Genomic DNA, 56,483 nt, shown 5'->3' with positions numbered 1-56,483 from the left:
CCACGATGGCGTCCAGCGGCGCCCCGTCGGTCAGGTCCGCCAGCGGCCAACCGCCCTGCTCGAGATCGGCCACCCGGCCGGACACGCCGGCGGGCAGCCCCGCCACAGCCTCGGCGTCACGGTCCACGGCCAGCACGGCAAACCCCTGCCCCGCCAGCCAGGCCGCGTGGCGCCCGCTGCCGCAAGCCAGGTCGAGCACACGGCCGCCCGGCCGGATCAGGTGGGCCCAGCGGGTCACCCACGACGAAGGTGCGCCCAGTGGCGCATGCGCGAGCGTCATGGCAGCTTATTGCAGCAACAGGATGATCGGCCGGAGCATCAGCTCGACCACCGACAGCAGCAGGTTCATCACCGGCTGCATCCAGACCCGCGTGATCACGCCCGCCGCCACCAGCGCCAGCACCACGAAGATGCCGTACGGCTCGATGCGGCTGACGGCGGCCGCCATGCGCTGAGGCAGGAAGGCGGTCAGCACGCGCCCGCCGTCCAGCGGCGGAATCGGAAACAGGTTGAAGGCGGCCACGACCACGTTCACGATCACCCCGGCGCGCGCCATCTGGCCCCAGAACGGCTCCTGGACCTGCGCCCAGGCCAGCCCGATCACCACCAGCGCCCAGATGAATGCCTGCGCCAGGTTGCTGGCCGGGCCGGCCAGCGCCACCCACATGCCATGCCAGCGCGGGTTGCGCAGGTGGCTGAATATGACGGGAACCGGCTTGGCGAAGCCGAACACGAACTGCCCGGCAGTGAGGAAATACAGCAGCAGCGGCACCGCCACCGTGCCGATCGGGTCGATATGCCGGATCGGGTTCAGGCTGACGCGGCCGAGCCGGTAGGCCGTGTCGTCGCCGAAAAAGCGCGCCACATAGCCGTGGGCGGCCTCGTGCAGCGTGATGGCGAACAGGACTGGCAGGGCGTAGACCGCAACGGTCTGGATGAGCGAGGAATCCATGTGCCCTATTCTATCCGTGCAATGGCGCCCGCAGGCTGTCCGGTTTGTGTCAAAGCGTGGCCGATTTTCAAAGCGTGGCGGACAGTCCGAAGCGCTCCACATCGCCCCGGCCCAGCCGCACCAGTTCCGGCTCGCCGCCGCTCAGGTCGATTACCGTGGTCGGCTGCGCCGGCGCCGGGCCGCCGTCCACCACCAGGTCCAGCTGCTTCTCCAGCCGGGCGCGGATTTCAGCCGGATCGTTCATGGGCTCGTCGTCGCCGGGCATCTGGAGCGTGGCCGAGATCATCGGCTGGCCCAGTTCGGCCAGCAGCGCCAGCGGCACAGCATGGTCCGGCACGCGCACGCCGATGGTCTTGCGGGCCGGATGCGACAGCCGGCGCGGCACTTCCTTGGTCGCCTCGAGAATGAACACGTACGGCCCGGGCGTGGCGCCCTTGATCCAGCGGTACTGCCTGTTATCCACGCGCGCGAAGTTGCCCAGCTCGGACAGGTCGCTGCACATCAGGGTCAGATGGTGCTTGTCGTCGATGCCGCGCAGCCGGCGCAGGCGCTCCACGGCCGTCTTGTCGTCGAGCGGGCAGGCCAGCGCGTAGCTGGAGTCGGTTGGCAGCGCGATCAGCCCGCCCTGGCGCAGGATCTGCGCGGCCTGCTTGATCAGGCGCGGCTGCGGGTTGACCGGGTGAATCTCGAAGTACTGGGACATTCAGGGATTGTCGGGGGCGAAAGACGGGGCGAGCGGGCGGCTACCAGTCGTGCCAGACCGGGGTGACGTCCGACGGCAGCGGCGGCAGCGTGCCGATCTCGACCCGGCCCTCGCCGGGGCCATGGAAATCAGATCCGCGCGAGGCCATCAGGCCATAGTGGCGCGCCACATCGGCATAGCGGCGGAACTGGTCGGGCGTGTGGCTGCCGGTCACGACCTCCACGGCGCGCCCCCCCAGTTGGGTGAATTCGTCGAATAGCGCGTTGTGCTGGGTGGCCGTGTAGTTGTAGCGGCCCGGGTGGGCCATCACGGCAATGCCGCCGGCGTCACGGATCCAGCCGACCGCCTCCGCCAGCCTCGACCAGCGGTGCGGCACGAAGCCGGGACGGCCATCGGACAGATATTCGCTGAATACGTCGCTGATGGTCGCGCAATAGCCTTCATCCACCAGCCAACGCGCGAAATGGGTGCGCGAGATCAGGTCCGGATTGCCGACATAGCGCAGCGCGCCGGCATAGGCATCCTGGATGCCGACCTTGGCCAGCGCCTCGCCGATGTCCTGGGCGCGGCGGGCGCGGCCGTCGCGGGTCCGGGCCAGGCCGTCGATCAGGCCCGGATGGAACGGATCGATCTGGAGCCCCACGATGTGCACGGTCTGGCCGGCCCAGGTGACCGAAATCTCCACGCCGGGCACGTAGCGCATGCCCAGCGCCTCGGCGGCGTCGCGCGCCTCGCGCTGGCCGCCCACCTCGTCGTGGTCCGTCAACGCCCAGAAGGCCACGCCACCGGCATGGGCGCGCGCCGCCACGTCACGTGGCGCGAGCATCCCGTCGGACACGGTGGAATGGCAGTGCAGATCGGCGTTGATGGCGTGCGGGTTTTGCATGGCGATCATTCTACTCCTGGCAGGGTCTTTTAGCCCTGCCGCCAACGGTGGCGTGCCCGGATTCCCATGGCACGCAAGGTATGATGGGGCCTTGTTCCGCTCCCCCATGCGCCGCGCGCCACCTGGCGCCCGCCGCGCACCTGCCTCGATCATGTCTTCCACGCCCGCCACGTCCTCCCCGCTCGCCCCCCAGGAAACCACGCAGACCGATGTGCTGATCGTCGGCGCCGGGCCGGTTGGCCTGTTCGCCGCGTTCCAGGCCGGCGTGCTGGGGCTTAAATGCGAGCTGATCGACGTGCTCGACCGGGCCGGCGGCCAGTGCACCGAGCTGTACCCGGAGAAGCCGATCTACGACATTCCGGCCGTGCCAGGCTGTCTGGCGCAGGACCTCGTGGACCGGCTCATGGAGCAATGCGCGCCGTTCGCGTTCCCGATGCACTTCAGCCAGCGCGCCGACAGCGTCAGCGAGCACGCCGGCGCCGACGGCCATCCGCGCCTCCTGGTCACCACCGACGCCGGCAAACGCTTCGACGTGGCGGCAGTGCTGGTCTGCGCCGGCGCCGGGGCCTTCGCGCCGCAACGCGTGGCGCTGCCCGAGGCCGCCGCGCTCGAAGACCGGCATCTGCACTACGCCGTGCGCGACACCTCGCGCTTTGCCGGCCGCCGTGTGATCGTGGCGGGCGGCGGCGATTCGGCGCTCGACTGGGCGCTCGCACTGCGCAAGGTGGCCGGGCGCGTGACGCTGCTGCACCGGCGCGAGGGCTTTCGCGCCGCCGACCACACCGTGGCGTCGATGCGCGCGGCCGTGGCGGCCGGCGAGATGGACTTCGTCGTCGGCATGCTCGGCAGCCTGCAGACCGATGACGGCGATGGTGGCGGCAAGCTGACCGCCGCGACGATCAAGACCCGCGACGGCGAGCAGACGCTGCCCGCCGACGAACTCGTGGCCCTGTACGGGCTGGTGTCCGAGCCGGGGCCGATCGCCCAGTGGGACATGGACATGCGCGCAGGCCGCATCGTGGTGGATACCACCACTTATGAAAGCTCGCGCCGCGGCATCTTCGCCGCCGGCGACATCTGCTTCTATCCGAACAAGCAAAAGCTGATCCTCTCCGGCTTCCATGAGGCCGCGCTCGCGCTGCGCAAGGCGTACCACTACGCCAACCCGCAGAAGTCGCTGGTGCATGTGCACACCAGCAACAACGCCGCGCTCAAGGAGAAGCTCACGCACGCGTAAGGCGTCATCCCAACGCGTCATTCAGCGAGAAATGCCTCGATCAGCCGCGCCACCACCTGCGGCTGGTCGTGGTGGAGCATGTGCCCGGCGTCGTCCACGGTCACTTCACGGAAGTCCGGGAAGGCGCGGAAGCGCTCTCGGAATTCGTCCAGCGGCTGCTTGTGGGCGATGTGCTGGAGGGTGGCGGAGTCGCGTGCCTCCACGTGCAGCACCGGCGCTTCCACCTTGGCCCAGATCGCCATGATTTCGTCGATCCGATACAGCGTGGGATTGGTCAGCTTGTGGGCCGCGTCGCCCAGGATCTCCCACCGGCCCCCGGCGTTGCGGCGCGACCAGTGCGCGGCCAGGAAGGCGGCGCGGTCGTCGGGCAGGCGCGGATTGGTCTTCTGCAGGCGCGCCGCCACGGCGGCCTCGCTCTCGTAGGTGCGCAATTCCGGCTGCGCGCGCAGTTCGTCCAGCCAGCGCGCCAGCCGGCCCGGCGCCTGGTCCGGCCGGGTGCGGGTCAGGCCGAAGCCCTCCAGATCCACCACGCGCCGCACCCGCTGCGGGCGCACCCCTGCATAGATACAGACCACGTTGGCGCCCATGCTGTGGCCCACCAGATCCACCTGCCCCTCGGGCTGGTAATGGTCGAGCAGCGCCTCGAGGTCGGCCACGTAGTCCGGGAACCAGTACGACGTGGTGCCCGGATAGCGCGTCGGCAGGTCGGTCTCGCCAAACCCGCGCCAGTCCATGGCAATTACGTGCCAGTCGCGCTCCAGCGCATCGACAAGGAACTGGAACGACGCGGCCACGTCCATCCAGCCATGCAGCATGAACAGCTTGGGCGCGCCGGGCGTGCCCCAGTGGCGAACGTGCGTGCGCAGCCCGCGCAGCGTGATAAATTCGGAACGCGAGGTTTCCGTGATGGTCATGGTGTCTCTACCCTTCTGTCTCTTGTATTGCCAGGTCTTCTCGGGCACGGGGCGGAGGGGGGCCACGCGGCAGCCTGGATAAAAATAGAACGATCGTTCGCCTGGCCGATTATAGCGATCCGCCCGGCCTGACGCCGCAAAAACATCGGAGACAACCGGATGACCGCCTTGCCGGCCACGCGCCGCGACGACTATCGCGCGCTACATGACGCGTTCCACTGGAACGTGTCCGAGCACTTCAACCTGGCCGACGTCTGCTGCGGCCGCTGGGCCCGAGATCCGGCCACCATGGACCGCGTGGCGGTCTACACCGAGCACGAGGACGGGCGCCGCGACGCCTACACGTACGCCCATATCCAGGCCGAGGCCAACCGGCTCTCCCGCGCGCTGCGCGAGCTGGGCGTGGGCCGGGGCGACCGCGTGGCCATCGTCATGCCCCAGCGCATCGAAACCGTGATCGCCGGCATGGCGGCCTACCAGCTGGGCGCCGTGGCCATGCCGCTGTCGATGCTGTTCGGCCCGGAAGCGCTCTCGTACCGCATCGACCACAGCGAAACCCGCGTGGCGATTGCCGACGAGACCGCCATCGACAACCTGCTCGCCGCCCGCCCGGACTGCCCCACCCTGCGCACCGTGATCGGCGCCGGCGCCGCCACGGGCCGGGGCGACCTGGACTGGGACGCCCTGCTGGCCGCGCAGCTACCCACCTTCACCGCCGAGCAGACCAAGGCCGACGAAGCCGCCGTGCTGATCTACACCAGCGGCACCACCGGGCCACCCAAGGGCGCGCTGATTCCGCACCGGGCGCTGATCGGCAACCTGACCGGCTTCGTCTGCTCGCAGAACTGGTACCCGCAGGACGACGATGTGTTCTGGAGCCCCGCCGACTGGGCCTGGACCGGCGGCCTGTGGGATGCGCTGATGCCGGCGCTGTACTTCGGCAAGCCCATCGTCGGCTATCAGGGCCGGTTCTCCGCCGAACGTGCCTTCGAATTGCTCGAACGCTATGGCGTGACCAACACCTTCCTGTTCCCCACCGCGCTCAAGCAGATGATGAAGGCGTGCCCGGACCCGTTCGCGCGCTACCAACTCAAGCTGCGCGCCATCATGAGCGCAGGCGAAGCCGTGGGCGAGACCGTGTTCTCGTGGTGCCGCGACGCGCTCGGGGTCATCGTCAACGAGATGTTCGGCCAGACCGAGATCAACTACATCGTCGGCAACTGCACCGCGCAGAACGACGACAACCGGCTCGGCTGGCCGGCGCGGCCGGGCTCGATGGGCCGCCCCTACCCGGGCCACCGCGTGGCGGTGATCGACGACGAGGGCCGCCTCTGCCCGCCGGACGAAGACGGCGAGGTGGCGGTCTGCGCCACCGACATCCACGGGCATCCGGACCCGGTCTTCTTCCTGGGCTACTGGAAGAACGAGGCTGCCACAGCGGGCAAGTACACCGAACTGGACGGCCTGCGCTGGTGCCGCACGGGCGACCTCGCCCGCATGGATGCGGACGGTTATCTCTGGTACCAGGGCCGGGCGGACGACGTGTTCAAGTCGTCCGGCTACCGCATCGGGCCGAGCGAGATCGAGAACTGCCTGCTCAAGCACCCGGCGGTGTCGAACTGCGCCGTGGTGCCGTCGCCGGACCCCGAGCGCGGGGCCATCGTCAAGGCGTTCATCGTGCTCACGCCCGCCGTGGCGCGCTCGTTCGACAACGACGCCGCGCTGATCGCCGAGTTGCAGCAGCACGTGCGGGGGCAGCTGGCCCCCTATGAATACCCCAAAGCGATTGAATTTATCGATCAACTGCCGATGACGACCACCGGCAAGATCCAGCGGCGGGTGCTGCGGCTGCAGGAACAGGAGAAAGCTACGGAGAAAACGAAAGCGGCCGGCGGCGCGCCGGCGCCCACCTCAGCCGGCTGAGGCTTCCAGCCAGGCCAGTTCGTCCTCGTCGAACCCCGCCGCGCGGCGGGCGTCGAGGTTGAACGGGCCGCGCAGCCGGGGTGCGCGGTACTGGTCGGCCAGCGCGGCGTAGGTCGGCACCGGGTCCAGCCCGCGCTGCGCGCACAGCCAGCGGTACCAGTGGTTGCCGATGGCCACGTGCCCCACTTCGTCGCGCAGGATGATGTCGATGATGGCGGCGGCGGCCTCGTCGCCGGCCTCGGCCAGCTTGGCCCGCACCGGCGGCGAGGCGTCCAGCCCCCGCGCTTCGAGCGTGCGCGGCACCAGTGCCATGCGCGCCAGCACGTCGCCGGCGGTCTTGTCGCACATCTCCCACAGGCTGTTATGCGCCGGGAAGTCGCCATATTCGGCGCCCAGCGTGGCCAGGTGGTCGGCCAGCAGCGAGAAATGCAGGGCCTCCTCGCTCGCCACCTGGAGCCAGTCGCGATAGAAGCGCGGCGGCATGCCGGCAAAGCGCCACGCGGCGTCCAGCGCGAGGTTGATCGCGTTGAATTCGATATGGCACAGCGCGTGGATCATCGCCGCCCGCCCCGCCGGGGTGCGCAGCGAGCGGCGGCGCTCCACCTTCTGGGGCGGCACCAGTTCCGGGCGCGCGGGCCGGCCCGGCAGGGCCACGCCGGCAGCGGGGGCGAGTGCCGTATCCGCATCGCCAATGCCCTGCCCGGCCGCTTCTGCCACCACCACGGCCTCGAACAGCGCCCGGGCTGCATCGGCCTTCGCCCTGGCATCGGTCATGCATAGCACTTCCAGCGCGCGGTGGCGCGGCAGGCGGGCATGCGGCAAATCAAGGCCGGCGGCGGGTGCGGTGACTGGCATAGGCGTAAAATTCCGGGGAGTCGCCATTGTAGAGCGTCGCAGCGTGTCGCCACGCCCCGCTTCCCGGGGTGCGCGCGCCCTTCAATGCTCTTTTAATCCCGGCGGCCATCCCCAATTACACCGGATTGCCTTACCAGCCCCACTGCCTCAGGCAGGACACAGGAGACCCCATGGCGCTTTACCAGATCGGCGACCTCGCCCCGACCATCCACAGCGATGCCTACGTGGCCGCCGAAGCCACCATCATCGGCAACGTGACGCTCAAGGCGCGCGCGAGTGCCTGGCCGGGCGTGGTGATCCGTGGCGACAATGAACCGATCGTGGTAGGCGCGGACACCAACATCCAGGAAGGCTCCGTGCTCCATACCGATCCGGGCGCGCCGCTGACGCTGGGCGACAAGGTGTCCGTCGGCCATCAGGCCATGCTGCACGGCTGCACGGTGGGCGAAGGATCGCTGATCGGCATCCAGGCCGTGGTGCTGAACCGTGCCGTGATCGGCAAGGAATGCCTGGTCGGCGCCGGCGCCGTGGTGACCGAGGGCAAAGTGTTCCCGGACCGCTCGCTGATCCTGGGCGCGCCGGCCAAGGTCGTGCGCGAGCTGACCGATGCCGACGTGGCGAACCTCTACCGCAACGCCGAGACCTACGCGAAGCGCCAGGCGATGTACAAGACCGACCTGAAGCGCATCGACTGATGACATACCGGCGCGCGGCCCCGCCCGCGCGCCTGCAACCCGCGCCTTACTGCTAGATAGATGACGAACGTGACCGCAACCTCGAATCCCGACACCCTCCAGAAATTCCTGTTCGACGCCGCCCCGGTGCGCGGCGAACTGGTTCGCATGGAGGCCACCTGGCAAGAGGTGCTCAACCGCCATGCCTATCCGGCGCCGGTGCGGCGCCTGCTGGGCGAGATGATGGCGGCCGCGGCGCTGCTGTCGGCCAATCTCAAGTTCAACGGGGCGCTGGTCATGCAGCTGCATGGCGACGGCCCGGTGCGGATGCTGGTGGTGGAATGCCTGTCGGACCTCTCGATGCGCGCCACGGCCAAGATCGCCGAAGACACTGCGATTGCCGACGACGCCACGCTCAAGCAGATGGTGAACGTGCACGGCCAGGGCCGCTTCGCGATCACACTCGACCCGCAGGACAAGCTGCCGGGCCAGCAGGCCTACCAGGGCATCGTGCCGCTGTCGGACGAGCACGGCCCGCTGTCGTCGATCGGTGCGGTGCTGGAACATTACATGCAGGCGTCCGAGCAGCTCGACACGCGCCTGTGGCTCGCCTCGAACGACCAGGTGGCCGCCGGCATGCTGCTGCAGAAGCTGCCGTCGTACGGCGGCACGATGGAAGTGGGCGAGACCGGCGCGCCACTTGACGAAGCCGGCCGCGCGCAGGACCTGGACACCTGGGACCGCGCGTGCCAGCTCGGCGCCACGCTCAAGGACGAGGAATTGCTGGCGGAGTCGCCGGACACGCTGCTGCGCCGCCTGTTCTGGGAAGACCTGCAGGCCACCGGGCTGCGTGTCTTCGAGCCGATGACGCCGCATTTCCAGTGCTCGTGCTCGCGCGCCAAGGTGGCGGGCATGCTCCAGTCGCTGGGCCAGGCCGAGGTGGAAAGCATCATCGCCGAGCGCGGCCACGTGGAGATCCACTGCGATTTCTGCGGCCAGCGCTACGAATTCGACCCCGTGGACAGCGCCCAGCTGTTCACCGCGCCCGTGGCCACCGGTGCCGGCGACGGCGCACACCAACAGCACTGAGAGCACCGAGTCGCCCCCGCCTGGATTCCATGACCTGAGGAAAGCCGCCATGCAAGCCGACCATCGCCCCCGCCCCTTCTGTTCCCGCCTCGGGCCGGCAGGCGCTGTGGCGATGATGGCCGTGGCGCTGCTGGCCGGCTGCGCGTCTCCCGTGCCGCGCGACGTCAATGGCTCGCCGGCCACGGCCCGGCTGATGCCCAACGGCGTGCCGCCAGCCCCGATTACGCCCGAGGAAAGCCAGTCGCTGACGCAACTAAACCAGCAGATCCTGCGCGACCAGGAAGCGGCCATCGCCCGGCAACAGCAGGCCGAGGCATGGGCATACGCCTATCCGAACACGAGCTGGAGTCTGTACTACGGTGGGTGGGGTGGTGGTCGCTGGGGCGGCGGCGTGGGCGTGAGCAGCCCAGGATACTGGGGTGGCGGCTGGGGTGGCTACCCGTACTGGTGGTAAGCCGCGGAACGCGTCAATTCGGATTCAACCGGCTCAGCCGGCTCAGTGACCGCCCTTGCCGGCAACGGAATTCGGCGGCGGCGGTAGCGGTGGCGTGGCGCTGACCTTCGGGGCCGGGGCCACGAACTGCACGAACACCTCGCTCTCCTTCACCATGCCCAGCTCGTAGCGGGCACGTTCCTCGATGGCGCCGGTGCCGTCCTGGAGGTCGCTGACTTCCCCTTCCAGCTTGGCATTGCGCAGCTTGAGCGCCTGATTGTGGGTGGTCTGTTCCTGCACCTGGCGGTTCAGGTCCCATACGCGCAGCCAGCCGCCCTTGCCCAGCCAGAGCGGATACTGGATGGCGAGCAGCAGCACGAACAGCAGCAGGGAAATCAGACGCATTGGGGCAAATTGGATATCGTCAGATCGACGACCGCCACAATGATCCCTTATGCGGCCGAAGAATGCAAAATTATCGGCCTGAAAAAACGCAACACTCTGCAACACTAACGTGTCGCGGCGGGGAGATCTCCCCGCTCCCGGGGCGGGAGGGGGAGATTCGCGGACTTAGCGCAGGTTGTAGAACGCGCTCTTGCCCGGGTACGTAGCGATGTCACCGAGGTCTTCCTCGATGCGCAGCAGCTGGTTGTACTTCGAGATGCGGTCCGAACGCGACAGCGAGCCGGTCTTGATCTGGCCAGCGTTGGTGCCCACCGCGATGTCGGCGATCGTGCTGTCCTCGGTCTCGCCCGAGCGGTGCGAGATCACGGCCGTGTAACCGGCGCGCTTGGCCATCTCGATGGCGGCGAAGGTCTCGGTCAGCGTGCCGATCTGGTTGATCTTGATCAGGATCGAGTTGCCGATGCCCTTCTCGATGCCTTCCTTCAGGATCTTCGTGTTGGTCACGAACAGGTCGTCACCCACCAGCTGCACGCGCTCGCCCAGCTTCTCGGTCAGCGTCTTCCAGCCTTCCCAGTCGCCCTCGGCCATGCCGTCCTCGATCGAGACGATCGGGAACTTGTCGCACAGGTTGGCCAGGTAGTCGGCGAATTGCGTCGACGACAGCTTCAGGCCCTCGCCTTCCAGCTGGTAGACGTCCTCGGCCTCGTGGTAAAACTCGCTGGCGGCGCAGTCCAGCGCCAGCAGCACGTCCTCGCCCGCCTTGTAGCCGGCCTTCTCGATGGCCTGCACCACCGTGTTCAGGCACTCCTCGTTCGACGAGAAATTCGGCGCGAAACCGCCTTCGTCGCCCACGGCCGTGGACATGCCCTTGTCGGCCAGGATCTTCTTGAGCGCGTGGAACACCTCGGCGCCGCAGCGCAGGGCTTCACGGAAGCTGGTCTGCGAGACCGGCATGATCATGAATTCCTGGATGTCCAGGCTGTTGTTGGCGTGCGCGCCACCGTTGACGATGTTCATCATCGGCACCGGCATCTGCATCGCGCCCGAACCGCCGAAGTAGCGGTACAGCGGCAGGCCGGCTTCCTCGGCGGCGGCCTTGGCCACGGCCATCGACACGGCCAGCATGGCGTTGGCGCCCAGGCGGCCCTTGTTCTCGGTGCCGTCCAGCTCGATCAGCGTGCGGTCCAGGAACGCCTGCTCGGAGGCGTCCAGGCCCATGATGGCTTCGGAGATCTCGGTGTTGATGTGCTCGACGGCCTTCAGCACGCCCTTGCCCAGGTAGCGCGACTTGTCGCCGTCACGCAGCTCGATGGCCTCCCGCGAACCCGTGGACGCGCCCGACGGCACGGCCGCACGGCCCATCACGCCGGATTCCAGCAGCACGTCGCACTCGACCGTGGGGTTGCCACGCGAGTCGAGAACTTCGCGACCGATGATATCTACGATTGCACTCATATTTCCTCTCTGGACTGTTGAATCTGGTGACTGCGCAAGAATGCCCGCCAACCGTGACAAATGTTGCCGACGATGGTCAGGCGCCCTCGACAACGATCATGTTCATCTTCGCCGCGTGCTCGCGCGACTGCCGCGCGGCCAGGTACTCCTCGCTCGCGTAGAAGGTCTTGGCGGCCTCATAGCTCGGGAACTTCAGCAGCACGACACGCGTGGGCGCCCATTCCCCCTCGAGCGGCTCGGTCTTGCCGCCGCGCACGAGCACCTCGGCCCCGTGCGCCTGCATGGCGCGCGTGGAAAGCACCTTGTACTGCTCGTATTGCTGGGGGTCTGTCACGTCGACGTACGCGATGATATAGCCGGCGGCCATGGGCGATCTCCGAATCTTTTGTATTGTCTTTCGATACGGCGCGTCACGGTCGGTGCAGGATGGACCATGCGGGCCGGAAACGATTCCGCCCGCGACAGGCGCGGGCGGTCACGACCAACACTGGCTCAGGCGCAGGCCGGCCAGCTGAAGTTGTCCTCGAGGAAACCGCTGCGCTTGACCAGCGCATCGAGATCCTTCAGGACCGACAGTAATTCCTTCATGCGCGACAGCGGCACGGCGTTGGGGCCATCCGACATCGCCTTGCTCGGGTCCGGGTGCGTTTCCATGAACAGCCCGGCCACGCCGGTTGCCACGGCGGCACGCGACAACACCGGCACGAACTCGCGCTGGCCGCCCGAACTCGTGCCCTGCCCGCCCGGCAACTGCACCGAGTGTGTGGCGTCGAACACCACCGGGGCGGCGGTCTCGCGCATGATCGCCAGCGAGCGCATGTCCGAGACCAGGTTGTTGTAGCCGAAGGAGACACCGCGCTCGCAGGCCATGAACACGTCGTCGGGCAGACCAGCCTCACGGGCCGCATCACGCGCCTTATCGATCACGTTCTTCATGTCGTGCGGCGCCAGGAACTGGCCCTTCTTGATGTTCACCGGCTTGCCGCTCTGGGCGCAGGCGCGGATGAAATCGGTCTGGCGGCACAGGAAGGCCGGCGTCTGGAGCACGTCCACCACGGCGGCGACGGGCTTGATCTCGTCGATCTCGTGGATGTCCGTGAGCACCGGCACGCCGATCTCGCGCTTCACGGTGGCCAGGATCTCAAGACCCTTTTCCATGCCGAGACCGCGGAACGACTTGCCCGACGACCGGTTGGCCTTGTCGAACGACGACTTGTAGATGAACGGAATGCCCAGCGCCGAGGTAATTTCCTTGAGCTGGCCGGCTGTGTCCAGCGCCATCTGCTCGGACTCGATCACGCACGGCCCGGAAATCAGGAAGAACGGCTGGTCGAGGCCGACATCGAATCCACACAGTTTCATGGCTGCTCCTTCTCTGCGCGCGCTCAGGCGGACTTGCCCTTGCGCTGCTGGCTGGCCAGCGCGGCTTCCACGTAGGCCTTGAACAGCGGATGGCCGTCACGCGGCGTGGACGTGAATTCCGGGTGGAACTGCACACCGACGAACCACGGGTGCAGGCTCTCGGGCAGCTCCATCATCTCCGGCAGGTTTTCCGTCGGGGTACGGGCCGAAATCACCATGCCGGCGCCCTCGAGCTGCGGCACGTAGTGATTGTTGACTTCGTAACGATGGCGATGGCGCTCGTTCACTTCTTCGCCATAGATCTGGGCAGCCTTGGTGCCGGCCTTCACCGGTACGCGCTGGGCGCCCAGGCGCATCGTGCCGCCGAGGTCGGAATCGGCCGAGCGCTGCTCGACCTTGCCTTCGCGGTCCAGCCATTCGGTGATCAGTGCGACCACCGGATGCTCGGTTTCGAGGTTGAATTCGGTCGAGTTGGCATCGGCCATGTTCGCCACGTGGCGGGCAAACTCGATCACGGCCAGCTGCATGCCCAGGCAGATGCCCAGGTACGGCACCTTGTTCTCGCGGGCGTACTGGATCGCGCGGATCTTGCCTTCCGTGCCGCGCTTGCCGAAGCCGCCCGGCACCAGGATGGCGTCCAGCGGCTGGAGCACTTCCAGATGGCCGGATTCCAGTTCCTCGGAATCGATGTATTCGATGTTCACGCGCGTGGCGGTATGCATGCCGGCGTGGCGCAGCGCCTCGATCAGCGACTTGTACGACTCGGTCAGGTCGACGTACTTGCCAACCATGCCGATCGTGATTTCGTGCTCGGGGTTTTCCTGCGCGTTGACCAGCTTCTGCCACATCGACAGGTCGGCCGGCTTCGGATCCAGGCGCAGTTCCTCGCAGATCAGGCGGTCCAGGCCCTGCTCGTTGAGCATCTGCGGGATCTTGTAGATGCTGTCGGCATCCCAGACCGAGATCACGGCTTCCTGCGGGATATTGGCGAACAGCGAGATCTTGGCGCGCTCGTCGTCCGGAATCGGGCGATCCGCGCGGCACAGCAGCGCCGTCGGCGAAATGCCGATTTCGCGCAGCTTCTGCACCGAGTGCTGGGTCGGCTTGGTCTTCAGCTCGCCCGCGCTGGCGATGAACGGCACCAGCGTCAGGTGCACGAAGGCACAATGGTTGCGGCCCATGCGCAGGCTCATCTGGCGCGCGGCCTCAAGGAACGGCAGGGATTCGATATCCCCCACCGTGCCGCCGATTTCCACCAGCGCCACGTCGGCCTTGCCCTCGTGCGAGGCGGCCGCGCCGCGCTCCACGAATGCCTGGATCTCGTTGGTGATATGGGGGATGACCTGCACGGTCTTGCCCAGGTACTCGCCCCGGCGTTCCTTGCGGATCACCGATTCATAGATCTGGCCGGTCGTGAAGTTGTTCGATTTCCGCATCTTGGCGGAAACGAAGCGCTCATAGTGCCCCAGGTCGAGGTCGGTTTCCGCGCCATCTTCGGTCACGAACACCTCGCCGTGCTGGAAGGGGCTCATCGTGCCGGGATCGACGTTGATGTAGGGATCGAGCTTGAGGAGGGTGACTTTGAGGCCGCGCGACTCGAGAATGGCCGCGAGCGAAGCAGCAGCGATGCCCTTGCCGAGAGAAGAGACGACGCCACCGGTGACGAAGACGAATTTGGTCATAAACCGAGCTTGCCGGGGAAATCGGGATTATACATGAGCGGCCGTCCCGCGCGGCCCCGGAAATTGTGACAGCCGGGGTGAAACCGGGCCGGGTGCTACCCGGTTGCGCCGCGCTGCGCCTCCTTGCGCCCAATGCGCCGCACGGGCGCGGGTTGGCGCCGCCCTGCCCGCGTGCCCACCGTCGCCTAGCGCGATTCCTGCCGGATCTTGCCGATCAGGTCACGCACCAGCGCGGCGGTTTCGAGCGGCTTTTCCATCGGATAGAGATGGCCGCCCTCGATAAAGCGCAGGTGCTCGCCCACCAGCCGGCGCGTGGCGCCCAGGCCGCACTGGCGCACCTCGCGCGAGCGCGTGCCGGCGACGAAGCCCACCGGCACCGGCGCGCCCCGGGAGACCTTGCGGCCCAGGCTGGTTGGCAGGGTCCGGTAGATCTTGTATTCCACCTCGCGATCGAAGCGCAGCCGCCGCTCGCCGGCACGGCCGGTCGGCTCGGTGCCGTGCTCGGCGTAGTCGCTCAGGACCTCGGGATCCCAAATGGCGAAATTCTTCTTGGAGAGGAAGTGATGGCGCACCGCCTCGGCGTCTGGCCAGTGGGTGCGGCGGTTCTTCGTCACGGCCGCCGGGCCCGGCTTCTCGTCGAGACCGAATATCTGCGAAAAACGCAGCAGCCCGGCGCGCCAGCCGGCAATCACCGGCGAGTCGAGCATGACCACCCCGCGCACCCGGGCAGGCCGGCGCAGCGAGGCCATCAGGGACAGGAAGCCGCCCAGCGAATGGCCGACCAGCCACACCGGGCGCTCGGTGCCGTCGCGCGTGGCGCGGTCCAGCTCGTCAAGCAATTCCTCCACGAGATGGGGCCACTCGCGCGTGACCGGGTACTTCGGGTCATGGCCGTAGCGCTCCACGGCGCGGATATCGAAATCGTCTTCCAGTGCACGGAACAGCTTGCGATACGTGCGCACCGGAAAGCCGTTGGCGTGCGAAAACAGCAGGATGTCGCGCATGCGGCGTCTTGGGAGGTGGGAATGCCGGGGAAGCAGCGATAAGTGGCGGCGATCAGTGGCGGCGATCAGTGTTCGCGGCGGGCCCGCACCGGCTGGCCCCAGCGGTCCGCCTCATCGCGCGCGAGCGGGAATTCCGCCGGCTCCGCCGCATCCCACTCGGGGTTGCAGATCTCGCCAAACACCTGGCGCAGGCGGTGGCCCCAGGTGTCGCGGATCATGCGGAAGTAGGCGTTGCGTTCGTCGATATTGACGAAGCGGGTCACGCGCAGCGCGTCGGCCTCATAGACCAGCAGGTCCAACGGCAGGCCCACGGAGATATTCGATTTCAGCGTGGAATCCATCGAGATCAGCGCGCACTTGGCGGCCTCGCCCAGCGGCAGCGACGGCGACACCACGCGGTCGATGATCGGCTTGCCGTACTTGGCCTCGCCAATCTGGAAATAGCAGTTTTCCGGTGTCGATTCGACGAAGTTGCCGGCCGCATAGATATTGAACAGCCGCGGCCGCTCGCCACGGATCTGGCCACCGAAGACCAGACTCACGTTAAATTCGATGCCGGCATCGCGCAGCGCATGGGCGTCGCGCTTGTGCACGGCGCGCACGGCATCGCCGACGATGGTGGCGGCCTCGAACATGTCCCGTGCGGTCCAGAGCGAGCGCTTCTCGTCGCGGCCCTCGGCCAGGCACTGGCGCACGGACTGGCTGATGGCGAGGTTGCCGGCAGTCATCATCACCATCACGCGGTCGCCCGGCTCTTCGAACACGGTCATCTTGCGGGCCGTGGAAATGGCGTCCACGCCGGCGTTGGTACGGGAATCCGACAGGAATACCAGGCCGGCATCCAGCCGCATGGCTACACAGTACGTCATGGGAATCTTGTTGGTTTTGGGCCGCGCGCCGTTTCGGCGGCGCGCTCAGGACAAGCTTGCATTCTAGCGCCCCGGCGCGACGCGAGCCGCCTCGGGTGGCATCGGCCATCTGGAACGGCCGTCTGATTGACAGGCGCGCAGCGCGGAAAGCGTCAGTCGGCAGCCGGTACCGGCGCCATGGGTGGAATGGGCGTGATGGCGATCTCGACTTCCATGGTCTCGTCAGTCCCGCCCTCCAGAATGCCCCGAATTGGTGCAGCGGAGGCGTAGTCGCGCCCCACGGCAAGGCGTACGTGGCGGCTATCGGTGAGGCAGCGGTGCGTCACGTCGATGCTGCACCAGAGCGCGCTGGCGGCGTCCAGGCAGACATCGGCCCAGGCGTGGCTGGCCATCGAGGTGGCGGCCGGGTCATAGAAGTAACCACTGACATAGCGCGCCGGAATGCCGAAGGCGCGGCACGCGGCCACCATCACCTGCGCCTGGTCCTGGCAGACGCCGCTGCCGAGCGCGAAGGCATCGGCGGCGCTGGTGCCGACGTGAGTGGTGTTGGCGCTGTAGCGCACGCGGTCCGCAATGCCATCGGCCAGCGCCAGCAGCGCCGGCACGTCGTGGCCGGCGGCCAGGAACGGCGCGGCGAACGCGCGCAGCGCGGCCGGGGCCTGCGTGAGCGGCGTGGCAGCGGCAAAGTACAGCGGCGATACGCGCGACTCGCCGGCATCCGGCAGGTCGTGGAAGCCATGGTGGCCGGGCGACTCAGCCTCACCAAGAGGCGAAATCATCACCTCCACTTCGCCAGTCGCCGTGATCGAAATCGTCTGGGCGGGGCCGGACAGCGTGAAGTTATGGACGATGTTGCCAAAGCCGTCGCGGGCCTCGGACAGGTTGCCCGGTGCAGTCAGGGTCCAGTCCTGCACGGACTGAAGCGGCCCCGTACGCGGCACAAGCCGCAGTTCGTGCACGCTGCGGCGCACCGGCTCGGTGTAACGGTAGACCGTCTTGTGGTGGATCTTGTATTTCACGATAGGGCACGCGCCGCGGCGACCGGTGCCCGGCCCGCCACCCGCCCGATCCGGCAACGGTGTGGCGAGCCCGGCACCTCGTCAGGCAGCCAGCGGGACGAGGAAGTCCCGGCTGATGCCGTTGCCGAGATCGCCAATGCGCTCCAGGAAGCTGGTCAGGTAGGCGTGCAGGCCAACGGCGAAGATGTCGTCGATGCGCGCGTATTTCAGGTCGGCGTGGAGTTTACCAGCCTGCCGCTCCGTCTCCGACGACTGCTGGTTGGCCACCAGCGCGAGAATCGCGACCACCTCGTCCATGCTCGAGACCAGCGAGCGCGGCATGTCTGGCCGCAAGATCAGCAGCTCCGCCACGCGTTGCGGCGTGATCACGGCGCGATAGATCTTGCGATACACCTCGAAGCCGGACACCGAGCGCAGCACGGCCGCCCAGTGATAGAAATCGTTCTGCTCGCGATTCAGGTCGTCGTTCTGCAACTGGCTCTGGGACTGCCCGCTGCCGCCCTGGGACTGGGATTGGGACTGGCTCTGGGAGCCCCCGCCCTGACTCTGACTCTGCAATTGGCCGCCCTGGAAGGCAAGGTCGTCCTCGTCGCGCCGGCCGGACGCCTGGAACTTGACGTCGAGGATCCGCGCGGTGTTGTCGGCCCGCTCCAGGAACGTGCCAAGCCGCATGAAATGGAAGGCGTCGTCCTTGAGCATGGTGCCGAACTGCACGCCGCGCGCCAGATGCGAGCGGAACTTGACCCACTCGAAGAAGCGGGAGGGGTCGTCGCGCAGTTCGCCATCGGCGATCATGCGCTGCACGTCCAGCCAGGTGGTGTTCAGCGTCTCCCAGACCTCCGTGGTCAGCGAGCCGCGCACCGCGCGGGCGTTCTCGCGCGCCGCGCGCAGGCAGCTCATGATCGACGACGGATTGGTCATGTCGCGGACCATGAAATCGATCACGTCGTCCCGGTGCAGCAGGCCGTACTTGTGGTCGAAGGCGTTGGTCAGCTCCGAAATATCGAGCATCGCCCACCAGCCCTGCTCGGCCACTTCGGCGGACTGCGGGAGCAGCGAAGTCTGGTAGTTGACGTCGAGCATGCGCGCGGTGTTCTCGGCGCGCTCGGTATAGCGGGACATCCAGAACAGATGGTCGGCGGTGCGGCTCAACATGATGGGTTCTCCCGGCGATCGGCGTATTCCATGGCTCAGCGCTCCAGCACCCAGGTGTCCTTGGTGCCGCCCCCCTGCGAGGAGTTGACCACCAGCGACCCTTCGCGCAGCGCCACGCGGGTCAGCCCGCCCGGCACCATGCGCACCTCCTTGCCCGACAGCACGAACGGCCGCAGGTCGATATGGCGCGGCGCGATGCCCGACTCCACATAGGTCGGGCAGGTGGACAGCGCCAGCGTCGGCTGGGCGATGTACTGCTCGGGGCGCGACTTCACCACCTCGCGGAACTGGTCGATCTCGGCGCGCGTGGCCGCCGGGCCGACCAGCATGCCGTAGCCGCCCGCGCCGTGGGTCTCCTTGACCACGAGGTCGGCCATATGATCGAGCACGAACTGGAGATCGTCCGGGCGCCGGCACATATAGGTCGGCACGTTGTTGAGGATGGCTTCCTCGCCGAGGTAGAAGCGGATCATGTCCGGCACGTAGGGGTAGATCGACTTGTCGTCAGCCACGCCCGTGCCAATGGCGTTGCTGATCGTCACATTGCCGGCCCGGTAGACCGACAGCAGCCCGGCCGCACCGAGCGCCGAATCTGGACGAAATGCGAGGGGGTCAAGGAAGTCGTCATCCACGCGGCGGTAGATCACGTCGATGCGCTGCGGCCCCTGCGTGGTGCGCATGTAGAGGTGCTCGTCCTCGACGAACAGGTCGCTGCCCTCCACCAGTTCCACACCCATCTGCTGGGCCAGGAACGCATGCTCGAAATACGCCGAGTTGTACATGCCCGGCGTGAGCACGACCACGGTGGGATCGGCGATGTTCTGGGGCGACACGCTGCGCAGCATGTCCAGCAGCAGGTCGGGATAGTGCGCCACCGGCGCCACCCGGTTGCGCGCGAACAGCTCCGGGAACAACCGCATCATCATCTTGCGGTTTTCAAGCATGTACGAGACGCCGGAAGGCACCCGGAGGTTGTCCTCCAGCACATAGAACTCGCCCTCGCCGGCGCGCACCACGTCGATGCCGGCCACGTGTGCGTAGATGTCGCGCGGCACGTCGATGCCGAGCATCTCCGGCCGGTACTGGGCGTTGTTGTAGATCTGGTCGGGTGGAATCACGCCGGCGCGGATGATGTCCTGGCCGTGGTAGATATCGTGGATGAACCGGTTCAGCGCCGCCACGCGCTGGCGCAGGCCGCGCTCGAGCGTGGCCCACTCGCTGGCCGGGAAGATGCGTGGAATCACATCGAACGGAATGGTCCGTTCGGTGCCGCTGTTTGACTCGTCCTTGTCGCCATAGACGGCAAAGGTAATGCCCACGCGCCGGAAGATCAGGTCCGCCTCGGCGCGCTTGTTGTCCATCGTCGATGCGGACTGCCGCCCGATCCAGTCCGCAAAATTGCGATAGTGGGCCCTGACCGCCCCGGACGGCAGCGTCTGTCCGGCCTCGATGGCCGCCACCACGCCGTCCTCCCGCCCTTCCAGCATCTCGTCGAAAAACCGCGCCGCCATGATGGCCGCTCCTTCGTGAAATGGGCGCCCGCGCCGGCCTCGTACTGACCGTGCCGTGCCGTCTCCCCGGTCGCCCGTTTGTCGATGCCTTGTCGAGTTGGCTCTTTCAGCATATCCGCGCCGGCAAAACCCGCAAGGGTCACGCGCGCCGGCACGTGAATCGGTTTAGCAAGATGCTTGCCAGCCACGCGCCACCGAAGGCACGGCGCCCTGGGCGCTGGCTGGCGGGATTAGGTCAGTTCAGGTCAGGCGGCGGGCTTCCCGCTGCAGGCGGCCGACTCGGGCGGGCACTTGTCCAGAATGTCCTGGACCAGCGCCTCGGGCGTGCGGCGGATATCCAGTACCAGCGCGTCGCGCGGCTCTTCGAGGGTATCGAACTGGCTTTGCAGCAGCGCCGGGTTGAAGAAATGGTCCGTGCGCGCCGACAGCCGGCTGCCGATGGTGCCGGCGTCGCCCTTCATGAAGACGAAGGTCACGCCGCCGTCCGGCGGGGTCAGGCGGTCGCGGTAGGTCTGGCGCAGCGCCGAGCAGGTGAAAACGTGGGTGCGGCCCTCGGCCCGGGCGGTGTCGATGGCGGCGCGCATCGCGGCCAGCCAGGGCCAGCGGTCCTCGTCGGTCAGCGGAATGCCGTTGTGCATCTTGGCCTTGTTGGCCTCGCTGTGGAAGGCGTCCGCATCGTGGAAGCCGCAGTGCAACTGGCTGGCCAGCAGCTGGCCGACCGTGGTTTTCCCGCTGCCGGAAACGCCCATCAGGATATAGATCATGTCTGCTCCGTCGATCATGGTCGGATGGTCGGGCCATCCTTGTCGGTAGCCTTCGGGCGCGAAAAATGTGGCGCGAAGGTGCACCGCGGCATGGAGATACCGAGCCGCGGCGATTGCTGAAAATCGTAAAACGACTAAACGACGACTAAGTGCGTGCAGGGCAAGGTGAGCGTTTGCCTATTGTGCGACCGCGCCGGCCGTTTGGACAGCGGGCGCGGCGTCGGCCTCGGACAAGTCCAGGGCACTGCCGCCTTCCTCGGCGATCCGTGCATGGCGCCGGAACAGCCCGAACAGGCCGCGCCCCATGCTGAAGCGCGCAAACTCGTCGTCCGGCGCGGTCGCCGGGACGCGCGCAGCGAATTCGGCCTGCACGCCGGCATCGCCAACCAGGGTCAATGTGCCGGATACGGCATCTACGCGGATCCGGTCGCCGTCGCGCACCCGCGCCAGCGGGCCGCCGACAAGCGCCTCCGGCCCCACATGGATCACTGCCGGCACCTTGCCGGACGCCCCCGACATCCGGCCATCTGTCACCAGCGCCACCTTGTGGCCGGCATCCTGCAGCGCGCCGAGCGCCGGCGTAAGGCGGTGCAACTCGGGCATGCCGTTGGCATTCGGCCCCTGGAAGCGGACCACCGCCACCACGTCACGATTCAGTTCGTCGGCCTCGAAGGCGGCTTGCAGCGCCTCCTGGGAGTCGAACACGCGGGCCGGGGCCTCCACGATCCGATGCTCGTCGGCCACGGCCGACACCTTGATCACGCCCCGGCCGAGGTTGCCGGCCATCAGGCGTAGCCCGCCCTCCCTCGAGAACGGCGCCGACGCCGGCGCCAGCACGGCGGCATCGCCGCTGGTGGCCGGACCGTCGCGCCAGCGCAGCGCGCCGTCGGTCATCACAGGCTCCTCGGTGTAGCGCGCCAGCCCTTGCCCCATCACGGTCTGTACGTCCTCGTGCAGCAAGCCGGCCTCGAGCAGCTGGCCAATCACATAGGCCACGCCACCGGCCGCGTGGAAGTGGTTCACATCGGCCGAGCCGTTCGGATAGACGCGCGCCAGCAGCGGCGTGACGGCCGACAGGCGGTCGAAGTCATTCCAGTCGATGACGATGCCGGCGGCACGCGCCATGGCGACGAGGTGGATCGTATGGTTCGTAGAGCCGCCCGTGGCCAGCAGGCCGACCATGGCATTGACGATGGCACGCTCATCCACGATCTGGGCGAGCGGCGTGTACGCGTTGCCGCGCGCAATCAGCGCCAGTGCGCGCTGCGCCGCAGCCGCCGTCAGCACATCGCGCAGGCCGCTGTCCGGGTGCACGAAGGCCGAGCCCGGCACGTGCAAGCCCATGATTTCCATCAGGAACTGGTTGCTGTTGGCCGTGCCGTAGAAGGTGCAGGTGCCGGCGCTGTGGTAGGCGGCGCATTCGGCCTCCAGCAAGGCTTCGCGGCCAACCTGACCGGTGGCGTAGAGCTGGCGCACGCGCGCCTTTTCCTTGTTCGAGAGGCCGGTCGCCATCGGGCCGGCCGGCACGAAGACGATGGGCAGGTGCCCGAACTGGAGCGCCCCCATCAGCAGGCCCGGCACGATCTTGTCGCACACGCCGAGCATCAGCGCGGCATCGAAGGTGTTGTGCGAGAGCGCGACCGCCGTACCCATGGCAATGGCGTCGCGCGAGAAGAGCGACAGCTCCATGCCCGCATTGCCCTGCGTGATGCCGTCGCACATCGCCGGTACGCCGCCGGCCACCTGGGCCACGCCACCCACCGCGCGCGCCGCCTCGCGAATCACGCTCGGATACCGCTCGTAGGGCTGGTGGGCGGACAGCATGTCGTTGTAGGCGGTAACGATGCCGAGATTCGGCGCGTGCTCGACGCGCAGCTTGAGCTTGTCATCAGCCGGCAGCGCGGCGTAACCGTGCGCCAGATTCGCGCACGACATGCCACGCAGCGGGCCGAGTTCCCGCTGGGCCCGCTCGCAGCGCGCCAGATAGGCGGCGCGGCTCGCGCGGCTGCGCTCGACAATGCGTTGCGTAACGGCCGACACCTCGGCATGAACGGATTGGGTCATGGCGGCAATGTTCCTCGTGGGGAGCGCCGGGCAAAAAAATCGCCCGTCAATCTGTAGATTTTCTACATTATAGCCTTGGCATTTAGCCTGCCGGAAGCCGCTTTCTGACAGAAATATGATCCTGTCAACGCAAATACGGGAAAGCCCTAAGGTGGCACAGCCCCGATTCTCGATCGACCTCCACCCCATTCTGTGTAGAATCTCTACACCTTCAATCCCCAGAATGGCCACGTCGATGGCCAGCCGAGACCCGCACCACCATGCGCGACCGAATCCTTGCCGTCTACGACACGCTCCGTCCGTCCGAACGCCGCCTGGCTGACTACGTCACCCGCCACGGCGCCAGCGTGATCCGCCTGTCGATGCCCGAACTGGCCGAACGCGCCGGCGTTTCGCAGCCGACCATCGCCCGCTTCTGCGCCGCGCTGGGCTACGACGGCTTCAAGGAGTTCAAACTCCAGTTCGCCCAGAACCTGGGCGGCGGCACGCCGTTCGTCCATCAGGACGTGGAGGCCGACGACCGCCCGGCCGACATCGCCGGCAAGGTCTTCGACCGCACCATCGCCACGCTGATGGCCGTCCGGAACGCCCTGTCGGCCGACCAGATCGAGCACGGCATCCGACTGCTGGCCAGCGCACGCCGCATCGAGTTCTACGGCTGCGGCAACTCGGGCATCGTCGCGCTCGACATCCAGCACAAGTTTTTCCGCCTCGGCATTCCCACCACGGCCTACTCCGATCCGCACGTCTTCAGCATGTCCGCCGCACTGCTGCGCCCTGGCGACGTGGCGGTGCTGGTCTCCAACAGCGGCCGCACCTGGGACATGCTGACCGCCGCCACGCTCGCCCGCGCCAGCGGCGCAAGCGTGCTGGCGCTGACCCACAGCGGCTCGCCCCTGGCCAGGCTCGCCGACGTGTGCGTGTTCTCCGACGTCGAGGAGGACAGCGAGGTCTATACGCCGATGACCTCCCGCATCAGCCACCTCGTGCTCGGCGACGTGCTTGCTGCCGGCGTGGCGCTGGAACGCGCGGACACCGTCGCGGCTGGCCTGCAACGTGCCAAGGCGCACCTGCGCGAGCGCCGCATCGGCGGCGCCGCGCCTGAGGCGCCGGCGTCCCGCGAAGCCGTGGCGGCTGCCACCGGTGGCACGGCCAAAGCCCCAGCCGCCAAGGCCCCGGTCGCCAAGGCACCAAAGGCCGCGCGCACAGGCTCGCGCGGTTGACGCCCTCCCTCTCGCGCCCGTCCGGGCCCGGCGCCGACGCCTAGCGCGGCGCTGCCGGTGCATCGCGCCAGTACCGCCGCTCTCGCTGCCGGTATGACGATATCTTCAGGCGCGACCCCGCCGTGACGATCGACACCGCGCCCGTTTCATCCGTCCGATACCGCGCGATGCCCTCACGCCCATACCGCCGCCAGACATCGGCGCGCGGATGCCGGTAGCGATTGCCGAATCCCAGCTGGAACACCGCCACCTCCGGCTGCACCGCGCGCAGGAACGCCGCGCCTGACGACGTGCCGCTACCGTGGTGCGGCACCAGCAGAACATCGGCACGCAGGTCTTCCGGCGGCACCGTGGCCACCAAACCCAGTTCCTCGCGCACGCCGATATCGCCGGTCAGCAGCAGGCTGCGGTGCGCCGTGGCCACCCGCAGCACACAACTGCGCGCGTTGCTCGCCAACCGCGCGCTGTCGAGGTCTGACGCCGACGGATGCAGGATGGTGAAGCGCACGCCATTCCACGTCCATGCTGCGCCAGCCACGCAAGGCTGCCATGGCGCCGCACTGCCCTCCGCACTGCCTTCCATCGTCGCCGCCCCAATCAGGAGCCCGTGATCGAGCGGCGCCCCCGTCAGCCGGCGCCCCACCGGCACTGCCGCCAGCACCTCGCGCACGCCCCCGGCATGATCCGCATCCTCGTGACTTACCATCAGCGTATCGAGCCGCCGCACGCCCATTGATCGCAGCCAAGGGACGATGACTTGCCCGCCTGCACTGGCCCCCGACGGGTATGCCGGCCCCGTGTCATAGAGCAGCGCATGGGCCTTTGTTTCGACCAGTACCGCCGTACCCTGCCCGACATCGAGTGCCGTGACACGGACCTCTCCGTCCGGCACAGGGGTCCGGCCCGCCAGCAGCATAGGCATCATCAGCAACGCCCCACACCAGCGTGGCGGCGCACGCACCGAGGGACGCATGGGCCGCCGGGCGGGCCGCGGGCCGCCCAAGGGCGTTGCTGCCCGGAGATCCGCCGCCCGCTTGCGCGGCATCAGCACGAGCACCACCCCGGCAGACGCCAACACCATCCAGACCGGCCCCGGCTGCGCCGCCTCCCAGATGGCCCACGCTGGCGCCGCAAGCCAGGAGAGCGCCTCGGACAGCCATGTCATCGCTGTATGCGCAATCGCCAGCAACGGCCTGGCCAAGATCGCCGGCAGGACGGCGCCGGCCAGCGCCAACGGCGTCACGAGCAGGCTCACTACCGGAATGGCGACAGCGTTGGCAAGGCAAGACACTACAGACACCTGTCCGAACAGCAGCAGCGTCAGTGGCACAAGCCCAACTGTTACCGCCCACTGCGTGCGTGCGGCGCCCGCCAGCGTCGCCGCCACTACCGCCCTCGCCCTCTGCCACCGCCCCTCCGCCTTTGCCCGCCGCACCGGCTCGCGCGCGGCAAGGAAGATCGCCGCCACGGCGCCGAAGGACAGCCAGAAGCCGGGCGACATCACGGCCCATGGGTCGATCACCACCGCCACACCCCCCGCCCACGCGAGCACGACCGATGCCGGCGGCGCCCGGCCACTCCACAATGCCAGCGCCGCCACGGCAAGCATGCTCACAGTACGCATCGCGGGCACCTGCATCCCGGCGATCAGTCCGTACCCCAAAGCGGTCAGTACCGCCACCACGAGCGCCGCCTGCTGCGCCGGCCAGATCAGCGGCAAGGGCCGGCGCAGGCGCCGCCCCAGCCCGAACGACCGTCGCCACAACGCCAGCGCCAGGGCGCCTGCCGCGCCCGAGATCATCGTGATGTGCAGGCCCGAAATACTGACCAGATGCGAGATGCCGGTCCGTCGGAACACCTCCCAGTCCTCGGTGGCGATGCCGCGCTGGTCGCCAATCACCAGCGCCACGAGCACAGCCCCAAAGCGCGCGTCCGGCGGCAGCGCCGCGCGAAGCCGGTCGCGCAAGCCCGCCCGCCACGCCTGTACGCGAATCGCCCATGGCAGCGGCCCCACCTCCTCCGACAGCGCGCCGGCACGCACATAACCGGCTGCACCGATGCCCTCGCCCAGCAGCCAGTACGCATAGTCAAAGCCATATGGATTCGCCAGCCCGCGTGGCCTGCGCAGCCTGACCGTCAGCCGATAGCGCTGCCCCGGCTGCAACGTCTCCGGCGGATCCCGCCAGCTCAGCAGGAGCCGTGGCGGCAAGCGCGCCTCTTGCGACCCGGTTACCGCGAACAGAAAGCGCGTGCCCTGGCTTGCCACATCGGGCAGCCCGGCGACCATGCCCCGCAGCTCGATGTCACGCCCCGCCAGCGCCGGTTCCAGCCAGTCCGCCATCCTGCTGTCGGCGCGCCATGCCGCCCACCCGAACCCCGCCGCGCACGCAAGCGCCACCACAACCGCGCGCCACATCCACACCCTGGCAACGGACGCACTTCCCTCGCCCGCCATGCGCCGATGACGACAACGCACGACATACCTCAGCGCCGCCACGCCGATGGCCCCCGCCAGCGCCTGCCACCACCACCGCCACGCCGACGGCAATCCGGCCTGCTGCTGGAGCCACCAGCAACCCGCGACGAACGCCATCAGCACAGCTCGCATCACACCTCCGGGACAACGCTTTCCGATGGCGTATTTGTACTGTGCGCGATGGCGCCAAAACGTTAACGAATGATGTGTTTTTGTGGAAGATTGTTAAAACGGCGGCTGGCGTATTGCCACGCGTTCAGCGCGGCGCCATGATGTCTGCAAACGCCGCCAGACGCGGCAGCGCTGCCACCGAGTTGCGCCACATGGCCTGCGCCAGCTCAGGTTCCGGCACGCCGCGCAGTTCGCCGAGCACGCGTGCCACGCCCACCACCTCGCCGGGCGTGTTGCGCGCCTTGTGCTGCTCGCCGAACTGGTCGTCGGAGAGCCAGGTCGGCGCGATGTCAGGCGCATCGGTCTCGAGCACGATGGCCTCAAGCGGCAATTCCGCCGCGAGCCGGCGGATCTGTTTGGCGCGGGAGAAGGTCAGGTTGCCGCCGAAACCGAGCTTCATGCCGTGCTCGACATAGCGGCGCGCCTGCTCGTGGCTGCCGTTGAAGGCGTGTGCAATGCCCTGCCGCACGCCCACGCGGCGCAGTTGCGCATAGACCTGGTCCTGCGACTTGCGCACGTGCAGCAGCACCGGAAGATCGAAATCGCGCGCGATCTTCACCTGCTCGGTGTAGAGCCACGTCTGGTGGGCGGCGTCCAGGCCCGGGACGAAAAAGTCGAGTCCGATTTCGCCGATGGCGACGAAGCGCGGGTCGTCCATCGACGCAGCCACCTGGCGTCGCAATTCGTCCAGATCCTGCTGCCCGGCGCCGGGTGTACAGAGGGGATGGATGCCGAGCGCGTAGACGCAGTGGGCACCGCCGCCCGCCTCGGTGCCGGCATGCGCCAGCGCACGCACGGCATCGAAGTTGGACACCGCCACGGCGGGCAGTACGATGCCAGAGACGCCGGCCTCGGCCGCCGCGCGCGTGACGTCCGCGCGGTCGCTATCGAACTCGCTGGCGTCGAGGTGACAGTGGGTGTCGATCCACATGGCGGGGGGCGGCGGCGGCAGGTCGGTTTGGGGTGGGGATCGGCGACCGGTCAGCGTTCGCGGTGCAGGTGCCCGTCGCGCAGGCGCAGCACGCGGTCGCAGCGGCCAGCGAGGTCCGTGTCGTGCGTGACGATGACGAAGCTCGTGCCGAGCGTGCGCGACAGTTCGAGCATCAGGTCGTACACACCGCCGGCCGTGTGGTCGTCGAGGTTGCCTGTGGGTTCGTCGGCCAGTACACAGGCCGGCTGGCCGACCAGCGCACGGGCGATGGCCACGCGCTGGCGCTCGCCGCCGGACAGCTCGCCGGGACGGTGCTTCGCCCGCCCGCCCAGGCCCACACGCTCGAGCATGGCCTGCGCGGCGGCGCGCGCCTCGCGTTCCTTGAGGCCGCGGATACGCATCGGCATGGCGACGTTGTCCAGCGCGGTGAACTCGGGCAGCAGATGGTGGAACTGGTAGACGAAGCCGAGCGCGCGGTTGCGGACAGCGTTCCGCTCGCTCTCGCGCAACGAGGTGAACGGCTTGCCGAGCAACGCAACGCGGCCGGCGTCGGGGTTGTCCAGCCCGCCCAGCACATGCAGGAGCGTGGACTTGCCGGAGCCTGACGCGCCGACGATGGCAACCTTCTCGCCGGCGTCCACGCGTACATCCACGCCGCGCAGGACGTCCACGTCGAGGCCGCCCTGACGGAAACGCTTGGACAGGCCCTCGGCCACCAGCACCGGCGAGCCGGATTGCACGGCGAGGCCGGGAACTGCTGGCATGGCGGCGGCTTCCTGGAGCAGGGAGGTGTCACTCATAGCGCAGCGCCTCCGCCGGGTTTACGCGCGCGGCGCGCCAGCTGGGATAGATCGTGGCCAGGGTGGCCAGCACGAAGGAGATGATGCCGATGGTGGCGATGTCGTTCACGCGGGGGTCCGAAGGCAGTTCGCTGATGAAATAGATGTCACGTGGCAGGAACTGCACATGCAATACCCGCTCGATAAAGGGCACGATCACGTCGATATTGGTCGCGATCAGCGTGCCGCCAAGCACGCCGAGCACGGTGCCGATGAAGCCTATCGCCACACCCTGGACGATGAAGATCTTCATGATCGAGCGCGGCTGGGCGCCCATCGTGCGCAGGATGGCGATGTCAGCCTGCTTGTCGGTGACGGTCATGACCAACGTAGAAACGAGGTTGAACGCCGCCACGGCGATGATCAGCGTCAGGATGATGAACATCATGCGCTTCTCTGTCTGGACGGCAGCGAACCAGTTGCGATTCTGCTTGGACCAGTCGCGCAGGTACAGTTCGCCGCTCATCGTGCCGGCCAGTTCCTGCGCCACCTGGGGTGCCCGCTGCATGTCGGCCAGCTTGAGCCGTACGCCGGTGGGGCCGGACTGGCGGAACAGTGTTTGGGCGTCCTCGATGTCGATCAGGGCCAGGGCACTGTCAAACTCGTAGTGGCCGGACGAAAACACGCCAACCACCGTGAACTGCTTGAGCCGCGGCAGTACGCCGGCCGGCGTGATGGTGCCCTGAGGCGCCACCAGCGTCACCTTGTCGCCGACGCGCACGCCCATGGCGTTGGCCAGTTCGTTGCCGAGCGCGATGCCAAAGCCGCCCGGCACCAGGGCGTTCATGCTGCCGGCGCGGAACTGGTTGCCAACGTCGGAGACCTTTGGCTCCTCGGCCGGGTCCACGCCGCGCAGCAGCACGCCGCGCACCGCGTCCTCGCGCGTGAGCATGGCCTGGGCGGCCACGTAGGGCGCCGCCCCCACCACTTCCTTGTTCCGCATGGCCTCGGCGGCGGTCTTGTGCCAGTCCGGTAGCGACCCCGGGGCGATGACCTCGATATGGGCGAGGACCGACAGCATGCGGTCCCGCACCTCTTTCTGGAAGCCGTTCATGACCGACAGCACGACGATCAGCGCCGCCACGCCGAGCGCGATGCCAAGCATCGAGATCATGGAAATGAACGAAATGAACGTGTTGCGGCTGGCGCGCTTGCTTGCGCGGGTGTATCGCCAGCCGATCTGCCACTCGTAGGGAAAGTTCAAGAGGAATCCTGTTGTTCGGAAGTCGCGCCGGGGGGCCATCCGCCCCCTTGGGTGACGGAAAACTGGCGCCGGCCAGCCGGAAGTTTACAATCTCGGCAACCATGATGACGCACCTGACCCTGATTGTGCCCTTTTCCGTCCCGCCTGGCGCCGGCAACGACGCCACGGACGACGTCGTCTCCGGCGCGCTGCTGCGGCAGTTGGAGTTGCCGGCGCTCGGAAAGTTGCTCACCCGCGCCGCCCCGGGCCTGCGCGAGACCCACGACGACCCGTTCCTGCGCACCCTGCCGCAGGAACGCTGGCTGGCCGGCCGGGCCGGCCTGGACACCCGCCGGGTGCCGACTGCGCCTTTTATGCGCCTGGCCGACCTGCGGCAACGTGCCGCGGACCGCCAGCCGGACGCCGCCCAGGCGCCGCCTGCCGCCGACCTTAGGCGCCAGGAAGACGGCGACCAGGGCTGGGCCTGCCTCCAGCCGGTTCATATTCATGCGGCACGGGACCACCTCGTGCTGATGCATCCGGACCAGCTCGAGATCCGCGCCGACGAGGCCGCCGCGCTGCGCGCCGCCATCGACGACCTGCTCCGTGAGTCCGGCATTGCGCTGGACGCGCCCCACCCCGCCCGCTGGTATGTGGCCGACGATGTGTTCGGCGAGCTGGAAGCCACCACGCCGGTGCGCGCCACTGGCCGCAATATCGACATCTGGCTGCAAGCCGGTGCACGGGCGCGCGACTGGCGGCGCCTCCAGAACGAGATCCAGATGACCTGGCACGACCATCCGGTCAACCAGGCGCGCGAGGCCGAGGGACGCCTGACCATCAATTCGGTATGGCTCCACGGTGGCGGCAAGCTGAGCCTCGTCAACCGGCTGGCCGACGCCGTGCTGACAGACGACCCGTTCCTGGCCGGCCTGGCCCTCGCCGGCGATAGCCTGCTCGACCCGCAGCCGGCCAAATTCGAGGAAATTGCGAAGGCCGATGGCCATGTCATGGCGATGCTCGACACCACCACCGAGGCCCATATCGCCCAGGACTGGGGGCTCTGGCTCGAGCGTATGCACGCGCTCGACGCCGAGTGGTTCACCCCGGTGCTCGCGGCCCTGGCCGATGGCCGCATCATGGGTGTCACGCTGGTGCTGGGCGGCGAGAACCACTATGCCGAGTTCACCGTGCGGCGCGCCGACCTGCGCAAGTTTTGGCGCGGCATGGGCGCGCGCGGCGACTGGCGTGCCCTGCTTTCCGACCTGGCCATGGTGGCCTGATCCGCGCGTTTTCGCTTCTCGCGCCCGTTTTCTGGACGAACGACCATGACCCGGATCGCCATCCGCTCCTATTCCGAACCCCACGCCGATGTGCTGGCCAAGTCGGGCCTTCACCCCACGCTGGCCCGCATCCTGTCGGCGCGCGGGGTGCTGCATCCGTCCGAACTGGCTACCGAACTGCCGGAACTGACGCCTCCCACGACGATGAAGGGCATCGGCCACGCTGCCGAGTACCTGGCCGATGCCATCGCGGCCAACCGCAAGCTGCTGATCGTGGCCGATTACGACTGCGACGGCGCCACGGCCTGCGCAGTGGGCGTGCGCGGGCTGCGCATGCTCGGCGCGCGCGTGGATTTCATCGTGCCGAACCGCTTCGAGTACGGCTACGGACTGACGCCCGAGATTGTGGCGCTGGCCGCCCAGCAGCAGCCGGATGTCATCGTCACCGTCGACAACGGCATTGCGTCGGTCGACGGCGTGGCGGCGGCCAATGCGCTCGGCATCGACGTGGTGGTGACCGACCACCACCTTCCCGGCGCCGAGCTGCCAGAGGCGGCGGTCATCGTCAACCCGAACCAGCCCGGCTGCGAGTTCCCGAGCAAGAACCTGGCCGGCGTGGGCGTGATGTTCTATGTCCTGCTGGCCCTGCGCGCGGAACTGCGCCGGCGCGGCGCGTTCACCCAGGCGACCCAGCCGCCGCTGCAAACCCTGCTTGACCTCGTCGCGCTCGGCACCGTGGCGGACGTCGTGAAACTGGACGCCAACAACCGCATCCTCGTGGCCCAGGGCCTGCGCCGGATGCGCGCCGGACGCATGCATCCGGGCGTGGCGGCGCTGTTCCGCGCGGCCGGGCGCGAGGCTACGCGGGCAAACACGTTCGACCTCGGTTTTGGCCTGGGTCCCCGCCTCAACGCGGCGGGACGGCTTGCCGACATGTCGCTCGGCATCGAATGCCTGCTGACCGACGACCCGAACCGTGCGTGGGAAATCGCCCAGGAACTGGACGGCATGAACCGCGAGCGGCGCGACATCGAGGCCGGCATGCAGCAGGAGGCCTTGCAGATCCTGGAGGCGCCGCTGGCGGGGCTCGATCCGGCGTCGCGCTACACGGTCAGCGTGTTCAACGACACCTGGCACCAGGGAGTGATCGGCATCGTGGCCTCGCGGCTCAAGGAGAAGTTCCACCGCCCAACCATCACCTTCGCGCCGGGCGACGAAGAACATATCAAGGGTTCCGGCCGCTCGATCCCGGGGTTCCACCTGCGCGATGCGCTTGATCTGGTGTCGAAGCGGCACCCTGGCCTACTGGTGAAATTTGGCGGACATGCGATGGCGGCCGGACTGACCGTCCGCTCGGCCGACTTCGATACTTTCATGTCGGCGTTCGAAGCCGTTGGCCGCGAATGGCTGACGGACGACCAGCTGGCACGTGTGATCGAGACCGATGGCGACATCGAGGAATCGTGCTTCAGCCCGGAATTCGTCGCATTGCTAGAAGGTCAGGTCTGGGGCCAGGGCTTCCCGCCCCCCACGTTCTGCGGGGAATTCGACGTCCTGCGCCAGACCGTGCTCAAGGGCAAGCACCTGAAGCTGCAACTGGGACGCGGCAGCCAGCGCTTCGACGCGATCTGGTTCAACCACGCCGACGCCCTCGACGGCGCCAGCGCGACGGTGGCCTACCGGCTGGACAACAACACCTTCAACGGGGTCACCCGCGTGCAACTGGTAATCGAACACGCGCAGTAAATCGGCAAACGCTGACGGGACTGCGGAAATCTGGTACACATTTCCGCTGTCCTACGATTTACGCGCGCAGTCGCGGGCCTGAACAATGGCCGCTTCCTCCCTCATGGTTGAAGCAATATGGCCAAACTCCTGCGCAGCAACGGCGCGCCACTCGGCGCGCAGATCACCCTTTTCCCGGGGAATCGGCTCCAGTTCAAGGTGTCCGGTCTGGGGCCAAACAAGAAACATCTGGTGCTCCGGAGTACCGACAGTATCCTGACAGTCGTACCGTTGAAGGTCGACGATAGGCGGATCGAGCAGGTACTTCGGCTTGAGGTCCAGGCTCACAGTATCGTGAGCCGCCACATTGTTCATGTGGATGCGTACGCGACTGACGCGCAAGGACGGCCGCAGCTTAGGGACACTAATACCAGCAGGGTGACGGTCGAGATTCATCCGAAACTCGTTCTACCGGAACCGAATACCGAACAGGGCGTTCTCGCGCGGATGTTAATCGTTGAGAATGCAAGCCCCGACCACGAAAAATACGTAAACCAAGGCGACGCACGCGAAAGCATGCAATGGATGGTGCATGTCTTGCGCAATCGACTGAAACTTGGCGCCCAGCATTTCGCCGCGCGCGGTGCGACCGACCTGACTACATTGATTAAGGCAAAGAACCAGGTAAGGGGCTTCGAAAACTATCCAGCCATTGCGCCCGATCAACACCAGATGCTCAATCGCACACTGGACATTGCTCACGATGGAACCCATCTCCGTCAAAAGGAATACATGGCGTACGTCGCCAGCGCGTTGACGGTCGCAAAAGGCGAGAATTTCGGCCCCGATCCAAGCCGAACCGGGCTGTATGCCTGGCGCACGCTGGACTCGAGCCACCCAGGCCAAAATTTCCAGAAATTCCAGAGCAAGGGAGGACAGGATTTTTATACCTTGACCGAGGGGTTTCTCGCCAGCTTGCAGCCGAAAAACAAGGCCAAGCCCTAAGGGAAAGACGATGAGATCTAAGTGCGTATCGTTTGCTTTGCTGGCCGCCGCTTCTCTGAGCGGATACGCCGGCGACGGCCTGCCGGATGGATTTTCTGAAAAACCGGTGGGTCGTTTCACGGTCTCCAAGGAACGCCATTATCGAAATCCGGCGGGCGCAATACGCCATTTTCTTGCCACATTCCATAAGAACGACCAACGAAACCATTTTTGCGTAGTCGGCTACAAGTGGTCGGATGGAAGAAAGCAGGTTTGGGTGCACTGGCGGGAGCCGCAAACGTTAATCCTGTGGGGAGGAAGCCGCTATCCAGAGTACGTACATGAAAGCCTCATCATGTCGAACCGCCATCTCGAACTGGCTACTGACACCGTCCCCACCCCCAACGACATCAACGGCAGCACCTATCTCGTCACCGAAGCCTGGTGGCGGGCCGTCGCCGATGACTGCCGCAAGCGTGGCGAGAAATACGTGATCAAGCCGTTCAAGGCGCCGAGGCCGAAAGCCCCGGACGCCGAATAGCCTGCCGCCGGCCGTCTGCCTAGCCGCGCGGCGGCAGGTAGGTGGCCGGATTCACCGGCTTGCCATTGCCGCGCACCTCGAAGTGCAGTTCGGCCGCGCTGGCCATGCTGCCGATCTCCTGTCCCGTGGTGACGCGGGCGCCTTCCTTGACCAGCGGTTTGTCGAGGTTGCCGTACACGGTCAGCCAGTCGTCGCTGTGCTTCACGATCACCAGCATGCCGTAGCCACGCAGCGTGCCGACGTGGATGGCCCAGCCGCTGGCGGCGGCGCGGACCTTGCCGTTGGCCGGCACTTCGATCCGCAAACCCTTCTCGGCCGGCAGGGCGAAGCGGCCCGTCACGCGGCCATCGGCCGGCCATTGCAGCTTGATGGCGTTGGCGGGCGGGCGAGATGGCGCGGCGTCGGCCTGTTTGGCCGGCGTTTCAGATTTTTCCGATGATTTGGACGGTCCCGACGCCGACGCGGCCGCCGCGCCGGCCGGCGGCCGCACCCGGATCAGCTGCCCAACCTCGATCTGATTGGTGTCCGTCAGGTCGTTCCAGCGGGCCAACTCGGCCACCGAGCGCCGGTTGCGCCGGGCGATCGAGTACAAGGTGTCGCCGCGTTCCACGCGGTAGAAGCCGTCCGGCGCCGGCTCTGTGGGGGTCGTGCCGCAGGCGGCGAGCAGCGAGGCCGTCAGCGTGGCCATCGTTGCCGCGCCAAGGCGGCCCAGTGTGCGGCGGCGGGCCGCAGACACGTCTGGTCTGGCGAAGTTGCTTGCTGTCATGCGTCCGAGTTCACTCCTGTTATTCACCGATATTGTCGCCGAAGTGTTGCCAAGTGGCGCCGCGACCCCCTGGTAGACCGTTCGCATCGCGAACGGTTCGCCACACGCGACGATCCCTCCCGGGATTTACGGCGCCAATCCGCTATAATTCAAGGTTTTGGAAGCGCAGGAACATCATGGAAGCAGAACGCCTCAACGCCATCTCCGGTGCCATCTCCGATCTCCGTTCCCGGACGGAAGATCTACGGGGGTATCTTTGACTACGATGTCAAAGTAGGACGCCTGGACGAAGTCAACGGCGAGCTGGAAGACCCCGAGGTCTGGAACAACCCCAAGCGGGCCCAGGACCTGGGCAAGGAAAAGAAAGCGCTCGAGGCCGTGGTACAGGTCCTCGGCAAGCTGACGGACGACCTGACCGGCGCCGACGAGCTGTTCGAGCTCGCGCGCGAGGAAGGCGACGATGAAACGCTCGAGTCCATCGAGGCCGACGTCAAGGGCTTCGAGGACATCGTGGCCGGCATGGAATTCCGCCGCATGTTCTCGGGCGAGATGGACCAGGCCAACGCCTTCATCGATATCCAGGCCGGCGCCGGCGGCACGGAAGCGTGCGACTGGGCATCGATGCTGCTGCGCCAGTACCTGAAGTACTGCGAGCGCAAGGGCTTCAAGGCCGAGGTGCTCGAGGAATCCGAGGGCGACGTGGCCGGCATCAAGAGCGCGACGATCAAGATCGAGGGCGACTACGCGTTCGGCTACCTGCGCACCGAGACCGGCGTGCACCGCCTGGTGCGCAAGTCGCCGTTCGATTCGTCGGGCGGCCGCCACACGTCGTTCTCGTCGGTGTTCGTGTACCCCGAGGTGGACGATTCGTTCGAGGTGGAAGTCAACCCGGCCGACCTGCGGGTGGATACCTACCGCGCCTCGGGCGCGGGCGGGCAGCACATCAACAAGACCGATTCGGCAGTGCGGATTACCCACATCCCCACCGGCATCGTCGTGCAGTGCCAGAACGACCGTTCGCAGCACCGCAACCGTGCCGAGGCCATGTCGATGCTGAAGTCGCGCCTGTACGAGCATGAGATGCGCAAGCGCCAGGCCGAGGCCGACAAGCTCGAAGCCGGCAAGACCGACGTGGGCTGGGGCCACCAGATCCGCTCGTACGTGCTGGACCAGAGCCGGATCAAGGACCTGCGCACCAATGTGGAAATGTCCAACACCCAGAAGGTGCTGGACGGCGACCTCGATCCGTTCATCGAGGCCAGCCTGAAACAGGGCCTGTAAGCAGGCCGGTGCGCCGCCCCCGGGGTGGCGCGCCGGTTCCCGCCGGCCAACTTCGACGCATTCCGCTTCACCTTCGAACCACCAAGACCACCAAGACATCCGGGGCACCATGAGCGCAGGTATCCATCTCTATATCGTCACGGGCGCATCGCGCGGCCTGGGCGCGGCACTGACCCGCGCGTTGCTGAAACCGGGCAACCGGGTGATCTGCGTGGCGCGCAGCCGCAGCCCCGAACTGGAGGCGGATATCGCCGCCAGCGGCGTGCCGGTGGCCTGGCACCTGCAGGACCTGTCCCAGCCCAACGCGGCCGCTGGCTGGCTGGGCAGCGTGCTGGATGCCGTGGACGAGACCCCGGCCAGCGTGACGCTGATCCTCAACGCCGGCGTTGTAGAGCCGATTGGCCCGATCACGGCGCTGCACGAGACCACGCTCATCCCCCATCTGCTGACCAACCTGGCAACGCCGATGACCATGACCGGCGCGTTCATCGAGCACACCACCCGCTTCGACTGCGCGCGCAAGGTGCTGGCGATCTCGTCGGGCGCCGCGCGTAACCCGGTGCCGGGCTGGAGCGCCTATTGCGCCGGCAAGGCCGCGCTCGACATGTTCATCCGCTCGGTCAACGCCGAGTACGCGAGCGTGCCGGAGCCGAGCGCAGTGCGCGCCGTGGCGCTGGCGCCGGGCGTGGTCGATACCGACATGCAGGAAACCATCCGGGGCGCGGACTTCGCCGCCGTGCAGCGCTTCCGCGACCTCAAGGCCAACGACCAGCTCGCCTCGCCCGAAGACACGGCGCGGCGCATTGTGGCCTACCTGGATCGTCCCGACTTCGGCAAGACCGAACTCGACGACATCCGCAATTACTGAACCGAACTGAACCGAACCGCGCCGGCCCCTGCCCGCGCGATCCACCGACACATCATGACCGAACCGACCCGCGCCCCAGCCGCCGATATACCTGCCGCCGACGAGAACAAGATCATCGCGGAGCGGCGCGAGAAACTGCAGGCCCTGCGTCAGCAAGGCGTGGCCTTCCCCAACGACTTCCGCCCGACGCACCAGGCCGCCGCGCTGCACGCCGAGCATGGCGAGACCGACCAGGCCACGCTGGAAGCGCAGCCCGTGGAAGTGGCCATCGCCGGCCGCATGATGCTCAAGCGCGTGATGGGCAAGGCCAGCTTTGCCACCGTGCAGGACGGCAGCGGCCAGATCCAGTTCTATGTCACGCGTGACAAGGTGGGCGAGGAGGTCTATGCCGCGTTCAAGCACTGGGACCTCGGCGATATCATCAGCGCGCGCGGCGAGCTGTTCCGCACCAACAAGGGTGAGCTGTCGGTGCAGGTGCGCGAGCTGCGCCTGCTGTCGAAATCGCTGCGCCCGCTGCCGGACAAGTTCCACGGCCTGGCCGACCAGGAAACCAAGTACCGCCAGCGCTATGTGGACCTGATCGTCTCGCCCGAGACGCGTGCCACGTTCCGGGCTCGTACTAACGCCATTTCCTCGCTGCGCCGCCATATGGCCGACGCCGGCTTCATGGAAGTGGAAACGCCGATGCTGCACCCGATTCCGGGCGGCGCGGCGGCCAAGCCTTTCATCACGCACCACAACGCGCTGGACATGCAGATGTTCATGCGCATCGCACCCGAGCTGTACCTGAAGCGCCTGGTCGTCGGTGGCTTCGAGCGCGTGTTCGAAATCAATCGTAATTTCCGTAATGAAGGGGTGAGCCCGCGCCACAACCCCGAGTTCACGATGATGGAGTTCTACGCGGCCTACACGGACTACCGCTGGCTGATGGACTTCACCGAGAACCTGATCCGCCAGGCGGCCATCGATGCACGCGGCAGCGCCACGGTCACCTACCAGGGCCGCGAGCTGGATCTGGCCAAGCCGTTCCATCGCCTGACGATCTGCCAGGCGATCCAGAAGTTCGCGCCCGAGTACACCGACGCGCAACTGGCCGATGCCGACTTCCTGCGCACCGAACTGAAGAAATTCGGCGTGAATACGAGCGCGCCGCAGTTCCTGAACGCCGGCCTCGGCACCCTGCAACTGGTGCTGTTCGAGGAAACGGCCGAGAGCCAGCTGTGGGAGCCGACCTTCATCGTCGACTATCCGGTCGAGGTATCGCCGCTGGCGCGCGCCTCGGACACCGTGCCGGGCATCACCGAGCGTTTCGAGCTGTTCATCACGGGCCGCGAAATCGCCAACGGCTTCTCGGAATTGAACGATGCCGAAGATCAGGCCGACCGCTTCCGCAAACAGGTGGAGCAGAAGGATGCCGGCGACGAGGAAGCGATGTACTTCGACGCCGACTACATCCGCGCCCTTGAATACGGCATGCCCCCGACGGGCGGCTGCGGCATCGGCATCGACCGTCTGGTGATGCTGCTGACCGACAGCCCGAACATCCGCGACGTCATCCTGTTCCCGCACCTGCGCCGCGAGGATTGAACAGCAGGTACCCACCCAGACAACCCACCGCATGCGTGGCGGGTTGCAGACCACTGACAAACCCCACATTTTTCCAGGTGTGGGGTTTTTCTTTTTGGCGACGCCGAAACGCGACGTCTCTGTGCCCCAGAGTTTAAAGAATCAGCGATTGTTTCCGCGTGCTCGCTCCTGCTAGGTTCATGGCCGCCCCCAGCCGGGAGGGGCGACCTGACCAGGAGAGAGGATGCTGTTTATGACCGAAGCGAGGACCGCAAGAGGGTAGGGGCAAGATCTCTTCCTCTCTTGAGATCGGCCGCATTCGTTTTGCTGTGCATGACAGCCTCGCTTTGCTCAGCCAGAGACGTCAGAAAAGTGGTGATTGAAGAAGTCGGCCAATCGCTACCGGATGGAGATCCGCGGACCGCCGAGCTATGTAAGAAGTTCCGGCCAACGGTCACGCAGGTCAAAAACTTCTTTTCCAAGATCTACCCTGTCCAGGCGCGCATGTGCTCCACGACTACTATTCTCCGTGTTATGCCACGGGCACTGTCGTGTTCGAAGACAACAGTTCCGGGGCGTGGAGCCTATATTCCGGCGGAACGGCAGCATTGGTATGGACGCACGGGGGCGATAAAGTGTACGTCTACTATGGAAAGAACAAATGGTACGACCCTTTCGCGTGTACTTACGGGCTTGAAGATGAGGGGAAGTGCTAGAGAAAAGAGCGCCAGCTTCCACGAGCCGGAATTGTTACAGCAGAGCCTGTAGGACGAGACCCGATAGCGTCATAAGTCGCTGATTTCAATGACAATTCTGCGCTACGAATGCTTACAAAATCGAACGGCAATCGGGGCGCGATTCGGCCACACTTGGGGTATCGACCGGCAAGTCCGGTCACCCGGAGAACAACAAATGCAGCACCCCACTCCCGCTACCGCCCATTCGTCGAATTCGCCCACCCCGCCGCTGCCGCCTCAGCGCCGACTGCACCCGCTGGTCGGCGCGGCGGCAGTTGCCGTGGCAGTGGCCAGCCTGACCGCCGTGGCGGCCGTGACCGGCGTATTGCCGCTCACCAACGCGAACCAGGGGCCTGCCGACTATCCGGCCCCGGTTGCCACCCAATCCATCACGCCCCCGCCGGGCTCGACCACGCGCCCGCCGGCTTCTTATGACGCCCAGGCCCAACAGGCCCAACAAGCACAGCAAGCCCAACCGGCCCAGCCGGCGCGTAACGATCCGCCCGCGCAGCCAGCGCAGGCAGAGGAACGTCCCGCCGCCCGGCCCAGCCATACGGCTGGCCGCGTGACGGCCGTGAGCGTGGTGGAATCGGAAAAGCCCACCAGCGGCGTGGGTGCGGTGGGCGGTGCCGTGGTGGGCGGGCTGCTCGGCAACCAGATCGGCAGCGGCAATGGCCGGATTCTCGGCACCGTGGCCGGTGCGGCGGCTGGCGGTTACGCCGGCAACGTGGTCGAGAAACACGTGAACAAGGACAAGGCCTACCGCGTCAGCGTGCAAATGGACGACGGCACGCGCCGTACCTTCACCTACAAGAACCCGCCGGGGGTCGATGTGGGCCAGCGCGTCCACATGGAGCGTGGCGTGCTGGTAACCGGGTAAGGGAGGTAAGCGCTTCCCGGAGAAAGCGAAACGGCCGCGCTGGTGGATGCCAGCGCGGCCGTTTTGCATCGAGTTTTCATCGATCTACGAGAGGTGCAGCCTTACGCCGCTTCCTCGATCCATGCAGCCTGGATCGCCTCGAGAATCTTCTCACCCGAGCGCTCGGGCAGGTCGTCAAAGCCGTCCAACTCCAGTACCCACTGGCGCAGTTGCGTGAAGCGCACCGTCAGCGGGTCCACCTCGGGGTACTTGTCGTAGAGCGCCGCGGCGATGTCGAAGGTGTCAGTCCATTTCATCTCAGTGGCCTTCCTTGGCGTGGTTGATCGTGTATTTTGGAATTTCTACGGTCAGATCCGCGTCCGCCACCAGCGCCTGGCAAGACAGGCGCGAGTTCGGCTCCAGGCCCCAGGCCTTGTCGAGCAGGTCTTCTTCCTTTTCCTCGGCCTCTTCCAGCGAATTGAAGCCCTCGCGCACCACCACGTGGCACGTGGTGCACGCGCAAGACTTCTCGCAGGCGTGCTCGATGTTGATGCCCTGGCTCAGCAGCGCGTCGCAGATGCTGGTGCCCTGGGGGGCCTCGAACACGGCCCCTTCGGGGCACAGTTCCACGTGAGGCAATACGATGATTTGTGCCATGTCTATCCTGGTATGACTTGTCTCAATCCGGCGCGGCTCAGCCGAGCTCCTGCACCTTGCGCCCCGCCAGTGCGCTCTTGATCGAGCGGTCCATGCGGCGTGCGGCAAATTCGTCCGTGCCGTGGGACAACTGCTCCACGGCGGTCTTGATCGCGTGGTGGTCTTCGCCTGTTGCAATCTGTCGCACACTGGCCATCAGCGCTTCCACGGTGGCGCGTTCCTCGGCGGTCAGCAGGTCACCGTCCACCTCGAGCGCGCGGGTGGTGGCTTCCACCAGCCGCTCGGCTTCCACGCGTTCCTCAGCCAGCGCGCGGCTCTTCATGTCTTGCTCGGCCTCGCGGAAGCTGTCCTGCAACATGCGCGCGATATCGTCGTCAGCCAGCCCGTAGGACGGTTTGACCGAGACCGACGCCTCCACGCCCGAGTGCATCTCGCGCGCGGCCACCGACAGCAGGCCGTCGGCATCCACCTGATAGGTCACACGAATGCGCGCGGCGCCGGCCACCATCGGCGGAATGCCGCGCAGCTCGAAGCGTGCCAGCGACCGGCAATCGCTCGCCAGTTCACGCTCGCCCTGGAGCACGTGGATCGCCATCGCGGTCTGGCCGTCCTTGAACGTGGTGAATTCCTGGGCGCGCGCCACGGGAATCGTGCTGTTGCGCGGGATGATCTTCTCGACCAAGCCGCCCATCGTCTCCACGCCCAGCGAGAGCGGGATCACGTCGAGCAGCAGCCAGTCCTCGCCGGGCGCGTGGTTGCCGGCCAGCAGGTTGGCCTGCATGGCGGCGCCGAGCGCCACGACCTTGTCCGGATCGAGGTTGGTCAGCGGCGTCTGGCCGAAGTACTCACCCACGGCCTTGCGGATCGACGGCATGCGCGTGGCGCCGCCCACCAGCACCACGCCCTTCACATCCTGCGTCTCCACACCGGCATCGCGCAGCGCCTTACGCGCCGGCGCCAGCGTCTTCTGGACCAAGTGCTTCGTAATATCGTTAAATTCCGAGGCGGTCAGCGGCAGGTGGACGATCTCTCCACTGGCCAGCACCGCGTCAATCACCGTGCTGTCGCTCTCGGACAAGGCTTCCTTGGCAGCGCGGGCGCGCACCATCAGCAGCCGGGTGTCCTCAGCGGACAGCGGCTGCAGGCCAGCCTGTTCCACGATCCAGCACAGCAGGCGCTGGTCGAAGTCGTCGCCGCCAAGCGCGGAGTCGCCGCCGGTAGACATCACCTCGAACACGCCCTTGGTCAGCTTCAGCACGGAGATGTCGAAGGTGCCGCCGCCGAGATCGTAAACCGCGTAGATCCCCTCGGCCGCGTTATCGAGGCCGTAGGCGATGGCCGCCGCAGTCGGCTCGTTGAGCAGGCGCAGCACCTCCAGACCGGCCAGTTGGGCTGCGTCCTTGGTGGCCTGGCGCTGGGCGTCATCGAAATAGGCCGGTACCGTGATCACGGCGCCGACGAGATCGTCGCCGAGTGAATCCTCGGCGCGCTGGCGCAGCGTGGCCAGGATCTCGGCAGACACCTCCACCGGGCTCTTCACTCCGGCGGCCGTCTTGATCTGCACCATGCCAGGCGCATCGACAAAGTCGTACGGACTGTGCTCGATATTGGCCACGTCACGCAGGCCACGGCCCATGAAACGCTTGACGGAGACGATGGTGTTCTTGGGGTCGCGTACGGCTTCGTCCTGTGCCCGATAGCCGATATGGGCCGTACGGTCCGGCAGGTAACGCACAACGGAAGGCAGCAGCGGACGGCCGCGCTCGTCGGACAACACTTCGGGAATGCTGTTACGCACGGCAGCCACCAGCGAGTTGGTGGTGCCAAGGTCGATACCGACTGCCAGGCGCCGCTGGTGCGGGGCCGGCGACATGCCGGGTTCGGAAATCTGGAGCAGTGCCATGATGATTCTTCGCGTGTTCTTGTGGGGGCGATGTCCGGGCTTCGCCGGGGAGGACCGTGCCGGGAGACTGGCGATTCGCCTAGTTTTCCAGCCGGTCGATCGCCTCGCTGGCGTCGTGTTCGATCTTCTCGATAAACATCAGTTGCCGCGCCGCGGCGCCGGCCGCCTCATTGCTGCCGGCATCGAGCAGCGCGCCCAGCGCCTCCAGGCGCTCGCGCCGTTCCTGGCGCAGGTCGCGCAGCAGGCCGTCGAGCCGGTCCGTTGCGCGGTCTTCCACCGCTTCCTGCAGTGCCTCACGCCATTCCATCTGCTGCATCAGGAAGGCCGGGGCCATGGCGGTATTGTTCTCCGCCTGGATGTCCACGCCGCGCAGCGTGAGCAGGTAAATAGCGCGCTTCAACGGCTGGCGCAGCGTACGGTAGGCTTCGTTGGCGTGCGCGGCCCATTGCATCGCCACGCGCCGCTCGGCGTCGCCGGCGTTGGCAAAGCGGTCCGGATGGGCCTGAGACTGCACGGTGCGGTAGGCTTCATCGAGTGCGGCTTGATCCACATCGAAGCGTGCCGGCAAACCGAACAGCGAGAAAAAATCGTCTTTCAAAACCTTCCCCAACAAAAAGGAGCGGCCACGCCGCCCCCCTTTCGCACTTCATTGCACTTCAGCGCACGTCAGCTTGTCGCCGGAAATCAGACCCGGAACGACTCGCCGCAGCCGCACTCGTCCTTGACGTTCGGGTTGTTGAAGCGGAAACCCTCGTTCAACCCTTCGCGCGCGAAGTCCAGTTCGGTGCCGTCGATGTACGGCAGACTCTTCGGATCGACGATCACCTTGAGGCCCTGCGTCTCGAAGACCTGGTCCTCGGGTAGCACTTCGTCTACGTATTCGAGCTTGTAGGCCAGGCCGGAGCAGCCGGTGGTCTTCACGCCCACGCGCAGTCCCACGCCCTTGCCGCGGCGTTCCAGGTAGCGGGCGACGTGCTTCGCCGCCTTTTCGGTCATTGTGATCATCGTTGCCTTGCTGTCAGACACCACGTCCGGCACAGGCGCCGGGCGTGGCAGTTTCCAACGAAAAAGCCAGTCCGCCGATCAGGCGGCCTGCTGCGCGGCGGGGACGCCGTGCTTCTTCTTGTAGTCCTCGACCGCCGCCTTGATGGCGTCTTCGGCCAGGATCGAGCAGTGGATCTTTACCGGCGGCAGCGCCAGTTCCTCGGCGATCTGCGTGTTCTTGATCTCGAGGGCCTGGTCGACGGTCTTGCCCTTGACCCATTCGGTCACCAGCGACGACGACGCGATGGCCGAGCCGCAGCCGTAGGTCTTGAACTTGGCGTCTTCGATCACACCCGCCTCGTTCACCTTGATCTGCAGCTTCATCACGTCGCCGCAGGCCGGGGCGCCGACCATGCCGGTGCCCACCGCGTCGTCGTTCTTGTCGAACGAACCGACGTTGCGCGGATTTTCATAGTGGTCGAGAACCTTGTTGCTGTAAGACATTTTGGCTACCTCTGACGAATCTTGAATGGGGTCGTTATTGTGTTGGCGCGCTGCTTAGTGGGCGGCCCACTGGATCGAGTTCAGGTCGACACCGTCCTTGAACATTTCCCACAGCGGCGACAGGTCGCGCAGCTTGCCGATCTTGTTCTTCAGCAGCTCGATCGTGTAGTCGATCTCTTCCTCGGTAGTGAAGCGGCCCACCGTGAAGCGGATGGAGCTGTGCGCCAGTTCGTCGTTGCGGCCCAGGGCGCGCAGCACGTACGACGGTTCCAGCGAGGCCGACGTGCAGGCCGAGCCCGACGACACGGCCACGTCCTTGATCGCCATGATCAGGGACTCGCCTTCCACGAAGTTGAAGCTGACGTTCAGGTTGTGCGGCACGCGGTGTTCCAGCGAGCCGTTCAGGTACACCTCTTCCATGCCCGACAGGCCGCGCCACAGGCGGTCGCGCAGCATGCGGATGCGTTCGTTCTCGGTGGCCATTTCCTCGCGGGCCAGGCGGAATGCTTCGCCCATGCCGACGATCTGGTGCGTGGCCAGCGTGCCCGAACGCATGCCGCGCTCGTGTCCGCCACCGTGCATTTGCGCCTCAATCCGCACACGCGGCTTGCGACGTACATACAGCGCGCCCACGCCCTTCGGGCCGTAGGTCTTGTGCGCCGAAAACGACATCAGGTCGCACTTCAGCGTGTTCAGGTCGATGGTGACTTTGCCGGTGGCCTGGGCCGCATCGCAATGAAAGATGATGCCCTTGGCACGGCAGATCTCGCCGATCTGCGCCACGTCCTGGATCACGCCGATCTCGTTGTTCACCAGCATCACCGAGACCAGGATCGTGTCCGGGCGAATCGCCTGCTGGAACACTTCCATGTCGATCAGGCCGTCATCCTTGACGTCGAGGTAGGTCACCTCGAAGCCCTGGCGCTCGAGCTCGCGGGTGGTGTCCAGCACCGCCTTGTGCTCGGTCTTCACCGTAATCAGATGCTTGCCCTTGCCCGAATAGAAGTTCGCGGCACCCTTGATGGCCAGGTTGTTCGACTCGGTTGCGCCCGACGTCCACACAATCTCGCGCGGATCGGCGCCCACCAGCGCGGCCACCTGCTCACGCGCCTCTTCCACCGCGCGCTCGGCTTCCCAGCCATAGGCGTGGCTACGCGAGGCCGGATTGCCGAACTGCTCGCGCAGGTACGGAATCATCTTGTCGGCTACGCGCGGGTCCACCGGCGTCGTCGCCGAATAATCCATGTAGATGGGGAAATGTGGGGTGCTCATCGTTATGACTGCCTTATAGGGACCGCTAATCGCTTACTGTCTACTGATAGTTTAAACCAACTATCTGAAATCTGCTCAGGACTGCGCGAGGCTGAACACCGAGTTCACCACGCGCGGGCGCGCCGGCTTGTCCTGCTTCTCGGCCTTGCTGCGCGTCACCGGCACGGGCTGCGCGGCGTCTTCGCGCATGTCGTGCAGCACCGCCGGCTGGCGGGCGCGCTGCTGGTCCACGAGGTTCTTCAGGGAGACGGAGTCGAGGTACTCGACCATCTTCTGGTTCAGCGTGGCCCACAGCTCGTGGGTCATGCAGCGCCCGGATCCGTCATCTCCGTTACAATTACCCTTCCCGCCGCACTGCGTGGCGTCCAGCGGCTCGTCCACGGCGATGATGATGTCCGCCACGGTGACGTCCTCGGCCTTGCGGGCGAGGCTGTAGCCGCCGCCCGGACCGCGCACGCTTTCCACGATCTCGTGCCGGCGCAGCTTGCCAAACAGCTGCTCCAGGTAGGACAGGGAGATTTTCTGGCGCTGGCTGATGCCGGCGAGCGTGACGGGCCCCTGATCCTGGCGCATGGCCAAGTCGATCATGGCGGTTACCGCAAAACGGCCTTTGGTGGTCAGTCTCATGATGCTCGGGGAAAGGGAAATACTTGATCGTTTCGCTCAAGTATAAATTTATCCGACCAAATCAGTCAAGTACCCCTGCTGCATTGCACGGTATCCGGCGCGGCGCTTCTCAGGCGGCATCGCCGGGCGCATGTGACGCCACCGGCACCGCCCGCGGCGGAATCAGCAGGGACATCGGGTGACGCACGATGCGCCGGCGCACCGCTGCGCTGAGTTCGCGCCGATCCACGCGCGGCAGGTTGCGTGACCGCATCGCCATATTGAAGGCCAGCGCAAAGCTGACCGACACGTTCAACACGCCCATCAACGCGATACCTGCCACAGCCAGCCAGAGTGACGGCATGCGCAGGGCATCCATGCCGAGCACGCCGATGGCCGTGCCCACGGAACCAGTGGAAAGCGTCACATGACGCACTTCCATATGTGGACCGAAAAAGCTGAGGATTTCCGGCCCGAGCCCGAGCAGGAAGCCCAGCGACACATTGCCCGCGATGCCGGACAGGTTGCGTTTCCAGAAATCCGCCAGCTTCATCGCCCCGCCCTGCCCCAGCACGTAGCGCAGCCGGCGGTTGTAGGCCATCACGTCGTGCACGCGGTGCAGTGCGAACCAGTTGTCCGCCCAGCCGGCGATCAGGCTCGACAGCCACAGCAGCACGCCGGTGAACGCGGCATAGAGCGGCGTGGGGCCGAGAATCGAGAACGATTCGATCGTGGCGATGGCCTTGGCCGGCGTGATCAGGTTGGCGCCAAGCAGCTTGCTGGCCAGCCACTGCACCAGCAGCGCCACCGGGAACACCACGGCCAGGTTGCCGAAGATCGCCGCCGCGTTCGAGCGGATCATCGCGATGGTGTCGTCGACGAATGCCTCGCGCCCCTCGGGCCGCCCCGCGCCATCGAGCCGGTGGGCCAGCGCCGGGCCGGTCATCGCCGGCTGCTTGGTAGCCAGCGTGAAATGCGCGAAATGGATCGCGAGGAAGCTGCCGGCGTAGTTCAGCGAGGCCAGCAGACCCTCCACGAACTTGTCCAGGTGCAGGCCGTAGATCAGGAACTTCAGGTAGACCGTTACCACCGTAACCAGCCCGCCGCCGGCCGCCGCCCGCAGCAGCTCACCGTACTCCTTGCGGTCCCGCGTGATGTAGTGCTCGCCGGTCTCGGCGGAGCGCTCCACCACCTTGCGCGCCAGCTGCGCGAACGATGAGCCGGCCAGGTGGGCGATGCTGCGCCGCGCCTGCGTAGAGCGGATCAGTTCGGCCATCAGGTGCGCGTGGCGGCTGTGGCGGCCCGGGTCCACCCAGGCGTTGAGCAGCAGGTCGATCCGCGCCAGGCGGACCTTCATGCGTTCGATCTGGAACACCACCTCGACGGAGACGCCGTTCTCCTCGAGATCGTCATAGACGTGCTGCGCGGCGGCCAGACAGCCATCGAGCAACGCGCGGAAATAGTTGAGCCGATGCCCGAACACCTCGTTGTCATGCGCCAGCCCCTCCTCGCACAGCGCCGCGATGGCCGCGTCGAGTCGAAAAAATGGCGTGTCCTGCGCGCGCCCGGGCAGGCGTGAGCGGATCGACTGGCTCAGGCCGGTGGCACGCACCTGGCTGGCGAGCACCTGGATGCTTGCGGCCAGCGTGTCCTCAAGCGTGATGCGATCGTCTTCGGCACCAGCCTGCAGCGCTGACGCGATGCGCTCGATCAAATCGTCGTCGAGTCCATCGACCCAATCGGCATCGCTCTCGTCGGCAAAGACCAGCGCGAACAGGCCGGCCATGTCGTTGCGATTGGGCGGCGGGGGCAGGAAGCGCGCCTGGAGCCGATCGACCATCTCGCCCCAGAAGCCTGGGTGGGAGGCCACGCCGGTATCGCAGAACAGCGAGGTGGGATCGTTGTCGCGGACGATCGAGCGGATGGTGCGCGCGAAGCGGTCCGCCCAGTCGGGGTGCCGCGCCAGCACCTGGAGCAGGTAGCGCAGCCGTACGTGGGCGGGATAGCTGCGCGCCGGGGCGTTGGCCTGATCGGGGCCAGTATCAGGATCGACGGCCAGGCGGCCGTCGCGCCGGAGCCAGTAGCCCAGCTCGACGAGCCAGGCGTTGCGGTCCGCGAGCAAGGCGTCGGGGTTGGCCGAGGCCAGGATGGCGTCGAGCTGCAAGCTCGCATTACGTGACTCGCGCCACTTGCGCCATTTGCGGAACAGGGAAAAAACCATGGATCTCTCTGGAGGGCCGGCAAGGTTGCCGGCCTGGGGCTGCGGGGCTTGGCGGGGGGTCTCAGCGCGTGCGCGCCAACTGTTCGCGCAGCATGGCCACCACACCGTCGCAGGCGTCTTCGACGTAGTCGAGCACGGTTTCGAAGCCATCGCCCTCGCCGTAGTAGGGGTCGGGCACTTCCTCGGCATGGTGCCGGGTGGCAAAGCTCATCAGGAGCCGGAGCTTGTCCGGGCTGACTTCGGGATGGAGCGCGCGCAGCGTGGAGATATTGGCGTGATCCATCGCCAGCACGAGGTCAAAGCGCTGGAAGTCCGCCACCCCCACCTTGCGCGCCCGCAACGCGGACAGGTCATACCCCCGCTGCAACGCGTAGCGCTGGCTGCGCGCATCGGGCGGGCGCCCCAGGTGATAGTCGTGGGTGCCCGCGGAGTCGAGCTCGACCCGCTCCGCGAGACCCGCGGCAACCAGCTTGGCGCGCAGCACGCCCTCCGCCGTCGGTGAACGGCAGATGTTTCCCATGCAGCACATCAGGATGGCAAATGTTTTCATCGGCACGATTTTACTTGGCCGATGGCGCCGGCACTACGCCAGTTGCACCGCCAACTCCCGCCCTCTCTCCCAACCGGCTGCCTCGGCGTCTTCCGGCGTCTTGAAGTGGGCCGTCGGCGGCGCGGTTTCCACCAGCGTGCCGGCCGCTCGGATATTGGTGCCGGGTCGGCAGACGCGCACCGTGTACTCCCACTCGATCGACGAACGGGGTTTCACCAGCACCTGGATCTCGTGCGTCTCGAAAACCCTCTTCTTCCATTCACTGCTATAGGCCATGTCTTGTCTCCTGTGCTGCCGGCGACCCTTGGCCCGGGTCAGTTCACCTCGCCGGCATCGATCGTGCGCATGGCGGCGGCCTCGGCCAGTGCCAGGGCCGCCTCCGGGGTGGCTGCCGCGCCCGTCTCCGACTCGAAAGTCGGCCCGCTGGGCTCGCCGAACGCATCGGCGATCGTCACAACCCCCGAAAACCCGCCTCCAGCATGCGGTACTGCCCGCGCCACCACCGCGTAACCACCGTATTCGAACTGTGTCACCATGGCGCGCTCCTCGTCGTTGACCGGCTCCGTCCGGCGTGGATGCCCGGACACCCTAGACACTATAGGATGTGATCGCCGCCCGCCCCGAACACCTGGGCGCGCAGCTTGGCCAACTGGTCGCGTACCTGGGCGGCCTTCTCGAATTCAAGATTCTTCGCATGATCAAGCATCTGCTTCTCCAGCCGCTTGATCTCCTTCGCGACCTGCTTCTCGCTCATGTCCTCGTATTTCGCGCGCTCGGCGGCGGCGCTCAGCTCCGCGCGGACCTCGTTCGGGTCGTACACCCCGTCGATGATGTCCTTGATCCGCTTGACCACGCCGCGCGGCGTGATGCCATGGGCCTCGTTATGGGCAATCTGCTTGATGCGGCGCCGTTCGGTCTCGTCGATCGCGCGTTTCATCGAGTCCGTCATGCGGTCCGCATAGAGGATGGCGGTGCCGTTGACGTTCCGGGCGGCGCGGCCGATGGTCTGGATCAGCGAGCGCTCGGCGCGCAGGAAGCCCTCCTTGTCCGCATCGAGGATGGCCACCAGCGACACCTCGGGAATATCGAGGCCCTCGCGCAGCAGGTTGATCCCCACCAGCACGTCGAACGTGCCGAGGCGCAGGTCGCGGATGATCTCCACCCGCTCCACGGTATCGATATCCGAGTGCAGATAACGTACCTTGACGCCATTCTCGGACAGGAATTCGGTCAGCTGCTCGGCCATCCGCTTGGTCAGCGTGGTCACCAGCACGCGCTCGCCGGCCTGCACACGGATGTTGATCTCGGATAGCAGATCATCCACCTGGGTCGTGGCCGGGCGCACCATGATGATCGGGTCGACCAGGCCGGTCGGCCGCACCACCTGCTCCACCACCTGCCCCGCGTGGTCCTTCTCGAACTGCGCCGGCGTGGCCGAGACGAACATCACCTGGCGCATCTTGCGTTCGAATTCGTCGAACTTCAGCGGCCGGTTGTCCAGCGCGGACGGCATGCGGAAGCCGTATTCCACCAGCGTGGTCTTGCGCGCGCGGTCCCCGTTGTACATGCCGTTGAGCTGGCCGATCAGCACGTGGGACTCGTCGAGGAACATCAGCGCGTCCGGCGGCAGGTAATCCACCAGCGTCGGCGGCGGCTCGCCCGGCTTGGCGCCGGAGAGGTGCCGCGAATAGTTCTCGATGCCCTTGCAGAAGCCCAGTTCCGAGAGCATTTCCAGGTCGAAGCGCGTGCGCTGCTCCAACCGTTGCGCCTCCACGAGACGATTCTCCTTGTAGAAGAAATCGAGCCGCTCGCGCAACTCCACCTTGATGTCCTCGATCGCGCGCAGCACGGTCTCGCGCGGCGTGACGTAGTGGCTCGACGGGTAGACCGTGAAACGCGGAATCTTCTGACGCACGCGCCCGGTCAGGGGGTCGAAGTACTGGAGCGAATCGACCTCGTCGTCAAACAGCTCCACGCGCACGGCCATCTCGGCGTGCTCGGCGGGGAAGATGTCGAGCGTGTCGCCGCGCACGCGGAAGGTGCCGCGCTGGAAATCGGTTTCGTTGCGCGTGTACTGCATGGCGATCAGCCGCGCGATGATGTCGCGCTGGCTCAGCTTGTCGCCGGTGCGCAACGTCAGAATCATCTTATGGTATTCGCTCGGATTACCGATCCCGTAGATCGCGGACACGGTCGCCACGATAATCGTGTCGCGCCGCTCGAGCAGGCTCTTGGTGGCCGACAGCCGCATCTGCTCGATATGCTCGTTGATCGACGAGTCCTTCTCGATGAACAGGTCGCGCTGCGGCACGTAGGCCTCAGGCTGGTAGTAGTCGTAGTAGCTGACGAAGTACTCGACGGCGTTGCGCGGAAAAAACTCGCGGAATTCCGAGTACAGCTGGGCCGCAAGTGTCTTGTTCGGCGCAAAGACGATGGCCGGCCGCCCCATGCGTGCGATGACGTTGGCCATGGTGAAGGTCTTGCCGGACCCGGTCACGCCCAGCAGGGTCTGGAACGACAGGCCGTCCTCGACGCCCTCCACAAGCTGGCGGATGGCCTCGGGCTGGTCCCCGGCGGGCGGGAACGGCTGGTAGAGCTGGAACGGCGACCCCGGAAAGGTGACGAATTTGTCTTCGTCCAGGACCGGGGCGACTTCGGCGAGATTCGTCATAGGGTAGGGAAAAACCTGAGGAAAAACTGGCGGATACGCTAGAATCTTGGGGTTGCGCGGACCCGCTTCAAGCATTGTGGCATCACGCTACTGTCAGTTCCTGTCAGTAGGGCCCTCGACGCGATCCGCCAGCGCAGCCCGAAGCATTCTACGCCCTCCGTTTTGTTACACAGCTGACCACGAGAATCCAAATGAGTTTGTTTTCTGCCGTCGAGATGGCCCCGCGCGACCCGATCCTGGGCCTGAATGAAGCCTTCAATGCCGACACCCGCACCACCAAGGTGAACCTGGGCGTTGGCGTGTACTTCACCGACGAAGGGAAAATTCCCCTCCTGCGCGCCGTGCAGGAGGCCGAAAAGGCTCGCCTGGCCAGCGCCACGCCGCGCGGCTACCTGCCGATCGAAGGCATCGCCGCCTACGACCAGGCCGTGCAGACCCTGCTGTTCGGCAAGGAATCGGCCCTGATCACGGAAGGCCGCGTTGTGACTGCCCAGGCACTTGGTGGTACCGGTGCCCTGAAGATCGGCGCCGACTTCCTGAAGCGCCTGTACCCGAACGCCAAGGTCGCCATCAGCGACCCGAGCTGGGAAAACCACCGCGCACTGTTCGAATCGGCCGGCTTCCCGGTCGTGAACTACGCCTATTACGATGCCGCCAGCCACGGCCTGAACTTCGCCGGCATGGTGGAATCGCTGAAGTCCTACGCGCCCAATACCATCGTCGTGCTGCACGCGTGCTGCCACAACCCGACCGGCGTGGACCTGTCGGAAGCCCAGTGGAAGCAGGTGGTGGAACTGGTCAAGGAACGCAACCTGATCCCGTTCCTGGACATGGCCTACCAGGGCTTTGCCGATGGCATCGACCCGGACGGCGCCGCCGTGCGCCTGTTCGCCGATTCCGGCCTGCCGTTCTTCGTCTCCAGCTCGTTCTCGAAGAGCTTCTCGCTGTATGGCGAGCGCGTAGGCGCGCTGTCGATCGTCACCACGAGCAAGGAAGAAGCCCAGCGCGTGATGTCGCAGGTCAAGCGCGTGATCCGCACGAACTACTCCAACCCGCCCACGCACGGCGGTACGGTGGTGGCCACGGTGCTGAACAGCCCCGAGCTGCGCGCCATGTGGGAGCAGGAACTCGGCGAAATGCGCGATCGCATCAAGCTGATGCGCCATGCGCTGGTGGACAAGCTCGCCGCCAAGGGCGTGCCGGGTGACTTCTCGTTCGTGAAGGCCCAGCGCGGCATGTTCTCGTACTCGGGCCTGACCACCGACCAGGTGGACCGCCTGCGCAACGACCACGGCATCTACGCCGTGGGTACGGGCCGGATCTGCGTGGCTGCGCTGAACAGCCGCAACATCGACGCGGTGGTCAACGCCATCGCCGCGGTGTACTAAGCATCACAGAACCATAGCTTCGGCGCATTGCACAAAAAAGCAACACGTCGATTGCACCAGTTCTGACGCAGTGCCACAAGAAAGGCGACGGGAAGGCCACTCCCCGTCGCCTTTTTGTGTCTGTAGGTGTCTGTCACCACGAATTCAAGCCAATGTCCTATTGTCTTCCCCACTTGGCGGCGTACTTTGGAAGCGTATGCTGCAAAGCACGACCGTTCGATTGCGGGCATAATCCATCGGGCACATACGCCCGACAGAAAGGCAACAGGTACCGGCATGCTTTACCAACTGCACGAATTCCAGCGCTCGATGCTGAACCCGCTGACCGCGTGGGCTCAGGCGACGGCCAAGACCTTCACCAACCCGCTCAGTCCGCTTTCCCTGGTGCCGGGCGCACCCCGCCTCGCGGCCGGCTACGAACTGCTCTACCGGCTCGGCAAGGAATACGAGAAACCCGCCTTTGACATCAAGTCGGTGCGCTCCAACGGCCGGGACATCCCCATCGTCGAGCAAACCGTGTTCGAGAAGCCGTTCTGCAAGCTGGTGCGCTTCAAGCGCTACGCGGACGACCCCGAGACCATCAAGCTGCTCAAGGACGAGCCCGTGGTGCTGGTCTGCGCCCCGCTCTCCGGCCACCACGCCACGTTGCTGCGCGACACCGTGCGCACGTTGCTGCAAGACCACAAGGTCTACGTGACCGACTGGGTCGATGCGCGCATGGTCCCGTCCGACGTCGGCCCGTTCCACCTGTCTGACTACATTTATTACATTCAGGAATTCATCCGCCATATCGGCGCCGAGAACCTGCATGTGATCTCGGTCTGCCAGCCCACGGTGCCGGTGCTGGCCGCGATCTCGCTGATGGCCTCCAACAAGGAAACCACCCCGCGCACGATGACGATGATGGGCGGCCCGATCGACGCCCGCAAGAGCCCCACGGCGGTCAATTCGCTGGCGACCAACAAGTCGTACGAGTGGTTCGAGAACAACGTCATTTACACCGTGCCGGCGAACTATCCGGGCCACGGCCGCCGCGTCTATCCGGGCTTCCTGCAGCACGCCGGCTTCGTGGCGATGAACCCGGACCGCCACCTGTCCTCGCACTATGACTATTACCTGAGCCTGGTCGAGGGCGATGCGGACGACGCCGAGGCGCACGTGCGCTTCTACGACGAGTACAACGCCGTGCTCGACATGGCCGCCGAGTATTACCTCGACACCATCAAGGAAGTGTTCCAGGAGTTCCGGCTGGCGAACGGCACCTGGGAGATCGACGGCGCGCCGGTGCGTCCGCAGGACATCAAGACCACGGCCCTGCTGACCATCGAAGGCGAACTGGACGACATCTCGGGCGCCGGCCAGACCGCCGCCGCGCACGACCTGTGCACCGGCATTCCCAAGGCCAAGCGGCATCACATCACCGCGCCGAAGGCCGGCCACTACGGGATTTTCTCGGGCCGTCGCTGGCGCGAGAATATTTATCCGGAACTGCGCGATTTCATCCGTAAATCCCGCTGAAGCCTGTCGGACGCCGAATGCAAAAATGCCCGCGATGATCTCGCGGGCATTTTTGTTTTCCCCGGCGGCATAGCCGCTCAGCGCTTCTGCAGGAAGGCCAGCAGCATGTCCGTATGCAACTCGGCAAAACGGGCGTGCTCGTCTTCCGAGGCCACGTCGCGGCCAATCACCGCGCTGATGGTGTAGCGGTTGGAGAGCACGTAGTAGCCCAGCGCCGAAATGGTCAGGTAGAACTGGGGCACGTCCACGTTGTCGCGGAACAGCCCCTGCTGCTGACCGCGCCGGATGATGTCCGCCAGCACGTTGACCACCGGATTGATCAACTGATGCAGCTGGGCGGACTTCTTCAGGTGGCGCGCCTCGTGCAGATTCTCGCTGTTGACCAGGCGGATGAACTCGGGATGCTGGTAATACCAGTCCCAGACAAAGCGCGCCAGCGTGCGAACGGCCGCGACCGGGTCTTCGTCGGTCACATGCAGTTGCTCCTCGGCGGCGCGGAACTCGGCGTACTGCTTTTCGAGCACGGCCAGGAACAGGCCTTCCTTGCTGCCGTAGTAGTAATAGAGCATCCGCTCGTTGGTCTCCGCCCGGCGGGCGATCTGATCGACGCGCGCGCCGGCCAGCCCGCCCTTTGCGAATTCTTCGGTGGCGGCGGCCAGGATGCGCCGGCGCGTGCCTTCGGGATCCCGCTTGGTTTTTGGCTCGTTTGACATGGGTTCCGGAGTCGGTCGGTTGCGCGGGATTATATGGCACGGGCGAGCATATATTGCTCGTGTCTCATGCAAAGATCCGCCACATATCGCCCAAACGGGTGAGGCGACGGTATGGCGCGCAAATCATCGCCGGTTCTGCCGTTTCGGGAAATCGGGGATAATCCTTGCCGCGCACACGCCCGCAGAGGCGTGCAGAAGCGTTAGCCGTCCCTCACATCGTTCCTCGCAGTCGTGACCATCACCCTCACCACCGCCGCCACCCTGGCGGACCGCCTAGAAGCCCTGCTGCCGCAAACCCAATGCACCAAATGTGGGTTCGACGGTTGCCGCCCTTATGCCGAGGCCATGGCCCGGGGCGAGGCGGCGCCCAACCGCTGCCCGCCGGGCGGCGCCGAGGGCATCGTGCGGCTGTCCGCCCTGCTCGGCGTGGCGCCGCGTGCGCTGGACCCCGAGCACGGCGTGGAGCAGTCGCGGGCCGTGGCGCGCATCGACGAGTCGCGCTGCATCGGCTGCACGCTCTGCATACAGGCCTGCCCGGTCGATGCCATCGCCGGCGCAGCCAAGCAGATGCACACCGTACTGCCCGACTGGTGCACCGGCTGTGATCTCTGCGTGGCGCCGTGCCCGGTGGACTGCATCGACATGATTCCGGTAACGGGCGAGAAGACGGGCTGGGCCGCGTGGTCCCCCGCACAGGCCGACGCCGCCCACACGCGCTACCTGGCGCGCCGCGTCCGGCTGGTGCGCGAGCGCGAGGAGAACGACGCGCGCCTGGCCGCCAAGGCCGCGGCCAAGCTGGAGGCGCTGCAGGCGGAACCCGTGATGTCCGATGCCGAGCGCGCCGCCCAGGAACGCAAGAAGGCGATCATCCAGGCCGCGATCGAGCGCGCGCGCCAGAAACAGGCGGCCGCCACGCCGCGCAATACCGAGAATGTGTCGCCGGCCGTGCAGGCCCAGATCGATGCCGCCGAGGCCCGCCGCGCCAAGGCCGGCCTGACGCAGGCGCCTCCCGACAACAACAAGAAGACTCCCGACGCATGAACGCCGCCAAGACCCGCGCCATCTTCGAAACGCTGCGAGACGTCAATCCAACCCCGACCACGGAAC

The 56,483-nt window shown here is 66.4% G+C and carries 54 protein-coding genes and 1 pseudogene (2 of these 55 running past the window's edge); 18 read left to right on the top strand and 37 right to left on the bottom strand.

The window, feature by feature from the left end:
- The 4 genes from AB4120_RS06635 to AB4120_RS06620 all read right to left on the bottom strand — a co-directional run.
- On the bottom strand, positions 1-280 hold the 5' end (the start) of the coding sequence (locus AB4120_RS06635) for a class I SAM-dependent methyltransferase (protein WP_149136317.1). 311 nt of this gene lie to the left of the window's left edge; the window shows 280 of its 591 coding nt (coding positions 1-280); the start codon lies at positions 278-280; the stop codon falls past the left edge of the window.
- 6 nt (positions 281-286) lie between these two features.
- Entirely contained in the window at positions 287-952 is a 666-nt protein-coding gene (locus AB4120_RS06630; RefSeq protein ID WP_149136318.1) for a site-2 protease family protein, read from the bottom strand.
- A gap of 67 nt (positions 953-1,019) precedes the next feature.
- On the bottom strand, positions 1,020-1,655 hold the full coding sequence (locus tag AB4120_RS06625; protein WP_149136319.1) for an L-threonylcarbamoyladenylate synthase: 636 nt from the start codon (positions 1,653-1,655) through the stop codon (positions 1,020-1,022).
- Positions 1,656-1,695: 40 nt separating this feature from the next.
- The gene (locus AB4120_RS06620; protein WP_441642107.1) at positions 1,696-2,541 is read right to left on the bottom strand and encodes a 3',5'-nucleoside bisphosphate phosphatase; all 846 of its coding nucleotides are present in this window, start codon (positions 2,539-2,541) and stop codon (positions 1,696-1,698) included.
- Positions 2,542-2,692: 151 nt separating this feature from the next.
- Between AB4120_RS06620 and AB4120_RS06615 the strand changes: the two genes are divergently transcribed.
- The gene (locus AB4120_RS06615; RefSeq protein WP_149136320.1) at positions 2,693-3,778 is read left to right on the top strand and encodes an NAD(P)/FAD-dependent oxidoreductase; all 1,086 of its coding nucleotides are present in this window, start codon (positions 2,693-2,695) and stop codon (positions 3,776-3,778) included.
- A 17-nt stretch (positions 3,779-3,795) separates the two neighbouring features.
- On the opposite strand, the gene AB4120_RS06610 is transcribed toward AB4120_RS06615, so the two are convergent.
- Complete coding sequence (locus tag AB4120_RS06610) at positions 3,796-4,692, bottom strand: alpha/beta fold hydrolase (RefSeq protein ID WP_149136321.1); 897 nt, start codon at positions 4,690-4,692, stop codon at positions 3,796-3,798.
- A gap of 159 nt (positions 4,693-4,851) precedes the next feature.
- Between AB4120_RS06610 and AB4120_RS06605 the strand changes: the two genes are divergently transcribed.
- Positions 4,852-6,615, top strand: a complete 1,764-nt coding sequence (locus AB4120_RS06605; RefSeq protein ID WP_441642044.1) for an acyl-CoA synthetase — start codon at positions 4,852-4,854, stop codon at positions 6,613-6,615.
- Here AB4120_RS06605 and AB4120_RS06600 read toward each other — a convergent pair.
- The gene (locus AB4120_RS06600) at positions 6,604-7,470 is read right to left on the bottom strand and encodes a ferritin-like domain-containing protein (RefSeq protein ID WP_149136323.1); all 867 of its coding nucleotides are present in this window, start codon (positions 7,468-7,470) and stop codon (positions 6,604-6,606) included. The two genes, AB4120_RS06605 and AB4120_RS06600, sit on opposite strands and share 12 nt — an antisense overlap.
- A 170-nt stretch (positions 7,471-7,640) precedes the next feature.
- On the opposite strand from AB4120_RS06600, the gene AB4120_RS06595 reads away from it, so the two are divergent.
- From AB4120_RS06595 to AB4120_RS06585, 3 genes are all read left to right on the top strand, one after another.
- Positions 7,641-8,165 carry a gamma carbonic anhydrase family protein gene (locus AB4120_RS06595; protein WP_149136324.1) on the top strand — a complete coding sequence of 175 codons (525 nt, stop codon included), beginning with the start codon at positions 7,641-7,643 and terminating at the stop codon, positions 8,163-8,165.
- A 60-nt stretch (positions 8,166-8,225) separates the two neighbouring features.
- Positions 8,226-9,233 carry an Hsp33 family molecular chaperone HslO gene (hslO, locus tag AB4120_RS06590; RefSeq protein ID WP_186296750.1) on the top strand — a complete coding sequence of 336 codons (1,008 nt, stop codon included), beginning with the start codon at positions 8,226-8,228 and terminating at the stop codon, positions 9,231-9,233.
- 112 nt (positions 9,234-9,345) lie between these two features.
- Positions 9,346-9,687: a hypothetical protein gene (locus AB4120_RS06585; RefSeq protein ID WP_441642106.1), complete on the top strand. Its 342-nt coding sequence runs from the start codon at positions 9,346-9,348 to the stop codon at positions 9,685-9,687.
- 42 nt (positions 9,688-9,729) lie between these two features.
- Here the strand turns inward: AB4120_RS06585 and ftsB are convergent, their stop codons facing one another.
- The 12 genes and pseudogenes from ftsB to edd all read right to left on the bottom strand — a co-directional run bounded on the left by ftsB (position 9,730) and on the right by edd (position 22,956).
- Positions 9,730-10,071 (bottom strand): cell division protein FtsB, encoded by a 342-nt coding sequence (gene ftsB / locus AB4120_RS06580; protein ID WP_092292635.1) that lies wholly within the window; start codon positions 10,069-10,071, stop codon positions 9,730-9,732.
- A 165-nt stretch (positions 10,072-10,236) separates the two neighbouring features.
- Complete coding sequence (gene eno, locus AB4120_RS06575; protein WP_144196046.1) at positions 10,237-11,526, bottom strand: phosphopyruvate hydratase; 1,290 nt, start codon at positions 11,524-11,526, stop codon at positions 10,237-10,239.
- A 76-nt stretch (positions 11,527-11,602) separates the two neighbouring features.
- Complete coding sequence (locus AB4120_RS06570; RefSeq protein ID WP_144196048.1) at positions 11,603-11,893, bottom strand: DUF1330 domain-containing protein; 291 nt, start codon at positions 11,891-11,893, stop codon at positions 11,603-11,605.
- 125 nt (positions 11,894-12,018) lie between these two features.
- Positions 12,019-12,888, bottom strand: a complete 870-nt coding sequence (kdsA, locus tag AB4120_RS06565) for a 3-deoxy-8-phosphooctulonate synthase (protein WP_144196050.1) — start codon at positions 12,886-12,888, stop codon at positions 12,019-12,021.
- A gap of 23 nt (positions 12,889-12,911) precedes the next feature.
- Positions 12,912-14,570, bottom strand: a complete 1,659-nt coding sequence (locus tag AB4120_RS06560; RefSeq protein ID WP_149136326.1) for a CTP synthase — start codon at positions 14,568-14,570, stop codon at positions 12,912-12,914.
- Between the two features lie 185 nt (positions 14,571-14,755).
- Positions 14,756-15,574 (bottom strand): alpha/beta fold hydrolase, encoded by an 819-nt coding sequence (locus AB4120_RS06555; protein WP_441642043.1) that lies wholly within the window; start codon positions 15,572-15,574, stop codon positions 14,756-14,758.
- A gap of 65 nt (positions 15,575-15,639) precedes the next feature.
- The gene (locus tag AB4120_RS06550; RefSeq protein ID WP_186296751.1) at positions 15,640-16,443 is read right to left on the bottom strand and encodes a peptidase; all 804 of its coding nucleotides are present in this window, start codon (positions 16,441-16,443) and stop codon (positions 15,640-15,642) included.
- A gap of 152 nt (positions 16,444-16,595) precedes the next feature.
- A complete protein-coding gene (locus AB4120_RS06545) occupies positions 16,596-17,462 on the bottom strand; it encodes a transglutaminase family protein (RefSeq protein ID WP_441642042.1) in 867 nt (288 codons plus the stop codon).
- Positions 17,463-17,543: 81 nt separating this feature from the next.
- Positions 17,544-18,620, bottom strand: a pseudogene (locus tag AB4120_RS06540) (alpha-E domain-containing protein); the annotation flags it as partial.
- Between the two features lie 32 nt (positions 18,621-18,652).
- A complete protein-coding gene (locus AB4120_RS06535) occupies positions 18,653-20,128 on the bottom strand; it encodes a circularly permuted type 2 ATP-grasp protein (RefSeq protein ID WP_144196058.1) in 1,476 nt (491 codons plus the stop codon).
- 245 nt (positions 20,129-20,373) lie between these two features.
- Positions 20,374-20,892 (bottom strand): gluconokinase, encoded by a 519-nt coding sequence (locus AB4120_RS06530; RefSeq protein ID WP_092292614.1) that lies wholly within the window; start codon positions 20,890-20,892, stop codon positions 20,374-20,376.
- Positions 20,893-21,069: 177 nt separating this feature from the next.
- Positions 21,070-22,956: a phosphogluconate dehydratase gene (gene edd, locus AB4120_RS06525; protein WP_149136328.1), complete on the bottom strand. Its 1,887-nt coding sequence runs from the start codon at positions 22,954-22,956 to the stop codon at positions 21,070-21,072.
- Positions 22,957-23,216: 260 nt separating this feature from the next.
- Between edd and AB4120_RS06520 the strand changes: the two genes are divergently transcribed.
- Positions 23,217-24,179, top strand: coding sequence for a MurR/RpiR family transcriptional regulator (locus AB4120_RS06520; RefSeq protein WP_262389632.1), 963 nt, complete (start codon positions 23,217-23,219; stop codon positions 24,177-24,179).
- 40 nt (positions 24,180-24,219) lie between these two features.
- Here AB4120_RS06520 and AB4120_RS06515 read toward each other — a convergent pair whose 3' ends face one another.
- The 4 genes from AB4120_RS06515 to AB4120_RS06500 form a co-directional block, all read right to left on the bottom strand.
- Positions 24,220-26,787: a DNA internalization-related competence protein ComEC/Rec2 gene (locus AB4120_RS06515; protein WP_441642041.1), complete on the bottom strand. Its 2,568-nt coding sequence runs from the start codon at positions 26,785-26,787 to the stop codon at positions 24,220-24,222.
- A gap of 124 nt (positions 26,788-26,911) precedes the next feature.
- Complete coding sequence (locus AB4120_RS06510; protein WP_441642040.1) at positions 26,912-27,757, bottom strand: TatD family hydrolase; 846 nt, start codon at positions 27,755-27,757, stop codon at positions 26,912-26,914.
- Positions 27,758-27,807: 50 nt separating this feature from the next.
- Entirely contained in the window at positions 27,808-28,521 is a 714-nt protein-coding gene (gene lolD, locus AB4120_RS06505) for a lipoprotein-releasing ABC transporter ATP-binding protein LolD (RefSeq protein ID WP_262389660.1), read from the bottom strand.
- 28 nt (positions 28,522-28,549) lie between these two features.
- Complete coding sequence (locus tag AB4120_RS06500; protein ID WP_441642039.1) at positions 28,550-29,800, bottom strand: lipoprotein-releasing ABC transporter permease subunit; 1,251 nt, start codon at positions 29,798-29,800, stop codon at positions 28,550-28,552.
- Positions 29,801-29,901: 101 nt separating this feature from the next.
- Between AB4120_RS06500 and AB4120_RS06495 the strand changes: the two genes are divergently transcribed.
- The 4 genes from AB4120_RS06495 (at position 29,902) to AB4120_RS06480 (ending at position 34,312) form a co-directional block, all read left to right on the top strand.
- Entirely contained in the window at positions 29,902-31,062 is a 1,161-nt protein-coding gene (locus tag AB4120_RS06495; RefSeq protein WP_441642038.1) for a hypothetical protein, read from the top strand.
- A 45-nt stretch (positions 31,063-31,107) separates the two neighbouring features.
- Positions 31,108-32,808, top strand: coding sequence for a single-stranded-DNA-specific exonuclease RecJ (gene recJ, locus AB4120_RS06490; protein ID WP_441642037.1), 1,701 nt, complete (start codon positions 31,108-31,110; stop codon positions 32,806-32,808).
- Between the two features lie 117 nt (positions 32,809-32,925).
- Positions 32,926-33,792 (top strand): hypothetical protein, encoded by an 867-nt coding sequence (locus tag AB4120_RS06485; RefSeq protein WP_149136334.1) that lies wholly within the window; start codon positions 32,926-32,928, stop codon positions 33,790-33,792.
- 37 nt (positions 33,793-33,829) lie between these two features.
- Positions 33,830-34,312, top strand: coding sequence for a hypothetical protein (locus tag AB4120_RS06480; protein ID WP_441642036.1), 483 nt, complete (start codon positions 33,830-33,832; stop codon positions 34,310-34,312).
- Positions 34,313-34,331: 19 nt separating this feature from the next.
- Here the strand turns inward: AB4120_RS06480 and AB4120_RS06475 are convergent, their stop codons facing one another.
- Entirely contained in the window at positions 34,332-35,078 is a 747-nt protein-coding gene (locus AB4120_RS06475; RefSeq protein WP_149136335.1) for a M23 family metallopeptidase, read from the bottom strand.
- A gap of 176 nt (positions 35,079-35,254) precedes the next feature.
- Between AB4120_RS06475 and prfB the strand changes: the two genes are divergently transcribed.
- The 4 genes from prfB (at position 35,255) to AB4120_RS06455 (ending at position 40,410) form a co-directional block, all read left to right on the top strand.
- Positions 35,255-36,359, top strand: a protein-coding gene (gene prfB, locus AB4120_RS06470; protein WP_144196078.1) for a peptide chain release factor 2 whose coding sequence is annotated in 2 segments (ribosomal slippage) — positions 35,255-35,335 and positions 35,337-36,359 — 1,104 coding nt in all. Because the reading frame shifts where the segments join, the coding sequence is not laid out codon by codon here.
- A gap of 109 nt (positions 36,360-36,468) precedes the next feature.
- Positions 36,469-37,227 (top strand): SDR family oxidoreductase, encoded by a 759-nt coding sequence (locus AB4120_RS06465; RefSeq protein WP_149136336.1) that lies wholly within the window; start codon positions 36,469-36,471, stop codon positions 37,225-37,227.
- A gap of 54 nt (positions 37,228-37,281) precedes the next feature.
- Positions 37,282-38,814 (top strand): lysine--tRNA ligase, encoded by a 1,533-nt coding sequence (lysS, locus tag AB4120_RS06460; RefSeq protein WP_144196082.1) that lies wholly within the window; start codon positions 37,282-37,284, stop codon positions 38,812-38,814.
- Positions 38,815-39,705: 891 nt separating this feature from the next.
- Entirely contained in the window at positions 39,706-40,410 is a 705-nt protein-coding gene (locus AB4120_RS06455; protein WP_441642035.1) for a glycine zipper 2TM domain-containing protein, read from the top strand.
- Positions 40,411-40,511: 101 nt separating this feature from the next.
- Here AB4120_RS06455 and iscX read toward each other — a convergent pair whose 3' ends face one another.
- The 13 genes from iscX to uvrB all read right to left on the bottom strand — a co-directional run bounded on the left by iscX (position 40,512) and on the right by uvrB (position 51,757).
- The gene (gene iscX / locus AB4120_RS06450) at positions 40,512-40,706 is read right to left on the bottom strand and encodes a Fe-S cluster assembly protein IscX (RefSeq protein ID WP_144196088.1); all 195 of its coding nucleotides are present in this window, start codon (positions 40,704-40,706) and stop codon (positions 40,512-40,514) included.
- Position 40,707: 1 nt separating this feature from the next.
- Complete coding sequence (gene fdx, locus AB4120_RS06445; RefSeq protein WP_144196090.1) at positions 40,708-41,046, bottom strand: ISC system 2Fe-2S type ferredoxin; 339 nt, start codon at positions 41,044-41,046, stop codon at positions 40,708-40,710.
- Positions 41,047-41,083: 37 nt separating this feature from the next.
- On the bottom strand, positions 41,084-42,949 hold the full coding sequence (gene hscA, locus AB4120_RS06440; RefSeq protein WP_441642034.1) for a Fe-S protein assembly chaperone HscA: 1,866 nt from the start codon (positions 42,947-42,949) through the stop codon (positions 41,084-41,086).
- Between the two features lie 79 nt (positions 42,950-43,028).
- A complete protein-coding gene (gene hscB, locus AB4120_RS06435; protein ID WP_149136338.1) occupies positions 43,029-43,547 on the bottom strand; it encodes a Fe-S protein assembly co-chaperone HscB in 519 nt (172 codons plus the stop codon).
- Positions 43,548-43,633: 86 nt separating this feature from the next.
- Complete coding sequence (gene iscA / locus AB4120_RS06430) at positions 43,634-43,954, bottom strand: iron-sulfur cluster assembly protein IscA (RefSeq protein WP_144196096.1); 321 nt, start codon at positions 43,952-43,954, stop codon at positions 43,634-43,636.
- A gap of 78 nt (positions 43,955-44,032) precedes the next feature.
- A complete protein-coding gene (iscU, locus tag AB4120_RS06425) occupies positions 44,033-44,437 on the bottom strand; it encodes a Fe-S cluster assembly scaffold IscU (protein WP_144196098.1) in 405 nt (134 codons plus the stop codon).
- 54 nt (positions 44,438-44,491) lie between these two features.
- Positions 44,492-45,715: an IscS subfamily cysteine desulfurase gene (locus AB4120_RS06420; RefSeq protein ID WP_280527770.1), complete on the bottom strand. Its 1,224-nt coding sequence runs from the start codon at positions 45,713-45,715 to the stop codon at positions 44,492-44,494.
- A gap of 69 nt (positions 45,716-45,784) precedes the next feature.
- Positions 45,785-46,336 carry a Fe-S cluster assembly transcriptional regulator IscR gene (iscR, locus tag AB4120_RS06415; protein WP_149136339.1) on the bottom strand — a complete coding sequence of 184 codons (552 nt, stop codon included), beginning with the start codon at positions 46,334-46,336 and terminating at the stop codon, positions 45,785-45,787.
- A 109-nt stretch (positions 46,337-46,445) separates the two neighbouring features.
- Entirely contained in the window at positions 46,446-48,536 is a 2,091-nt protein-coding gene (locus AB4120_RS06410; protein WP_441642033.1) for a site-specific recombinase, read from the bottom strand.
- Positions 48,537-48,597: 61 nt separating this feature from the next.
- On the bottom strand, positions 48,598-49,086 hold the full coding sequence (locus AB4120_RS06405; RefSeq protein ID WP_149136340.1) for a low molecular weight protein-tyrosine-phosphatase: 489 nt from the start codon (positions 49,084-49,086) through the stop codon (positions 48,598-48,600).
- Positions 49,087-49,119: 33 nt separating this feature from the next.
- The gene (locus AB4120_RS06400; RefSeq protein WP_144196106.1) at positions 49,120-49,362 is read right to left on the bottom strand and encodes a hypothetical protein; all 243 of its coding nucleotides are present in this window, start codon (positions 49,360-49,362) and stop codon (positions 49,120-49,122) included.
- 38 nt (positions 49,363-49,400) lie between these two features.
- A complete protein-coding gene (locus AB4120_RS06395) occupies positions 49,401-49,622 on the bottom strand; it encodes a hypothetical protein (protein WP_144196108.1) in 222 nt (73 codons plus the stop codon).
- Positions 49,623-49,681: 59 nt separating this feature from the next.
- Positions 49,682-51,757 carry an excinuclease ABC subunit UvrB gene (uvrB, locus tag AB4120_RS06390; RefSeq protein ID WP_149136341.1) on the bottom strand — a complete coding sequence of 692 codons (2,076 nt, stop codon included), beginning with the start codon at positions 51,755-51,757 and terminating at the stop codon, positions 49,682-49,684.
- 191 nt (positions 51,758-51,948) lie between these two features.
- Here uvrB and AB4120_RS06385 point away from each other — a divergent pair, with 191 nt between their 5' ends.
- Together AB4120_RS06385 and AB4120_RS06380 are read left to right on the top strand one after the other, a co-directional pair.
- Positions 51,949-53,145, top strand: a complete 1,197-nt coding sequence (locus AB4120_RS06385) for an amino acid aminotransferase (RefSeq protein WP_149136342.1) — start codon at positions 51,949-51,951, stop codon at positions 53,143-53,145.
- Positions 53,146-53,421: 276 nt separating this feature from the next.
- The gene (locus AB4120_RS06380) at positions 53,422-54,663 is read left to right on the top strand and encodes a polyhydroxyalkanoate depolymerase (RefSeq protein WP_149136343.1); all 1,242 of its coding nucleotides are present in this window, start codon (positions 53,422-53,424) and stop codon (positions 54,661-54,663) included.
- Between the two features lie 77 nt (positions 54,664-54,740).
- Here AB4120_RS06380 and AB4120_RS06375 read toward each other — a convergent pair whose 3' ends face one another.
- Positions 54,741-55,376: a TetR family transcriptional regulator gene (locus tag AB4120_RS06375; protein ID WP_144196116.1), complete on the bottom strand. Its 636-nt coding sequence runs from the start codon at positions 55,374-55,376 to the stop codon at positions 54,741-54,743.
- Between the two features lie 231 nt (positions 55,377-55,607).
- On the opposite strand from AB4120_RS06375, the gene rsxB reads away from it, so the two are divergent.
- Both rsxB and nth read left to right on the top strand, forming a co-directional pair.
- Positions 55,608-56,417, top strand: a complete 810-nt coding sequence (gene rsxB, locus AB4120_RS06370; protein ID WP_441642032.1) for an electron transport complex subunit RsxB — start codon at positions 55,608-55,610, stop codon at positions 56,415-56,417.
- A protein-coding gene (nth, locus tag AB4120_RS06365) for an endonuclease III (RefSeq protein ID WP_149136345.1) crosses the window boundary here: on the top strand, positions 56,414-56,483 show its 5' portion. 575 nt of this gene lie beyond the right edge of the window; the window shows 70 of its 645 coding nt (coding positions 1-70); it begins with the start codon at positions 56,414-56,416; its stop codon lies off the right edge, out of view. Before rsxB ends, nth begins: the two co-directional genes overlap by 4 nt.

It is taken from the genome of Cupriavidus sp. 2KB_3, from assembly GCF_052115685.1.
GTDB lineage: Bacteria > Pseudomonadota > Gammaproteobacteria > Burkholderiales > Burkholderiaceae > Cupriavidus > Cupriavidus campinensis.
Note: the sequence above shows the minus strand (reverse complement) of the source record. Positions and strands in the feature narration are given on the sequence as shown.

Bases quoted from the DNA above. Each gene is read 5' to 3' on its own strand.
- AB4120_RS06630 (WP_149136318.1), bottom strand. From the start codon at position 952: ATGGATTCCTCGCTCATCCAGACCGTTGCGGTCTACGCCCTGCCAGTC.
- AB4120_RS06625 (WP_149136319.1), bottom strand. From the start codon at position 1,655: ATGTCCCAGTACTTCGAGATTCACCCGGTCAACCCGCAGCCGCGCCTG.
- AB4120_RS06620 (WP_441642107.1), bottom strand. From the start codon at position 2,541: ATGCAAAACCCGCACGCCATCAACGCCGATCTGCACTGCCATTCCACC.
- AB4120_RS06615 (WP_149136320.1), top strand. From the start codon at position 2,693: ATGTCTTCCACGCCCGCCACGTCCTCCCCGCTCGCCCCCCAGGAAACC.
- AB4120_RS06610 (WP_149136321.1), bottom strand. From the start codon at position 4,692: ATGACCATCACGGAAACCTCGCGTTCCGAATTTATCACGCTGCGCGGG.
- AB4120_RS06605 (WP_441642044.1), top strand. From the start codon at position 4,852: ATGACCGCCTTGCCGGCCACGCGCCGCGACGACTATCGCGCGCTACAT.
- AB4120_RS06600 (WP_149136323.1), bottom strand. From the start codon at position 7,470: ATGCCAGTCACCGCACCCGCCGCCGGCCTTGATTTGCCGCATGCCCGC.
- AB4120_RS06595 (WP_149136324.1), top strand. From the start codon at position 7,641: ATGGCGCTTTACCAGATCGGCGACCTCGCCCCGACCATCCACAGCGAT.
- hslO (WP_186296750.1), top strand. From the start codon at position 8,226: ATGACGAACGTGACCGCAACCTCGAATCCCGACACCCTCCAGAAATTC.
- AB4120_RS06585 (WP_441642106.1), top strand. From the start codon at position 9,346: ATGATGGCCGTGGCGCTGCTGGCCGGCTGCGCGTCTCCCGTGCCGCGC.
- ftsB (WP_092292635.1), bottom strand. From the start codon at position 10,071: ATGCGTCTGATTTCCCTGCTGCTGTTCGTGCTGCTGCTCGCCATCCAG.
- eno (WP_144196046.1), bottom strand. From the start codon at position 11,526: ATGAGTGCAATCGTAGATATCATCGGTCGCGAAGTTCTCGACTCGCGT.
- AB4120_RS06570 (WP_144196048.1), bottom strand. From the start codon at position 11,893: ATGGCCGCCGGCTATATCATCGCGTACGTCGACGTGACAGACCCCCAG.
- kdsA (WP_144196050.1), bottom strand. From the start codon at position 12,888: ATGAAACTGTGTGGATTCGATGTCGGCCTCGACCAGCCGTTCTTCCTG.
- AB4120_RS06560 (WP_149136326.1), bottom strand. From the start codon at position 14,570: ATGACCAAATTCGTCTTCGTCACCGGTGGCGTCGTCTCTTCTCTCGGC.
- AB4120_RS06555 (WP_441642043.1), bottom strand. From the start codon at position 15,574: ATGCGCGACATCCTGCTGTTTTCGCACGCCAACGGCTTTCCGGTGCGC.
- AB4120_RS06550 (WP_186296751.1), bottom strand. From the start codon at position 16,443: ATGACGTACTGTGTAGCCATGCGGCTGGATGCCGGCCTGGTATTCCTG.
- AB4120_RS06535 (WP_144196058.1), bottom strand. From the start codon at position 20,128: ATGGCGGCGCGGTTTTTCGACGAGATGCTGGAAGGGCGGGAGGACGGC.
- AB4120_RS06530 (WP_092292614.1), bottom strand. From the start codon at position 20,892: ATGATCTATATCCTGATGGGCGTTTCCGGCAGCGGGAAAACCACGGTC.
- edd (WP_149136328.1), bottom strand. From the start codon at position 22,956: ATGACCCAATCCGTTCATGCCGAGGTGTCGGCCGTTACGCAACGCATT.
- AB4120_RS06520 (WP_262389632.1), top strand. From the start codon at position 23,217: ATGCGCGACCGAATCCTTGCCGTCTACGACACGCTCCGTCCGTCCGAA.
- AB4120_RS06515 (WP_441642041.1), bottom strand. From the start codon at position 26,787: ATGCGAGCTGTGCTGATGGCGTTCGTCGCGGGTTGCTGGTGGCTCCAG.
- AB4120_RS06510 (WP_441642040.1), bottom strand. From the start codon at position 27,757: ATGTGGATCGACACCCACTGTCACCTCGACGCCAGCGAGTTCGATAGC.
- lolD (WP_262389660.1), bottom strand. From the start codon at position 28,521: ATGCCAGCAGTTCCCGGCCTCGCCGTGCAATCCGGCTCGCCGGTGCTG.
- AB4120_RS06495 (WP_441642038.1), top strand. From the start codon at position 29,902: ATGATGACGCACCTGACCCTGATTGTGCCCTTTTCCGTCCCGCCTGGC.
- recJ (WP_441642037.1), top strand. From the start codon at position 31,108: ATGACCCGGATCGCCATCCGCTCCTATTCCGAACCCCACGCCGATGTG.
- AB4120_RS06485 (WP_149136334.1), top strand. From the start codon at position 32,926: ATGGCCAAACTCCTGCGCAGCAACGGCGCGCCACTCGGCGCGCAGATC.
- AB4120_RS06475 (WP_149136335.1), bottom strand. From the start codon at position 35,078: ATGACAGCAAGCAACTTCGCCAGACCAGACGTGTCTGCGGCCCGCCGC.
- AB4120_RS06465 (WP_149136336.1), top strand. From the start codon at position 36,469: ATGAGCGCAGGTATCCATCTCTATATCGTCACGGGCGCATCGCGCGGC.
- lysS (WP_144196082.1), top strand. From the start codon at position 37,282: ATGACCGAACCGACCCGCGCCCCAGCCGCCGATATACCTGCCGCCGAC.
- AB4120_RS06455 (WP_441642035.1), top strand. From the start codon at position 39,706: ATGCAGCACCCCACTCCCGCTACCGCCCATTCGTCGAATTCGCCCACC.
- iscX (WP_144196088.1), bottom strand. From the start codon at position 40,706: ATGAAATGGACTGACACCTTCGACATCGCCGCGGCGCTCTACGACAAG.
- fdx (WP_144196090.1), bottom strand. From the start codon at position 41,046: ATGGCACAAATCATCGTATTGCCTCACGTGGAACTGTGCCCCGAAGGG.
- hscA (WP_441642034.1), bottom strand. From the start codon at position 42,949: ATGGCACTGCTCCAGATTTCCGAACCCGGCATGTCGCCGGCCCCGCAC.
- iscA (WP_144196096.1), bottom strand. From the start codon at position 43,954: ATGATCACAATGACCGAAAAGGCGGCGAAGCACGTCGCCCGCTACCTG.
- iscU (WP_144196098.1), bottom strand. From the start codon at position 44,437: ATGTCTTACAGCAACAAGGTTCTCGACCACTATGAAAATCCGCGCAAC.
- iscR (WP_149136339.1), bottom strand. From the start codon at position 46,336: ATGAGACTGACCACCAAAGGCCGTTTTGCGGTAACCGCCATGATCGAC.
- AB4120_RS06410 (WP_441642033.1), bottom strand. From the start codon at position 48,536: ATGGTTTTTTCCCTGTTCCGCAAATGGCGCAAGTGGCGCGAGTCACGT.
- AB4120_RS06405 (WP_149136340.1), bottom strand. From the start codon at position 49,086: ATGAAAACATTTGCCATCCTGATGTGCTGCATGGGAAACATCTGCCGT.
- AB4120_RS06400 (WP_144196106.1), bottom strand. From the start codon at position 49,362: ATGGCCTATAGCAGTGAATGGAAGAAGAGGGTTTTCGAGACGCACGAG.
- AB4120_RS06395 (WP_144196108.1), bottom strand. From the start codon at position 49,622: ATGGTGACACAGTTCGAATACGGTGGTTACGCGGTGGTGGCGCGGGCA.
- uvrB (WP_149136341.1), bottom strand. From the start codon at position 51,757: ATGACGAATCTCGCCGAAGTCGCCCCGGTCCTGGACGAAGACAAATTC.
- AB4120_RS06385 (WP_149136342.1), top strand. From the start codon at position 51,949: ATGAGTTTGTTTTCTGCCGTCGAGATGGCCCCGCGCGACCCGATCCTG.
- AB4120_RS06380 (WP_149136343.1), top strand. From the start codon at position 53,422: ATGCTTTACCAACTGCACGAATTCCAGCGCTCGATGCTGAACCCGCTG.
- AB4120_RS06375 (WP_144196116.1), bottom strand. From the start codon at position 55,376: ATGTCAAACGAGCCAAAAACCAAGCGGGATCCCGAAGGCACGCGCCGG.